61 protein-coding genes and 1 tRNA gene are annotated in these 53,310 nt (G+C 66.9%); 27 read left to right on the top strand and 35 right to left on the bottom strand.

What is annotated here, in order from left to right; translation table 11 throughout:
• Positions 1-25 precede the first annotated feature (25 nt).
• The 3 genes from L0977_RS03705 to L0977_RS03695 all read left to right on the top strand — a co-directional run bounded on the left by L0977_RS03705 (position 26) and on the right by L0977_RS03695 (position 3,965).
• Positions 26-955 (top strand): electron transfer flavoprotein subunit alpha/FixB family protein, encoded by a 930-nt coding sequence (locus L0977_RS03705; protein ID WP_234263367.1) that lies wholly within the window; start codon positions 26-28, stop codon positions 953-955.
• A 136-nt stretch (positions 956-1,091) separates the two neighbouring features.
• On the top strand, positions 1,092-2,882 hold the full coding sequence (locus L0977_RS03700) for an acyl-CoA dehydrogenase (RefSeq protein WP_234263366.1): 1,791 nt from the start codon (positions 1,092-1,094) through the stop codon (positions 2,880-2,882).
• A 102-nt stretch (positions 2,883-2,984) separates the two neighbouring features.
• Complete coding sequence (locus L0977_RS03695) at positions 2,985-3,965, top strand: NAD(P)H-dependent flavin oxidoreductase (RefSeq protein ID WP_234263364.1); 981 nt, start codon at positions 2,985-2,987, stop codon at positions 3,963-3,965.
• Positions 3,966-4,027: 62 nt separating this feature from the next.
• Here L0977_RS03695 and L0977_RS03690 read toward each other — a convergent pair whose 3' ends face one another.
• Complete coding sequence (locus tag L0977_RS03690) at positions 4,028-6,316, bottom strand: penicillin-binding protein 1A (protein WP_234263363.1); 2,289 nt, start codon at positions 6,314-6,316, stop codon at positions 4,028-4,030.
• A gap of 133 nt (positions 6,317-6,449) precedes the next feature.
• Positions 6,450-6,525, bottom strand: a tRNA-Lys gene (locus tag L0977_RS03685).
• A gap of 277 nt (positions 6,526-6,802) precedes the next feature.
• On the opposite strand from L0977_RS03685, the gene L0977_RS03680 reads away from it, so the two are divergent.
• Positions 6,803-7,483: a class I SAM-dependent methyltransferase gene (locus L0977_RS03680; RefSeq protein ID WP_234263362.1), complete on the top strand. Its 681-nt coding sequence runs from the start codon at positions 6,803-6,805 to the stop codon at positions 7,481-7,483.
• Positions 7,484-7,486: 3 nt separating this feature from the next.
• Here the strand turns inward: L0977_RS03680 and L0977_RS03675 are convergent, their stop codons facing one another.
• From L0977_RS03675 to L0977_RS03665, 3 genes are read right to left on the bottom strand one after another with little or no spacing between them, the layout of a single operon-like run.
• The gene (locus L0977_RS03675) at positions 7,487-8,920 is read right to left on the bottom strand and encodes a sensor histidine kinase (protein ID WP_234263361.1); all 1,434 of its coding nucleotides are present in this window, start codon (positions 8,918-8,920) and stop codon (positions 7,487-7,489) included.
• Positions 8,917-9,600 (bottom strand): response regulator, encoded by a 684-nt coding sequence (locus L0977_RS03670; protein ID WP_234263360.1) that lies wholly within the window; start codon positions 9,598-9,600, stop codon positions 8,917-8,919. Before L0977_RS03670 ends, L0977_RS03675 begins: the two co-directional genes overlap by 4 nt.
• A gap of 10 nt (positions 9,601-9,610) precedes the next feature.
• The gene (locus tag L0977_RS03665; protein WP_234263359.1) at positions 9,611-9,976 is read right to left on the bottom strand and encodes a PepSY domain-containing protein; all 366 of its coding nucleotides are present in this window, start codon (positions 9,974-9,976) and stop codon (positions 9,611-9,613) included.
• Between the two features lie 119 nt (positions 9,977-10,095).
• Here L0977_RS03665 and L0977_RS03660 point away from each other — a divergent pair, with 119 nt between their 5' ends.
• From L0977_RS03660 to L0977_RS03650, 3 genes are read left to right on the top strand one after another with little or no spacing between them, the layout of a single operon-like run.
• Positions 10,096-10,509, top strand: a complete 414-nt coding sequence (locus L0977_RS03660; RefSeq protein WP_234263358.1) for a DUF1924 domain-containing protein — start codon at positions 10,096-10,098, stop codon at positions 10,507-10,509.
• Positions 10,510-10,536: 27 nt separating this feature from the next.
• Positions 10,537-11,052 (top strand): diheme cytochrome c, encoded by a 516-nt coding sequence (locus tag L0977_RS03655; RefSeq protein ID WP_234263357.1) that lies wholly within the window; start codon positions 10,537-10,539, stop codon positions 11,050-11,052.
• 13 nt (positions 11,053-11,065) lie between these two features.
• The gene (locus L0977_RS03650; RefSeq protein ID WP_234263356.1) at positions 11,066-11,800 is read left to right on the top strand and encodes a cytochrome b/b6 domain-containing protein; all 735 of its coding nucleotides are present in this window, start codon (positions 11,066-11,068) and stop codon (positions 11,798-11,800) included.
• Between the two features lie 22 nt (positions 11,801-11,822).
• On the opposite strand, the gene L0977_RS03645 is transcribed toward L0977_RS03650, so the two are convergent.
• The gene (locus tag L0977_RS03645; protein ID WP_234263355.1) at positions 11,823-12,842 is read right to left on the bottom strand and encodes a LacI family DNA-binding transcriptional regulator; all 1,020 of its coding nucleotides are present in this window, start codon (positions 12,840-12,842) and stop codon (positions 11,823-11,825) included.
• 158 nt (positions 12,843-13,000) lie between these two features.
• Here L0977_RS03645 and L0977_RS03640 point away from each other — a divergent pair, with 158 nt between their 5' ends.
• The 6 genes from L0977_RS03640 to L0977_RS03615 all read left to right on the top strand — a co-directional run bounded on the left by L0977_RS03640 (position 13,001) and on the right by L0977_RS03615 (position 18,609).
• Positions 13,001-13,522 (top strand): gluconokinase, encoded by a 522-nt coding sequence (locus tag L0977_RS03640; protein WP_234263353.1) that lies wholly within the window; start codon positions 13,001-13,003, stop codon positions 13,520-13,522.
• A 3-nt stretch (positions 13,523-13,525) separates the two neighbouring features.
• Entirely contained in the window at positions 13,526-14,017 is a 492-nt protein-coding gene (locus tag L0977_RS03635) for a TRAP transporter small permease (RefSeq protein WP_234263352.1), read from the top strand.
• A gap of 6 nt (positions 14,018-14,023) precedes the next feature.
• Positions 14,024-15,316: a TRAP transporter large permease gene (locus L0977_RS03630; RefSeq protein WP_234263351.1), complete on the top strand. Its 1,293-nt coding sequence runs from the start codon at positions 14,024-14,026 to the stop codon at positions 15,314-15,316.
• Positions 15,317-15,357: 41 nt separating this feature from the next.
• Positions 15,358-16,374 carry a TRAP transporter substrate-binding protein gene (locus L0977_RS03625; RefSeq protein WP_234263350.1) on the top strand — a complete coding sequence of 339 codons (1,017 nt, stop codon included), beginning with the start codon at positions 15,358-15,360 and terminating at the stop codon, positions 16,372-16,374.
• Between the two features lie 108 nt (positions 16,375-16,482).
• On the top strand, positions 16,483-17,202 hold the full coding sequence (locus L0977_RS03620; RefSeq protein ID WP_234263349.1) for a hypothetical protein: 720 nt from the start codon (positions 16,483-16,485) through the stop codon (positions 17,200-17,202).
• 42 nt (positions 17,203-17,244) lie between these two features.
• The gene (locus tag L0977_RS03615; RefSeq protein ID WP_234263348.1) at positions 17,245-18,609 is read left to right on the top strand and encodes an enoyl ACP reductase FabMG family protein; all 1,365 of its coding nucleotides are present in this window, start codon (positions 17,245-17,247) and stop codon (positions 18,607-18,609) included.
• Positions 18,610-18,642: 33 nt separating this feature from the next.
• On the opposite strand, the gene L0977_RS03610 is transcribed toward L0977_RS03615, so the two are convergent.
• From L0977_RS03610 to L0977_RS03540, 15 genes are all read right to left on the bottom strand, one after another.
• Entirely contained in the window at positions 18,643-19,128 is a 486-nt protein-coding gene (locus L0977_RS03610) for a low molecular weight protein-tyrosine-phosphatase (protein WP_234263347.1), read from the bottom strand.
• Between the two features lie 43 nt (positions 19,129-19,171).
• Entirely contained in the window at positions 19,172-19,552 is a 381-nt protein-coding gene (locus tag L0977_RS03605; protein ID WP_234263346.1) for a methylglyoxal synthase, read from the bottom strand.
• 295 nt (positions 19,553-19,847) lie between these two features.
• A complete protein-coding gene (gene pgi, locus L0977_RS03600) occupies positions 19,848-21,446 on the bottom strand; it encodes a glucose-6-phosphate isomerase (protein WP_234263345.1) in 1,599 nt (532 codons plus the stop codon).
• 77 nt (positions 21,447-21,523) lie between these two features.
• The gene (gene eda, locus L0977_RS03595) at positions 21,524-22,165 is read right to left on the bottom strand and encodes a bifunctional 4-hydroxy-2-oxoglutarate aldolase/2-dehydro-3-deoxy-phosphogluconate aldolase (protein WP_234263344.1); all 642 of its coding nucleotides are present in this window, start codon (positions 22,163-22,165) and stop codon (positions 21,524-21,526) included.
• 23 nt (positions 22,166-22,188) lie between these two features.
• Positions 22,189-24,024: a phosphogluconate dehydratase gene (edd, locus tag L0977_RS03590; protein ID WP_234263343.1), complete on the bottom strand. Its 1,836-nt coding sequence runs from the start codon at positions 24,022-24,024 to the stop codon at positions 22,189-22,191.
• A gap of 66 nt (positions 24,025-24,090) precedes the next feature.
• A complete protein-coding gene (pgl, locus tag L0977_RS03585; RefSeq protein WP_234263342.1) occupies positions 24,091-24,792 on the bottom strand; it encodes a 6-phosphogluconolactonase in 702 nt (233 codons plus the stop codon).
• Between the two features lie 107 nt (positions 24,793-24,899).
• Positions 24,900-26,384, bottom strand: coding sequence for a glucose-6-phosphate dehydrogenase (gene zwf, locus L0977_RS03580; RefSeq protein ID WP_234263341.1), 1,485 nt, complete (start codon positions 26,382-26,384; stop codon positions 24,900-24,902).
• A gap of 150 nt (positions 26,385-26,534) precedes the next feature.
• Positions 26,535-27,131, bottom strand: coding sequence for a hypothetical protein (locus L0977_RS03575; RefSeq protein WP_234263340.1), 597 nt, complete (start codon positions 27,129-27,131; stop codon positions 26,535-26,537).
• 69 nt (positions 27,132-27,200) lie between these two features.
• On the bottom strand, positions 27,201-27,848 hold the full coding sequence (locus tag L0977_RS03570) for a hypothetical protein (RefSeq protein WP_234263339.1): 648 nt from the start codon (positions 27,846-27,848) through the stop codon (positions 27,201-27,203).
• On the bottom strand, positions 27,845-28,231 hold the full coding sequence (locus L0977_RS03565) for a GtrA family protein (protein WP_234263338.1): 387 nt from the start codon (positions 28,229-28,231) through the stop codon (positions 27,845-27,847). Before L0977_RS03565 ends, L0977_RS03570 begins: the two co-directional genes overlap by 4 nt.
• Entirely contained in the window at positions 28,212-29,183 is a 972-nt protein-coding gene (locus tag L0977_RS03560) for a glycosyltransferase (RefSeq protein WP_234263337.1), read from the bottom strand. The genes L0977_RS03565 and L0977_RS03560 overlap by 20 nt, the downstream gene beginning before the upstream one ends.
• The gene (locus tag L0977_RS03555; RefSeq protein WP_234263336.1) at positions 29,180-30,136 is read right to left on the bottom strand and encodes a UDP-glucuronic acid decarboxylase family protein; all 957 of its coding nucleotides are present in this window, start codon (positions 30,134-30,136) and stop codon (positions 29,180-29,182) included. The genes L0977_RS03560 and L0977_RS03555 overlap by 4 nt, the downstream gene beginning before the upstream one ends.
• On the bottom strand, positions 30,133-31,344 hold the full coding sequence (locus L0977_RS03550) for a hypothetical protein (RefSeq protein WP_234263335.1): 1,212 nt from the start codon (positions 31,342-31,344) through the stop codon (positions 30,133-30,135). Before L0977_RS03550 ends, L0977_RS03555 begins: the two co-directional genes overlap by 4 nt.
• On the bottom strand, positions 31,328-31,726 hold the full coding sequence (locus L0977_RS03545) for a hypothetical protein (RefSeq protein ID WP_234263334.1): 399 nt from the start codon (positions 31,724-31,726) through the stop codon (positions 31,328-31,330). Before L0977_RS03545 ends, L0977_RS03550 begins: the two co-directional genes overlap by 17 nt.
• A gap of 95 nt (positions 31,727-31,821) precedes the next feature.
• The gene (locus tag L0977_RS03540; RefSeq protein ID WP_234263333.1) at positions 31,822-32,439 is read right to left on the bottom strand and encodes a hypothetical protein; all 618 of its coding nucleotides are present in this window, start codon (positions 32,437-32,439) and stop codon (positions 31,822-31,824) included.
• An 87-nt stretch (positions 32,440-32,526) separates the two neighbouring features.
• Between L0977_RS03540 and L0977_RS03535 the strand changes: the two genes are divergently transcribed.
• Positions 32,527-33,117, top strand: a complete 591-nt coding sequence (locus L0977_RS03535; RefSeq protein ID WP_234263332.1) for a DUF2975 domain-containing protein — start codon at positions 32,527-32,529, stop codon at positions 33,115-33,117.
• 2 nt (positions 33,118-33,119) lie between these two features.
• On the top strand, positions 33,120-33,356 hold the full coding sequence (locus tag L0977_RS03530) for a helix-turn-helix domain-containing protein (protein ID WP_234263331.1): 237 nt from the start codon (positions 33,120-33,122) through the stop codon (positions 33,354-33,356).
• Positions 33,357-33,387: 31 nt separating this feature from the next.
• Here the strand turns inward: L0977_RS03530 and L0977_RS03525 are convergent, their stop codons facing one another.
• Positions 33,388-34,890 carry a protein adenylyltransferase SelO gene (locus tag L0977_RS03525; protein ID WP_234263330.1) on the bottom strand — a complete coding sequence of 501 codons (1,503 nt, stop codon included), beginning with the start codon at positions 34,888-34,890 and terminating at the stop codon, positions 33,388-33,390.
• Between the two features lie 181 nt (positions 34,891-35,071).
• Between L0977_RS03525 and L0977_RS03520 the strand changes: the two genes are divergently transcribed.
• Positions 35,072-35,848 (top strand): tRNA-uridine aminocarboxypropyltransferase, encoded by a 777-nt coding sequence (locus tag L0977_RS03520; protein WP_234263329.1) that lies wholly within the window; start codon positions 35,072-35,074, stop codon positions 35,846-35,848.
• Between the two features lie 37 nt (positions 35,849-35,885).
• On the opposite strand, the gene L0977_RS03515 is transcribed toward L0977_RS03520, so the two are convergent.
• Together L0977_RS03515 and L0977_RS03510 are read right to left on the bottom strand one after the other, a co-directional pair.
• Positions 35,886-36,266, bottom strand: coding sequence for a DOPA 4,5-dioxygenase family protein (locus tag L0977_RS03515; RefSeq protein WP_234263328.1), 381 nt, complete (start codon positions 36,264-36,266; stop codon positions 35,886-35,888).
• Positions 36,267-36,312: 46 nt separating this feature from the next.
• On the bottom strand, positions 36,313-36,636 hold the full coding sequence (locus L0977_RS03510; protein WP_234263327.1) for a DUF2322 family protein: 324 nt from the start codon (positions 36,634-36,636) through the stop codon (positions 36,313-36,315).
• A gap of 103 nt (positions 36,637-36,739) precedes the next feature.
• On the opposite strand from L0977_RS03510, the gene L0977_RS03505 reads away from it, so the two are divergent.
• Positions 36,740-37,705 (top strand): M14 family metallopeptidase, encoded by a 966-nt coding sequence (locus tag L0977_RS03505; protein WP_234263326.1) that lies wholly within the window; start codon positions 36,740-36,742, stop codon positions 37,703-37,705.
• On the opposite strand, the gene L0977_RS03500 is transcribed toward L0977_RS03505, so the two are convergent.
• Positions 37,698-38,639: a hypothetical protein gene (locus L0977_RS03500; protein WP_234263325.1), complete on the bottom strand. Its 942-nt coding sequence runs from the start codon at positions 38,637-38,639 to the stop codon at positions 37,698-37,700. The genes L0977_RS03505 and L0977_RS03500 overlap by 8 nt on opposite strands.
• 202 nt (positions 38,640-38,841) lie before the next feature.
• Here L0977_RS03500 and pcp point away from each other — a divergent pair, with 202 nt between their 5' ends.
• The 3 genes from pcp (at position 38,842) to L0977_RS03485 (ending at position 40,615) form a co-directional block, all read left to right on the top strand.
• Positions 38,842-39,507: a pyroglutamyl-peptidase I gene (gene pcp, locus L0977_RS03495; protein WP_234263324.1), complete on the top strand. Its 666-nt coding sequence runs from the start codon at positions 38,842-38,844 to the stop codon at positions 39,505-39,507.
• A gap of 216 nt (positions 39,508-39,723) precedes the next feature.
• Positions 39,724-40,050 (top strand): BON domain-containing protein, encoded by a 327-nt coding sequence (locus tag L0977_RS03490; protein WP_234263323.1) that lies wholly within the window; start codon positions 39,724-39,726, stop codon positions 40,048-40,050.
• A gap of 181 nt (positions 40,051-40,231) precedes the next feature.
• A complete protein-coding gene (locus tag L0977_RS03485) occupies positions 40,232-40,615 on the top strand; it encodes a response regulator (protein WP_234263322.1) in 384 nt (127 codons plus the stop codon).
• A gap of 64 nt (positions 40,616-40,679) precedes the next feature.
• Here L0977_RS03485 and L0977_RS03480 read toward each other — a convergent pair whose 3' ends face one another.
• A complete protein-coding gene (locus L0977_RS03480) occupies positions 40,680-41,312 on the bottom strand; it encodes a response regulator (protein ID WP_234263321.1) in 633 nt (210 codons plus the stop codon).
• Between the two features lie 45 nt (positions 41,313-41,357).
• Here L0977_RS03480 and L0977_RS03475 point away from each other — a divergent pair, with 45 nt between their 5' ends.
• Both L0977_RS03475 and L0977_RS03470 read left to right on the top strand, forming a co-directional pair.
• Positions 41,358-42,710, top strand: a complete 1,353-nt coding sequence (locus L0977_RS03475) for a CHASE3 domain-containing protein (protein ID WP_234263320.1) — start codon at positions 41,358-41,360, stop codon at positions 42,708-42,710.
• Positions 42,711-42,857: 147 nt separating this feature from the next.
• Entirely contained in the window at positions 42,858-43,262 is a 405-nt protein-coding gene (locus L0977_RS03470; RefSeq protein WP_234263319.1) for a hypothetical protein, read from the top strand.
• Between the two features lie 190 nt (positions 43,263-43,452).
• On the opposite strand, the gene L0977_RS03465 is transcribed toward L0977_RS03470, so the two are convergent.
• A complete protein-coding gene (locus tag L0977_RS03465; protein ID WP_234263632.1) occupies positions 43,453-43,860 on the bottom strand; it encodes a phage holin family protein in 408 nt (135 codons plus the stop codon).
• A 348-nt stretch (positions 43,861-44,208) separates the two neighbouring features.
• Between L0977_RS03465 and L0977_RS03460 the strand changes: the two genes are divergently transcribed.
• Positions 44,209-44,538 carry a hypothetical protein gene (locus L0977_RS03460; RefSeq protein ID WP_234263318.1) on the top strand — a complete coding sequence of 110 codons (330 nt, stop codon included), beginning with the start codon at positions 44,209-44,211 and terminating at the stop codon, positions 44,536-44,538.
• Positions 44,539-45,022: 484 nt separating this feature from the next.
• Here L0977_RS03460 and L0977_RS03455 read toward each other — a convergent pair whose 3' ends face one another.
• The gene (locus tag L0977_RS03455; RefSeq protein ID WP_234263317.1) at positions 45,023-45,349 is read right to left on the bottom strand and encodes a hypothetical protein; all 327 of its coding nucleotides are present in this window, start codon (positions 45,347-45,349) and stop codon (positions 45,023-45,025) included.
• Between the two features lie 14 nt (positions 45,350-45,363).
• Between L0977_RS03455 and L0977_RS25525 the strand changes: the two genes are divergently transcribed.
• On the top strand, positions 45,364-45,543 hold the full coding sequence (locus L0977_RS25525; protein WP_326491045.1) for a hypothetical protein: 180 nt from the start codon (positions 45,364-45,366) through the stop codon (positions 45,541-45,543).
• Here the strand turns inward: L0977_RS25525 and L0977_RS03445 are convergent, their stop codons facing one another.
• From L0977_RS03445 to L0977_RS03415, 7 genes are all read right to left on the bottom strand, one after another.
• Complete coding sequence (locus L0977_RS03445) at positions 45,544-45,789, bottom strand: HepT-like ribonuclease domain-containing protein (protein WP_234263316.1); 246 nt, start codon at positions 45,787-45,789, stop codon at positions 45,544-45,546. It lies immediately after the preceding gene.
• A complete protein-coding gene (locus L0977_RS03440; RefSeq protein ID WP_234263315.1) occupies positions 45,779-46,087 on the bottom strand; it encodes a nucleotidyltransferase family protein in 309 nt (102 codons plus the stop codon). Before L0977_RS03440 ends, L0977_RS03445 begins: the two co-directional genes overlap by 11 nt.
• Positions 46,088-46,190: 103 nt before the next feature.
• Positions 46,191-46,352, bottom strand: coding sequence for a hypothetical protein (locus L0977_RS03435; RefSeq protein ID WP_234263314.1), 162 nt, complete (start codon positions 46,350-46,352; stop codon positions 46,191-46,193).
• On the bottom strand, positions 46,349-46,942 hold the full coding sequence (locus L0977_RS03430) for a zeta toxin family protein (protein WP_234263313.1): 594 nt from the start codon (positions 46,940-46,942) through the stop codon (positions 46,349-46,351). Before L0977_RS03430 ends, L0977_RS03435 begins: the two co-directional genes overlap by 4 nt.
• A gap of 23 nt (positions 46,943-46,965) precedes the next feature.
• Positions 46,966-47,448, bottom strand: a complete 483-nt coding sequence (locus L0977_RS03425) for a helix-turn-helix transcriptional regulator (RefSeq protein ID WP_234263312.1) — start codon at positions 47,446-47,448, stop codon at positions 46,966-46,968.
• Positions 47,449-47,550: 102 nt separating this feature from the next.
• A complete protein-coding gene (locus L0977_RS03420; RefSeq protein ID WP_234263311.1) occupies positions 47,551-47,862 on the bottom strand; it encodes a HepT-like ribonuclease domain-containing protein in 312 nt (103 codons plus the stop codon).
• Positions 47,863-47,882: 20 nt separating this feature from the next.
• The gene (locus L0977_RS03415) at positions 47,883-48,191 is read right to left on the bottom strand and encodes a nucleotidyltransferase family protein (protein WP_234263310.1); all 309 of its coding nucleotides are present in this window, start codon (positions 48,189-48,191) and stop codon (positions 47,883-47,885) included.
• Positions 48,192-48,293: 102 nt separating this feature from the next.
• Between L0977_RS03415 and L0977_RS03410 the strand changes: the two genes are divergently transcribed.
• From L0977_RS03410 to L0977_RS03400, 3 genes are read left to right on the top strand one after another with little or no spacing between them, the layout of a single operon-like run.
• Positions 48,294-50,138 (top strand): 3'-5' exonuclease, encoded by a 1,845-nt coding sequence (locus L0977_RS03410; RefSeq protein ID WP_234263309.1) that lies wholly within the window; start codon positions 48,294-48,296, stop codon positions 50,136-50,138.
• 26 nt (positions 50,139-50,164) lie between these two features.
• Positions 50,165-51,004: a hypothetical protein gene (locus tag L0977_RS03405; RefSeq protein WP_234263308.1), complete on the top strand. Its 840-nt coding sequence runs from the start codon at positions 50,165-50,167 to the stop codon at positions 51,002-51,004.
• Complete coding sequence (locus L0977_RS03400) at positions 51,001-53,193, top strand: UvrD-helicase domain-containing protein (RefSeq protein ID WP_234263307.1); 2,193 nt, start codon at positions 51,001-51,003, stop codon at positions 53,191-53,193. Before L0977_RS03405 ends, L0977_RS03400 begins: the two co-directional genes overlap by 4 nt.
• The last annotated feature ends 117 nt before the right edge of the window (positions 53,194-53,310 follow it).

Genomic DNA, 53,310 nt, shown 5'->3' with positions numbered 1-53,310 from the left:
TATCTGATTTCAAGGAATTCACGTCATGACCGCACTCGTCATTGCCGAACACGACAACCAAACGATCAAGGGCGCCACGCTCAACACCGTCACCGCCGCCGCGGCCTGTGGCGCTGAGGTGCACGTGCTGGTGGCCGGCGCCAACGCCGGTGCTGCCGCAGCACAAGCGGCCCAGATCGCCGGTGTCGCCAAAGTCATCCACGCCGACGGTGAAGGCTTCGCCCACGGCCTGGCCGAGAACGTCGCCGCCCAGGTGCTGGCCATCGCCGGTAACTACAGCCACATCCTGTTCCCGGCCACCGCCGGTGGCAAGAACGTGGCCCCGCGCGTGGCCGCCAAGCTCGACGTCGCCCAGATCAGCGACATCACCAAAGTCATCAGCGCCGATACCTTCGAGCGCCCGATCTACGCCGGCAACGCCATCGCCACCGTGCAAAGCAGCGACGCCACCAAGGTCATCACCGTGCGCACCACCGGCTTTGACGCCGCGGGCCAGGGTGGCAGTGCGGCGGTGGAAACCGTCGCGGCCGCAGCCGGCAACGGCAAGAGCAGCTACGTGGGCAGCGAGATCGCCAAGAGCGACCGGCCCGAGCTGACGGCGGCCAAGATCATCGTCAGCGGTGGCCGGGCCCTGGGCAGCAGCGAGAAGTTCCAGGAAGTGATGACGCCGCTGGCCGACAAGCTGGGCGCGGCCATCGGTGCCAGCCGTGCGGCGGTGGACGCGGGCTACGCGCCCAACGATCTGCAGGTGGGCCAGACGGGCAAGATCGTGGCGCCGCAGTTGTACATCGCCGCGGGCATCTCTGGGGCGATCCAGCATCTGGCCGGGATGAAGGATTCGAAGGTGATCGTGGCGATCAACAAGGACCCCGAAGCCCCGATCTTCAGCGTCGCCGACTACGGCCTGGAGGCAGACCTGTTCTCCGCTGTGCCGGAATTGGTCTCCAAACTCTAAGCATTCCCTTCAACCACAACGCTGGAGCCAAGGCCCCGATCCAGCGACAGCCACGGAACCGGCTTTGCCGGGCCGTTGGCTGTGCCCCCTAGAGGGGGTGACGCGCAAGCGGCGCGGGGGTGTTCCAGGAGACCTCATGAGCTACGTCGCCCCCCTCAAAGACATGCTGTTCAACATTCAGCATCTGGCCCGCATCGACCAGGTCGCGCAGTTGCCGGGCTTCGAGGAGGCCGGCCTGGAGACTGCCCAGGCGGTGCTGGAGGAGTGCGCCAAGCTCAATGAAGGGGTGATTGCGCCGCTGAACTTCGAAGGCGACAAGAACCCGTCGTTCTGGAAAGACGGCCAGGTCACGACGACGCCCGGTTTCAAGGCGGCCTACAAGCAGTACGCCGAGGGTGGCTGGCAGGGGCTGCAGCATCCGGTGGATTTTGGCGGCCAGGGGTTGCCCAAGACCATCGGTGCGGCTTGTGGCGAGATCCTCAACAGCGCCAACATGAGTTTCGCGCTGTGTCCGCTGCTGACCGATGGGGCCATCGAGGCCTTGCTCACCGCTGCCAGCGACGACCTCAAGGCGACCTACCTGGAAAAGCTGATCAGCGGCGAGTGGACCGGCACCATGAACCTGACCGAGCCGCAGGCCGGTTCGGACCTGGCGGCGGTGCGCACGCGCGCCGAGCCGCTGCCCGATGGCACCTACAAGATTTTCGGCACCAAGATCTTCATCACCTACGGTGAGCACGACATGGCCGACAACATCGTCCATCTGGTGCTGGCCCGGGTGCAGGGTGCGCCGGAGGGCGTGAAGGGCATCAGCCTGTTCGTAGTGCCCAAGTTCATGGTCAACGCCGACGGCTCGCTGGGCGCACGCAACGATGTGCATTGCGTGTCGATCGAGCACAAGATGGGCATCAAGGCCTCGCCCACCGCGGTGCTGCAGTACGGCGACCACGGCGGCGCTGTCGGCTATCTGGTTGGCGAAGAGAACCGTGGCCTCGAATACATGTTCATCATGATGAACGCGGCTCGCTACGCGGTGGGTGTGCAGGGCATCGCGATCTCCGAGCGTGCCTACCAGAAGGCCGTCGGCTATGCCAAGGATCGCGTGCAGAGCCGCCCGGTCGACGGCAGCTTCACCACCGCCGCGCCCATCATCCACCATGCGGACGTCAAACGCATGCTCATGACCATGCGCGCCGCCACCGAAGGTTGCCGTGCGATGGCCAGTGTGGCCGCAGCGGCCTACGACGCGGCGCACCACCACCCGGACGTCGAGGTGCGCAAACAGAACGCCACCTTCTACGAATTCCTGGTGCCGCTGGTCAAGGGCTACAGCACCGAGATGAGCCTGGAGGTCACCAGCCTGGGGGTGCAGGTGCACGGCGGCATGGGCTTCATCGAAGAGACGGGCGCCGCGCAGTATTACCGCGACGCCAAGATTCTGACCATCTACGAAGGCACGACCGCCATCCAGGCCAACGACCTGGTGGGCCGCAAGACCGCACGCGACGGTGGTGCCACCGCCAAGGCCATTGCGGCACAGATCGAAAAGACCGAAGCCGAGCTGGCCGCGGACGGTAGCGCCGATGCGCTGGCCGTGGCCAAGCGCCTGAAAGCCGCGCGGCTCGCGTTCATCGATGTGGTGGACTTCATCGCCGCCAACACCAAGGCCAACCCCAACGCCGCCTTTGCCGGCAGCGTGCCTTACCTGCTGCTGGCCGGCAACCTCATGGCCGGCTGGCAACTGGCGCGCGCGCTGCTGGTGGCGCAAGCCCAGGCGGCAGCCGGCAACGATGCCGGCTTCATGCAGGCCAAGGTGATCACCGCCCGGTTTTATGCCGACCACATTCTCAGCCGCGCCCCGGGTGTGCGCGACGCGGTGGTCGAAGGCGCTGACGCCGCGACCGCTTTGCCGGCCGAAGCCTTCTAAGTTTTTGCTTGTGCTCTGTCACCACCGGCCTGTCCCCGCATCGACAGGCCGGCGGGTGGCGCTCGCCCAGAATCGATGGCAACTTTCAATCCAGGAGACGACATGACCCCCCGCCAACGCTACCTGCCCCCGGTGCTGCAGAACCTGCCGTTCCCGGTGATCGGCTCGCCGCTGTTCATCATCAGCAACCCCAAGCTGGTCATTGCCCAGTGCAAGGCCGGGGTGGTCGGCTCCATGCCCGCGCTCAATGCGCGCCCCGCCTCGCAGCTGGACGAGTGGCTGGCCGAGATCACCGAAGCGCTGGCGGCGCACGACAAGGCGAACCCCGACAACAAGGCGGCCCCGTTCGCGATCAACCAGATCGTGCACAAGAGCAACGATCGCCTGGACCACGACATGGAACTGTGCGCCAAGTACAAGGTGCCGGTGATCATCACCAGTCTGGGGGCGCGAGAAGACGTGAACCAGGCTGTACACGCCTGGGGTGGCGTGGTCATGCACGACGTGATCAACAACGTGTTCGCGCACAAGGCGATCGAGAAGGGCGCGGACGGCCTGATTCCGGTGGCTGCAGGCGCGGGAGGGCACGCCAGCGTCAAGAGCCCGTTCGCCATGATCCAGGAGATACGCGAGTGGTTTGATGGGCCCGTGGCGCTGTCGGGCTCCATCGCATCGGGCGGTGCCATTCTGGCGGCGCAGGCCATGGGTGCCGACTTTGCCTACATCGGTTCGGCCTTCATCGCCACCGACGAGGCGCGTGCCGTGGATGGCTACAAACAGATGATCACCGAGTGCAACTCGGACGACATCGTCTACAGCAACTTCTACACCGGCGTGCATGGCAACTACCTCAAGGGCAGCATCCGCAATGCCGGCATGGACCCTGAAAACCTGCCTGAAAGCGACCCGAGCAAGATGAATTTCGCCACCGGCGAAGGCTCCAATTCGGCCAAGGCCTGGCGCGACATCTGGGGTTGTGGCCAGGGCATCGGCGCGATTCGCGAGGTGGTCCCTGCGGGGGATCTGGTGGCACGCTTCCGGCGCGAATATGCCGAAGCCAAGGCCCGGATCTGCGGGGCGTGAGAAGCGCGACCGGACGACTGGCAATCACACCCAAAAAGCCGACCTGAGGTCGGCTTTTTTTGTCAGGGCCGGAACCAGTCTTTCAGGTGTTCCAGCAGCGTCGGCGGCCCTGCGTACTGGGTGCCTCCGGCATCGGTGATGTCGGCCACCGCACCGCCTTGTTGCCATTCGGCATAGAGCCAGTCGGTTTCGGACCGGACCACCCCGGCCGGCGGGGCGGGCTCCGGGACCACCGGAACGCCCTTCAGTGCGGTGCCCATGTAGTCGAGCCAGATCGGCATCGCCAGACGGCCACCGGATTCGTGATCGCCCAGGCTGCGCGGTTTGTCGTAGCCCATCCAGACCACGGTGGCGAGCGACGGCTGGTAGCCGGCGAACCAGGCATCGACCACATCGTTGGTGGTGCCGGTCTTGCCGTGCAGGTCCGGCCGTTGCAGGGTGGCCTGGACGCGCGCGGCGGTGCCGACACGGGTCACATCGGCCAGCAGGCTGTTCATGACAAAGGCGTTGCGGGCCGGTATCGCGCGGGTCTCCTCGTTGAGGGCGGGCGGCGGCGGTGCTTCGAACAGCACCTTGCCCTGGGCGTCGGTGATTTTTTCCACCACCACGGGGTCGACCAGCCAGCCCCCGTTGGCGAACGTGGCATAGGCGCGCGTCAGCTGCATCGGCGTCACGAGGCCGGTGCCCAGGGCCAGCGTGAGGTTGTCCGGCTGGCGCGAGGCATCGATGCCAAAGCGGGTGACCCAATCGCGCGCTCGGTGCGTGCCGGTGTGCTGCAGCACGCGCACGCTCACCAGGTTGCTGGAGCGGGCCAGTGCCTCGCGCACCGAGATCGGACCGCCTGCCATGGTGCCTCCGGAATTGTTCGGGCTCCAGCCGTTCGCCGCGGTGAAGGGCAGGTCGTCGACCAGGGTGGCGGGCATGACGCGCTCTTCCAGTGCCGCCGAGTACAGGAGGGGTTTGAAGGCCGAGCCTGGCTGGCGCCAGCTCTGGGTCGCGTGGTTGAAGGGCTGGCGGCTGAAGTCGAATCCGCCGACCAGGGCGCGCACGCGGCCGGTGCGGGTGTCCATCGCGACCAGGGCCGCTTCGGCTTCAGGCCATTGCGTCAGGCGCCAGGTCTTGCCCTCCTGCACGACCCGCACCACCGAGCCCCGGCGGATGCGCAAGGCCTCCTTGGCCTTGGCTGCGAGCCCGGCCTGGGCGGCGCGCAAGCCTTCGCCGGTGATGCGCAGTTGCTCGCCGGTGGCCAGTTGCACCCGGGCCTCGCGGGTCGATGCCGAGAGCACGATGGCCACGCGCAGCACTTCGTCGTCGCGGTGATCCTTGAGCGCCTCGGCCGCCGCGCGCTCCAGTTCGGCACCGCCGCCAGCCGCCAGGGTTTCCTGTGCCTCGGGGCCGCGCCAGGGTGCCCGGCGATCCTGGGCCAGGACGCCACGCTGTACCGCCGCATGCGCGGCGCGCTGATCCTCGGCGCGCAAGGCGGTGTAGACGCGGATGCCGCTGGAATAGGCTTCCGTGCCGAAGCGCTCGACCACCGTGCGGCGCGCCATCTCTGCCACGTGAGGGGCCTCGACACTGCGCTGGTTGCGTGGGCGAATCACCAGCTTTTCGGCTTTGGCGGCCGCCAGTTGGGCGTCGTCGATGACGCCGACGGTGCGCATGCGTTGCAGCACCACGCGCTGACGGGCCACGGCGCGGTCGAAGTTGGCCACCGGGTTGGCGTAGTAGGGGTTCTGCGGCAGACCGGCGAGCAAGGCGGTTTCGGCCAGCGACAACTGGTCGAGCGACTTGCCGAAATAGGTTTGTGCGGCAGCGGCAAACCCGTAGGCACGCTGTCCGAGGAAGATCTCGTTGAGATAGATCTCCAGGATGCGATCTTTGGAAAGTTCGTCCTCGACCTGCAGTGCCAGCAGGATTTCCTTGGTCTTGCGCTCGATGCTGAATTCGTGCGTCAGCAGCATGGTGCGCACCAACTGCTGGGTGATCGTCGAAGCGCCCTGGCGCCGCCCGCCGGTCAGGGCGGCGACCACGGCCCGGGCAATGCCCTTCGGGTCAACCCCGCTGTGTTCGCGGAAGCGCGCGTCCTCGACCGCCAGGACCGCGTCCTGCAGGCGCTGGGGAATCCGGGTCAGCGGAACATAGATGCGGCGCTCGGTGCCGAACTGCGCGATTTCCTCACCGTCGGCGGTGAGGACTTGCAGGGGCAGCTTGGGGGTGTAGTGGACGATCCGGTCGATCGGCGGCAGGTCCACCAGGGCCGCATGCGCAGGCGCCGGGGACAGCGCCATGCCCGCAGCCCAGCCTGCTGGTAGCAGGGCGAGCAGCGCGCGTCGCGAGAGCTTGGAAGACATGGCCGGGATTGTCCGGTGCGTGTGTGAAGCGTGTGGGCGGTGGCGCCAGGCGGTCTGTAACGGCCTGTAAACCAAGACCCTCGAGCGCCATAGACGAAAGGCCTGCAGTCCGGAGACTGCAGGCCTTGCATTTTGGTGGGTCCTGTAGGATTCGAACCTACGACCTACGGATTAAGAGTCCGCTGCTCTACCAACTGAGCTAAGAACCCGTCGAGCCTTGAATTATAGCGTGTTTTTCGGGACTTTTGCAGGCCGGTCAAAAAAACACAAAGAGGACGGCTGGCTGGAGCGGGGCACTGTCCCGTTTTTGCACCCGAGTGCCGGGTCAGCCTGTCAAGTCTGGTCGTTGCATCGCCGCCAAATCCGTTGTGTTTAATTAAGTGCCCGTAAGCGTGGTGCCACAATACGCCAGCCTCTGGAGGGAGGGCGGGGGGTTGCCGGCCACATGGCGGCAGCCGTGAACAACACACGCTGACACGGTACGGAATGTCGATTGCTCTGAAGCGCTGGAAACGACTGGCCAAATGCACCTTGGCCGCTTACATGCCCGAATCGGTGGTGGCGCTCCTGCCCTACGAGGTACAACGCCACAGCGTGACGGACTGGGATGTGGCCTACGGACAGGGGCACTGGAACTACCTGTACCGATCCAGCGAACTGGCGCGCTACGGAACGATCGTCAGCTTCAGCCATCGCTTCACCCAGGGGGGGCCGGTGCTGGACCTGGGGTGCGGAGAGGGCATTCTGAAGCTGCACCTCAATCCCGATACCTATGCCCGCTACGACGGGGTCGACCTTTCGAGCGAGGCCATCGGCAAGGCCCAGCAGATGCCGGCCGATGGCAAGAGCCGCTTTGTGGCTGCCGATATCGAGGTCTTTGAGCCGCCCGAACCCAGCGACGTGATCATCTTCAACGAGGTGCTCTACTACCTGACCGATCCGTTGAAGGCGGTGCAGCGCTACGAGGCCTTTCTCAAGCCCGGCGGTGTGTTCATCGTGTCGATGTTCGACATGCTGAAGTCGCGCAAGATCTGGCGTGAGCTGGATGGTCACTACGCCTTGCTGGAAGCGTCGCGCGCTGTGAATCATGGCGGGCACTCCTGGTCGATCCGGGTGTACCGGCGCCGTGTCGAGCAGGCCGAGCCAGCCGCTTTGCCGGCCGCCTGAGGGTCAGGCGGCTGCAGGCAGCGTCAGGCGTGCCAGCAAGCCGCCGCCGGGCGCCGTCTCCAGGGCCAGCCGGCCCCCGTAAAGCCGGGCCAGTTCGTCGACAATGGCCAGGCCCAGGCCGGAGCCGGCCATCGACTCGTCCAGACGGGCACCGCGTGCCAGTACCGCCTGGCGGACGTCGGGTGCAATCCCCGGACCATCGTCCACCACCTCCAGTTGCAGGCCAGGGCCGTTCGAACCCGGCATGGGGGCGTGTTTCTGTGCCTGGATGCGAACGGTGTGCCGGGCCCATTTGCAGGCGTTGTCCAGCAGGTTGCCCAGCATTTCCTGCAGGTCCTGCTCTTCCCCGGCAAAGCTCAGGGTGGGCGGAATACCGACCATGTCGATGGAAAGGTCCCGGTCGGCATGCACGCGCTGCATCACCCGGACGAGCCCCGCCACGGTGGGCGCCAGCGGGGTGCGCAGGCCGGGCAGGCGCTGGGCGCCGGCTGCGCGGGCGCGTGCGAGGTGCCAGTCGACCTGGCGCCGCACGGTGTCGGTCTGCTCCTGCACCAGCCGCGCCAGCGGAGCAGAGGCCTCGTTGCCCTGCTGGCTGGCGGCCTGCGACAGCACGGTCAAGGGCGTTTTGAGCGCGTGCGCCAGATTGCCGGCCTGGGTGCGGGCCCTGGCCACAATTTCGGCGTTGCGGTCCAGCACGCCGTTGAAGTCGTCGATCAGGGGCTGGATCTCGGCCGCAAAGTCGCCGTGCAGGCGGGTGTCCTGCCCTTCCCGTACGCGTTTGAGTGCGGTCTGCAGGGCGCGCAGCGGGGCCAGGCCCATGCTCACCTGGGCCAGGGCGGCGATGGCCAGCAGGGCCCCGAGCAGGCCGAGCGAGGCGGCCAGCACGCTGTTGAAGCGGGCCACGGCCTCGTGTGCCTCCTGGGTTTCTGATGCCACCACGAGCCGCCAGCGGGTGCCTGGCTGCTCGGCCACCGACAGCGAACGCTCCAGCATCAGCACCGGAACGCTGCGGGGACCGTGTCCCTCGTGCACATGCACCACGCCGTCGGCGACCGCGTCGTCCGGCATCTGCAGCGTGGTGTCCCACAAGGATCGCGAACGCAGCACGGCCGGCCGGATGCCATCGGCGGCGGGTGCCAGGCGGTCGATCTGCCAGTACAGCCCGCCGAAGGGCCGCTGCCAGCGGGGGTCGGTCAGCGTCTGCGTATCGATCTGGGGCTGGCCGCTGGCGTCGAATTCCAGCTGGGCGGTGAGTTGATCGAGCTGCCGGCGCAGCGCGTTTTCAAACTGGCTCATCACGTGCTCGCGGAACAGGCTGGCGAGCATCAGGCCGGCGAGCGTGAGCGCCACGGCGAGCGCTGCCAGCGTCGCGGCCAGCAGGCGCCAGCGCAGCGAACTGCGCCAGCGAGGGGTGGGGCGGGGCGGGGCGCCCGTCATGTCATCGACGGCTGGAGAGGGCTGTCGGTGGTCAGGCGGTAGCCCATACCGCGCACGGTTTCGATGCAGTCGGCGGGCAGCTTGCGCCGCAGGCGGGCCACGAAAACTTCGATCGTGTTGGAGTCGCGGTCGTGGTCCTGGGCATAGATGTGTTCGGTCAGCTCGGTGCGCGAGACGACCTGTCCGGGCCGGTGCATCAGGTAGTCCAGCACCCGGTATTCGTGGCCGGTGAGGGTCACCGCCACGCCGTCCACCGTGACGCGGCCGCTGCGTGTGTCCAGGGCCAGCGCGCCGCATTGCAGCACGGGCGAAGCCTGGCCATGGGCGCGGCGGATCAGCGCTCGCACGCGGGCCAGCAGCTCTTCCATGTGAAAGGGTTTGGTGAGGTAGTCGTCGGCACCGGCGTCGATGCCCGCCACCTTCTCGTGCCAGTTGTCGCGTGCGGTAAGGATGAGCACGGGCATGGTGCCGCCTTCGTCGCGCCAGCGGCGCAGCACGGTCAGGCCGTCGAGCACCGGCAGGCCGAGGTCGAGCACCACCGCGTCGTAGGTTTCGGTGTGCCCCAGGTGGTGGGCATCGCGGCCGTTGTCGGCGCTGTCCACGGCATAACCGGCGTCGGTCAGCGCCGCACCCACCTGGGCACGCAGTGTCGGTTCGTCTTCGACCAGCAACAGGCGCATGGCGGCTCTCTCAGCGGTGGTTGTGGCGGCCGCGGTCTTCGCGCTGCTTGCTGCGCAGGGTCTCGGCGGTGCGGGCGTCGATTTCCAGCTTGAGCAACTGGCCATTGGTCTGCAGCAGCTTGATCTCATACACCCAGCGGCCGTCCTCGCGGTCCAGTTCGACCTCCAGCACCTGACCGGGGTGGTCGCGTTCGAGGCGTTCGAGCACGGTGCGCAGCGGCAGCACCTCGCCCGCGGTCACCGCCTGGCGGGCACGTTCGTGGTCGTCGCGGTCGGCCCAGGCCGGTGGCAGCACCAGGGCCGCCACCGCGATCAGCACCGCCGGCAGCCGGCGCCGCCGGGGCGGGGTGCGGTGGGCAGGGGGTGACGCGGGCATGCGGCCATTGTCGTTGACGGCCCTGAATGGCAGATGAATGCGGGCTTCAGCACGGGTTCAAGCAGGGTTTTCAAGAATGCCTTCCACCGCCTTCAGGGGCTTTCATCAGGAGTTATGTCATGCCATTTCCGACAAGAGCCCGCATCGCCGGGCTGATTGTGGCCGCATCCGCTGCGCTGGGTGCGCCTTGGGCACAGGCGGGTGACACCACCGCCGCCGACCAACTGATTCGCTGGAGTGTGCAGGCAGGTGCGGGGGGCGACCCGGCACGGGGCCAGGTTTTCTTTGACCGCCGGCATGGCGGTGAATGGTCGTGTGCCTCGTGCCACGGTATGCCACCCACCGGCACAGGCCGCCACGCCAGCACGGCCAAGTCCATCGCGCCGCTGGCACCGGCGTTCAACGCCAAGGCCTTCACCGAAACGGCCAAGGTGGACAAGTGGCTGCGCCGCAATTGCAAGGATGTGCTGTCCCGCGAATGCAGCGCGGCCGAGAAGGCCGATGTGCTGGCCTATCTCTACACCCTGCGCTGATGGCGCCACGCAATCTGGGAGCCCCTCATGGTGACTGACCCGTTTTTCCGCACCGCGCTGCTGACCGCTGCCGGGACCGTGCTGTTGGTGGCGTCAGCGCACGCCGACGGCCCACGCGGCTGGCCGCCGGGCATGCCGCCGGCCTATGTGCAGGAGTGCGCGGCCTGCCACACCGCGTATCCGCCTGGCATGTTGCCCGCTGCCTCGTGGCAGCGTGTCATGGCAGGCCTGGACCGGCACTACGGCACCGACGCTGCGCTTGACGAAGCCGCGGTGAAGCAGATCGGTGGTTGGCTGCAGGCCCATGCCGGCAGCCACCGCCGGGTGGCCGAGGCGCCGCCGGAGGACCGCATCACCCGTTCGCGCTGGTTTCTACGCAAACACGACGAGGTCGCGCCTGCCGTGTGGCGCCTGCCCAGTGTGGGCAGTGCGGCGAACTGCGGGGCCTGCCACACGCGCGCCGACCGGGGTGACTACGACGAAGACTTCCTGCGCATGCCCGCCGGCCTGAGTGACGGCCAGCGCCGTGCGTGGCGCGACTGAAAGGCGAATGGCGATGCACACCCCTTCATCCGACACCTTGGCCGGCGCGCCGGCACCGACCGCGGCGCCGCGTGCTGCCGCACCCACCCGCCGCGTGACCGATGCGCCCACGCGCCTGTTCCATGCCCTGTTCGCACTGTGTTTTCTGGGCGCCTACCTCACGGCCGACAGCGAGCACTGGCGACGGGTGCACGTGACGCTGGGCTACGCCCTGGCAGGCTTGCTGGTGTTCCGCGTGCTGTACGGCACGATCGGCCCCCGCCATGCGCGCCTGGGCCTGCTCTGGCGCCGGCTGGCTGGCACGCCCGCCTGGGGGCGCTCGCTGATGGCGGCGTGGCACCAGCGCGCGTTCGCCACGGGTGCGATGCGGCAGGGCCAGAACCTGCTGATGGCCCTGGTCATGGGGGCCTTGCTGCTGCTGGCCCTGCCGGTCGCGCTCAGCGGCTACGCCACCTACAACGACTGGGGCGGACACTGGCTGGAAGAGCTGCACGAATTTTTGGCTGAGGCCATGCTGATGGCGGTGTTTGCGCACCTGGCGTTGCTGGCCGGACTGAGCCTGCTGCGTGGCAGCAACCTGGCGCGGCCCATGCTCAACGGCCGCGTCGAAGGCCGGGGGCCGGACCTCGTGCCGAACGACCGGCGCTGGCTGGCCGCCTGGCTGTTGCTCGCCGTGCTGGGCTACTTCGCGTGGGAGGGCTGGCACGCGCCCGTCGGGCAGGCGCTGTCGGGTTGGTTGCTGCCCTGACCGATCGCCCTGGGCACCGCCCTCAGGTGCTTTCGCGCACCGTGAGTTCGAAACCCAGGTCCAGCGCCGTGGTGGCGGGCGTTTCACCGCGCATCAGGCTCAGCAGCATGCGGGCCGCGGCTTCGCCCATGGCGCGCCGCGGCGTGCGCACCGTGGTCAGGGGCGGCAGCATCTGGTCGCTGCCCGACAGGTCGTTGAAACCGGCCACCGCCACGCGCCCCGGCACCGCCACGCCCAGCCTCAGGGCGGTGAGCAGGCCACCCTGCGCCAGGTCGTCGTTGCAGAAAAAGATGGCGTCGCAGTCCGGGTGTTGCTGCAGCAGTTCGGCGAACAGTTCACCGCCCAGCCGCATCGACGAGGGCTCCGGACTCAGGCGCTCCAGCCGCGGGTCGTACAGGCCCGCCTGCCGGAGGGTGCGGCGGTAGCCCTCGGCGCGCTGCATCGTGCGAGGGTCGAGCTGCGCGGCCACGAAGGCGATGCGCCGCCGGCCGCGGTCGAGCAGATGGCGGGTGATGGCTTCGCCAGCGTCCTGCTGCGAGAAACCGGCGCAGTACACGCCCGGCGCGCGCGCCAGCTCCATCAGGTGCACGCAGGGCACGTGGCCGATGAGGCGGCGCGCGGCCTCGGTGCGGTCGAAGCCGGTGAGCAGCAGGCCGGCGGGCCGGTGGGCCAGGTAGGTGCGCAGCAGTTGCTCTTCTTCGTCGGGGCGGTAGTGGGTGACCCCGATCAGCGTCTGGTAACCGTGGGGCCAGAGCGTGGACTGCACCGCTTCCAGCACGTCGACAAACAGGGCGTTGGACAGCAGCGGCACCAGGATCGCAACCTGATGGCTGCGCTGCGACGCCAGGGCGCGCGCCGCCGGGTCGGGCACGTAGCCCAGTGACTCGGCGGCCTGGCGCACGCGGTCGGCCAGCTCGGCCGCCACGCCGCGCTCGCCACGCAGCGCGCGCGAGGCGGTGATCGGGCTCACGCCGGCTTCGCGGGCCACGTCGGCCAGGGTGGTCCGGCCGCTGTGACGGCGGCGGCGTTCGGTGTTGCTCAAGGGTTTTCCCGTATGACTGGGTGAAAGACTGTCGGTAGGATAGCGCTACCAGTTTCATCGCACAAGCTGGGCCGCCGGTTGTATCCCTTGAAGGAACAAAAAAATGGGCCCGCAACGATGGGGCATTTTTTTGATGTTGTTTGGATAGCGCTACCAATATGTCGATATCACCCAATCCTGTGCACCTCGTGGTCATGGGTGTGGCCGGTTGTGGCAAGTCCAGCCTGGGGCAGCGGCTGTCTGCCGGACTGGCGCTGCCCCTGATCGAGGGCGACGATTTCCATGCGCCCGAGAGCGTGGCCAAGATGCGGGCCGGCCAGGCGCTGACCGATGCCGACCGCGAAGGCTGGCTGGACCGGCTGGCTGCGCAGTTCGCGGCCCATCCGCGCGGCATGGTGCTGACCTGTTCGGCGTTGAGACAGCGCTACCGTGATCGCTTGCGCCAGGCGGTGCCGGATCTGCGGTTCGCCTTTCTGACCCTGACGCCCGAACAGTCCCGCGAGCGTGTGGCCGCGCGCACCGCACACCTTTTTCCGGTCAGCCTGGTGGACAGCCAGTTCCAGACCCTGGAAGACCCGAGCGGCGAGCCCGGCGTGCTGCGCGTGGATGCGACGCAGCCGCTGGACGCGCTGACCCTGACCGTGACCCGCTGGCTGGCCGGCGAGCGGGTGGAGGCCTGAGCCATGGACCAACCTGTTTCCCGATTCCAGTCCCTGGCCAGCCATGCCATGGCCGCCTGCCTGGCGGTCATGGCGCTGGCCGTGTTCCTCAATGTCGTGTTGCGTTATGGCTTCGGCAGTGGTGTGGCCGCCAGCGAGGAGCTGTCGCGCCTGCTGTTCGTGTGGATGGTGTTCATCGGTGCCACGGCGGCCTACGCCCGGGGCGAGCACATGGCCTTCACCGCCTTGCTGCGGCCGCTCCGCCATCGGGTTTTCATGCCGGTGCTGGCGCGGCTGATCCACGCGCTGGTGCTGCTGGCCTGCGGGTTCGTGGCCTGGGGGGCCTGGCAGCAGGTGGTGGTGGGGCTGGACAGCCACAGCGTGATCCTGAAGTACCCGACCGCGCTGCTGCCGTTGCCGGCGCTGCTGAGCACCGCGGCCATCGGGGTAATGGCGTTGGGGAACCTGTTGCGTGGGCGTCTGCCCGATTTCGGCCACGAAGCCGAGGTGGAGTGAACGGCCATGACACTGGAAGCACAAGCCTTCATCGTCTTCTGCCTGGGCATGGTGGTGTTCATGGGTATCGGTGTGCCCATGGCCTTTGCCCTGGTGCTCACCGGGGCCGGCATGGCCTGGGTGCTCGGGTTCTGGGACACCCAACTGCTGGCGCAGAACCTGGTGGCCGGGGTCGACAGCTTTCCGCTGCTGGCCGTGCCCTTCTTCATCCTGGCCGGTGAGTTGATGAACGCGGGCGGCATCAGCCGCCGCATCATCGAGATGGCGCGCGCCTGGGTCGGCCACATCCAGGGTGGCCTGGGATTCGTGACCATCGGTGCGGCCATGCTGATGGCCAGCATGAGCGGTTCGGCCCTGGCCGACACGGCGGCGCTGGCCACCATCCTGCTGCCCATGATGAAGTCGCACGGCTATCCCATGGGCCGCTCGGCGGGCCTGATGGCCGCCGGCGGCATCATCGCGCCCATCATCCCGCCGTCGATGCCGCTGGTGATTTACGGGGTGACCACCAACACCTCGATCTCGCAACTGTTCCTGGCCGGCATCGTGCCGGGCGTCATCATGGGCCTGGGCCTGGTGATCGCCTGGAAGGTCGAGTGCCGGCGCCTGACGGTGCGGCAGGACCCGCCCATGCCACTGGCCGGTCGCCTGCGGGCCACGGCCAAGGCCTTCTGGGCCCTGCTGATGCCGGTCATCATCATCGGGGGCATGAAGACGGGGGTGTTCACGCCCACCGAAGCGGCCGTGGTGGCCGCCTTCTACGCGCTGGTGATCGCGACCCTGGTGCACCGCGAAATGACGCTGGTGCAACTGCACGGCGTGCTGTCGCGGGCCGCCAAGACCACCGCCATCGTGATGTTCCTGTGCGCCGGCGCGCAGGTGGCCAGCTACATGGTCACGCTGGCCGACCTGCCCACGGTGCTGACCGGCTGGCTGGGCGACCTGACCGAAAGCCCCAAGCTGCTCATGCTGGTGATGATGCTGTTGCTGGTGGTGGTCGGCACCGCGCTGGACCTCACGCCCACCATCCTGATCTTTGCGCCGGTCATGCTGCCCATCGCCGTCAAGGCGGGCATCGACCCGGTCTATTTCGGCCTGATGTTCGTGCTCAACGGCACCATCGGCCTGATCACACCGCCCGTGGGCACGGTGCTCAACGTTGTGGCCGGCGTCGGCCGCCTGCGCCTCGACGAGGTGATCCGCGGGGTCAACCCGTTCCTGGTCGTGTATCTGGCCATCCTGCTGGTTTTCGTCGCCTTTCCGCAGATCGTCATCGCGCCCGTCGCGTGGCTGCGCTGAGGCTTTTCCTCCGCTCCCCATCCTCTTCTGGAGACATTCGCATGAAAGTGATCCGTCGCACCGTACTGGCCGCCGCTGCCGTGGCCGCCCTGGCCGCGCCCTTTGCCGCGCTGGCGCAGGACATCAAGCCCCGCCTGATCCGCTTCGGCTACGGCCTGAACGAGCAGTCCAACCAGGGCCGCGCCGTCAAGCTGTTCGCCGAAGAGGTGGAAAAGGCCTCCGGCGGCAAGATGCGCGTGCGCGCCGTGGGTGCGGCCGCGCTGGGACCGGACACGCAGATGCAGCAGGCGCTCATCGGTGGCGCGCAGGAAATGATGGTCGGCTCCACCGCCACCCTGGTGGGCATCACCAAGGAAATGGCGATCTGGGACACCCCCTTCCTGTTCAACAACGCCAAGGAAGCGGACGCCGTGCTCGACGGCCCCGTGGGCCAGAAAGTGATGGACAAGCTGCAGGAAAAGGGGCTGGTGGGCTTGGTGTACTGGGAAAACGGCTTCCGCAACCTCACCAACAACAAGCGCCCGGTGGCCAAGCTGGAAGACCTGGACGGCATCAAGCTGCGCGTGATGCAGAACGACGTGTTCCTCAACAGCTTCAAGACCCTGGGCGCCAATGCCGTGCCGCTGCCGTTCTCCGAACTGTTCACCGCGCTGGAGACCAAGACCGTCGACGGCCAGGAGAACCCCTACAACACCATCGTGTCGTCCAAGTTCTACGAGGTGCAGAAATACCTGACGGTGACCAACCACGTCTACAGCCCCTGGATCGTGACCGTGAGCAAGAAGTGGTGGGACGGCCTGAGCGCTGCCGAGAAGAAGGTGCTGCAGGATGCGGCCGTCAAGAGCCGCGACTTCGAGCGCCAGGACACGCGCGCCGAAGGGGCCAAGGCGCTGGCCGACCTGAAGGGCAAGGGCATGCAGGTCAACGAGCTGCCGCCCGCCGAAGCCGCCCGCATGCGCGACAAGCTCACTGCGGTGAACGCCGGCATTGCCGCCCAGGTGGGTGAAGGCCTGTGGAAAGAGGTGCAGGCCGCCGTGGCGCAGGCCCGCGGCCACTGACTTGGCGGGCTCGACCGCACGCCCTCACCGCCCAGCCGGCCCTCCGGGGCCGGCTTTTTCGGGGATGGCGGGGGCGCGGCGGCGCCAGGGGCTCGCTACCATCGCGGCATGGATCGATACACGCAAGAATGGCAGCGCCTGTACGCCGTGCCCGGCGGCGCGGCCGATGGGGCCGACCTGGTGGGTGCGCAAGGGCAGGTGCGTGCCCTGGTGCTCGAACTCGCGCGGCCGGCCGACTGGTCGCTGATCGGCGCGCTGTGGCGCGGGGTGCAGGCCGATCTGGACTGGCCCGCTCCGGCCATCGCGGTCAACGGGCGCGACGGCTACCAGCTCTGGTTCTCGCTCGCACAACCGGTGGCGCCGGCGCAGGGCCGGGCCCTGTTGCACGCGCTGGTGCAGCGCTACCTGCCCGAAGTGCCCCCGGGTCGCCTGGGCCTGTGGCCGCAAGGAGCGGCCCCGGCGGTCGAGCACGCGCCGCCCGTGCCCCGCGCCATGCCCGATGGCGAGCGCTGGTCGGCCTTTGTGGCGCCCGATCTGGCGGCTGTGTTCGGGGACGAGGCGGCACTCGACCTGCCGCCCGGTGCGGACGCCCAGGCCGACGTGCTGGCCCGGCTGGCGCCGCTGCAGCCCGGGCAATGGGCGCCGCTGCTGTCGATGGTGGCCGAAGCTCCGCGGGTGGCACCGGTTGCGAACGCTACGGACGGCCCGGCCGCCCTGGGTGAACACACCGGGCCGAGGCCGTTTCTGCTGGCCGTGATGAACGATGCCTCGGTGCCGATGGCCCTGCGCATCGAGGCCGCCAAGGCCTTGCTGGCGGCCGGCGGCTGAGCGTGGCCGGCCCGGCTCCGTTAGAGTACGCGGTTTGGCGCCGTGCGCCAGCCCCTGTCGGACACCGATAACAACAGCGAGTTAGACACCGTGAACGGTCCCATTCCCCTGACCCAACTCCCCCAGCCCCACCAGTTCCGCGCCGGCGATGTGTTCGTGCTGTTCGGCGAACTGTTCGGCCGCGGTTACGCCAACGGCTTGGTGGCCGAGGCCCGCCAGGCCGGCATGACCATCATCGGCGTGACCGTTGGTCGCCGCGAGGCCGACGGCAGCCTGCGCCCGCTGACCGGTGAAGAGCTGGCTGCGGCAGAAGCCAACCTGGGTGGCCGCATCATCAACGTGCCGCTGATGGCCGGTTTCGACATGGATGCGCCGGCCGGCACCCCCACGCCGACCGAGTTGCTGGGCGCGCTGTCGATCAAGACCTGGACCGAAGACAAGCTGGACTGGGACCACATTGCGCGCTGCCGCGAGGTCGGTGTGAACCGCTTCAAGGCCTCGGTGGCGCAGGTGATGGCCACGCTCGACGGCCTGATTCCCGACGGCGCCAAGGTGTTTTTTGCCCACACCATGGCCGGCGGCATTCCCAAGGCCAAGGTGTTTCTGGCCATCGCCAACCGCGTCTACAAGGGCCGTGGCGACCGCCACCAGTCGTCCCAGGAACTGCTCGACAGCGACCTGGGCAAGCTGATCCTGCAGAACTTTGACGAAGTGTCGGCCAACACTTTCGGCCATCTCATCGACGGCAGCGCGGCGATCCGCGAGCGCATGGAGCGCACCGGCGGGCAGGTGTGTTATTCGGCCTACGGCTACCACGGCACGCGCGTGCTCATCGGCGACGAATACCGCTGGCAGACCTACAGCAACTACACCCAGGGCTACGCCAAGATGCGCCTGGAGCGCATCGCGCAGGACGCCTGGGCGCGCGGCATCCGCGCCACCGTCTACAACTGCCCGGAGATCCGTACCAATTCGTCGGACATCTTCGTGGGCGTGGAGCTGCCGCTGTTTTCGCTGCTGCGCGCGCTGCGCCGGGAAGCCCCGGGCGCCTGGACCGAGTCGCAGTGGGACGCCTGCCGCGAACTGCTGACCGACCCGGCCAGCATTGAGACGGTGATGCAGACCATTGCCGACTTCTACGCCAGCGACGTGATGCAGGCTTACGGCAACTTCGCCGCCTGGCCCATGCCCAACAGCCAGGGCCTGGCCGACCTGATGATCGGGGCGTCCGACACCATCACCGGCCTGCACAAGGACCGCAGCGCGCTCATCACCGACTTGCTGAGCACCCGCGTGATCGAGGCCACCGGCCCGCTGATGTTCAACGCCTCGGCCGCGCCGTCGGGCCCGGTGCTCTGGCTCGATCACGACATCATCGCGCAGCAACTGCGCGTGCTCAACGGCTGAACACGGCCACCGCGCGGCGGCCGCGCCGCGCTTTCAGAGCCCGTGCTCGCGGCGCAGCGCGTCCAGCAGGCCGGCGCAGCTGTCTTCGATGAGGTCGAGCACCCGCTCGAAACCCGCCGCACCGCCGTAGTACGGGTCGGGCACCTCGCGCGCTTTCAGCGTCCGCGCGTGCGAAGCCAGCAAACGCAGCTTGTGGGCGTGTTCGGGCGGGCACACGTGCAGTGCGTCGCGCAGATTGGCCTCGTCCATCACCAGCACGTGGTCGGCGGCGACGCAGTCGTCGGCACCCAGGTGGCTGGCGCGCAGGTCCGACAGGTCGTAGCCTCGGCGCGCCGCATGCTGCTGGCTGCGTTCATCGGGTTCGGCGCCGACGTGGTAGCCGTGTGTGCCGGCCGACACCACCGCGATACGACCGGTCAGACCCGCCGCCTGCACCTGCTGGCGGAACACCCCGTGGGCCGTCGGGCTGCGGCAGATGTTGCCCATGCAGACGAACAGGACGCGGATGGGACGGCTCATGGCGGCTGGCTCCGGGGCAAGTGGTCAGGGCGGTTCCGCTGCTTCAAGCGCGGCTGCCGGTGGCCGCCAGGTGCTGCAACAGGATCCGCGCGGACGCCACGTTGGTGGCGCACGGCACGTTGTGCACATCGCAGGCCCGCACCAGGGCGTTGATGTCCGGCTCGTGCGGCTGGGCGGTCATGGGGTCGCGCAGGAAGATGACCAGATTCACCTCGCCCATCGCCAGGCGGGCGCCGATCTGCAGGTCACCGCCCAGGGGGCCGCTGAGCAGGCACTCGACCGGCAACCCGGCTTCGGCCTGCAACCGGCCGCCAGTGGTGCCGGTGCCCACCAGGGTGTGCTGTCGCAGCAGCGGGGCGAACGCGGTGGCCAGGGCCACCATGTCGTCTTTCTTGTGGTCGTGCGCGATGAGGGCGATCTTCATGGTGTCAGTCCGGGTGGGGTGCGGTGCCGGGCGTGGTGCGCGCCACTTCCCCGCTTCTGGATGCCCGCGTGCGCGGGCATGACGGGTGTGCGGCGTCCGCTGCCCGTGCGGCGGTGGCGCGTGGGGGCCGACGACCGCCGCGAAGGGCCGTTCCCGAGCCAGGTCAGCTCCGGGGGGCAGCAACCCGCGCAGCGGTGGCGCGTGGGGGCCGACGACCGCAGCGAAGGGCCGCTCCCGAGCCAGGTCAGCCCCCTCGGGGGGCAGCAACCCGCGCAGCGGTGGCGCGTGGGGGCCATTACCCGTTTTCCATGGCTTTGGCCATGGTCTTGCCCAGCTCCACGCCCCACTGGTCGTAGGCGTTGATGCCCCAGATGGCCGCCTGTACGAACACCTTGTGTTCGTACAGCGCGATCAGCGCTCCCAGGCGGTGTGGGGTCAGGGCATCGAGCCAGATCACGCTGTTGGGCACGTTGCCGGGGAAGCTGCGCTGGCTCACAAACTCGGCGGCCTGTTCGGGGTCTTGGCCTTCGGCGATCAGGGCCTGCAGCGTAGCGGCTTCGTCGCGGCCCACGGCCAGTGCCTGCGACTGCGCGCGCAGGTTGAGGTTGACCACGCGGTGGTGTTCGGCGGCCAGCGGCAAGGGCGTGTCTTCAGTTTCCACGCCAATGAACTCCACCGGCACGCGGTGCGTGCCCTGGTGCAGCAACTGGAAGTAGGCGTGCTGGCCGTCGATGCCCAGTCCACCCCAGAGGATGGGGCCGGTGCCGCTGTCACAGGGCTGGCCGTTCTTGCGCACGCGCTTGCCGTTGCTTTCCATGTCCATCTGCTGCACGAAGGGCGCAAAACGGACCAGGCGGCTGGGGTAACACGCGAGCAGTTGCGTCGGGCAGTGGAGGAAGTTGCGGTTCCAGATGCCGCTCAGAGCCAGGATGGCGGGCAGGTTGGTTGCCAGCGGAGCGCTGCGGAAATGCGCGTCCATGGCCTGGCCACCGGCCAGGAATTCGCGGAAGGCGCTGGATCCGATGGCCAGGGCCAGCGGCAGCCCCAGCGCGGACCAGACGGAATAGCGGCCGCCGACCCAGTCCCAGAAGGTGAAGGTGTGCGCTTCGGGATAGCCGGCGGCGGCCGATTTCCGGGGCGCGGCGGTGATGGCCACCAGGTGCGCGCTCTGCGCCGCGCCGGTGATGCCACCGTCGTCCAGCCAGCGCCGCGCGGTGGCGGCGTTGGTCATGGTTTCCTGGGTGGTGAAGGTCTTGCTCGCGACGATCAGCAGCGTGGTGGCCGGGTCCAGGCCGCGCAGCGTGTGATAGACCGCCCAGGCATCGGGGTTGCTGACGAAGTGCACCCGCAGTCCGGTCTGGCCGTCGCTGCACAGCGGCGCCAGCGCGTCGGCCGCCATGCGCGGGCCGAGGTCGGAGCCGCCGATGCCGATGTTCACCACGTCGGTGAAGGCGGCGCCGGTGCTGCTTTTCAGGTCGCCGGCGCGCACGCAGTCGGCGAACTCGCACACGCGGTTCAGTTCGCGTTGCACCAGGCCCTGGATCTCGGTGCCCCAGGGGGCGGCATCGCCCTTGGCGCAAGGCGTGCCGCGCAGGGCCACGTGCAGCACCGCGCGCTGCTCGCTGGTGTTGATGGCCTGGCCGGCAAACATGGCGTCGCGCTGGCTTTCCACGCCGGCTTCGCGGGCGAGGGTGGTCAGGGCGGACCAGATGGCCTCGTCAAAGGCCTGGCGCGTGAAGTCGATGCGGATGCCGGTGCCTTCGGCGGCGGCCTGCAGCGCCGCGCGGCCGGGCTGGGCCAGGCGCTCGCGCAGGTGCGGCTGCGGGGCCGCGGCCAGTTGGGCGAGTTGCTGCCACGCGGGCAGGGTGGTCGGGGACGGGACGGGCGCGTTCATGGGCGGAATCGGTAGTCCGGCAAGTGTCGCACGCGGCGGGGGCCGCGCCGCAAGGGCGAAGGTGGTGAGGCGGGTGCTCAGGCCAGCGTCGCGGCGATGTCGGTGGCTTCGCGGGCTAGGCGCGTGATGCGTTTCCAGTCGCCTGCGGCCAGCGCGTCGGCGGGTGTGAGCCAGGAGCCACCGGCCATGGCCACGTTGGGCAGTGCCAGGAAGTCTTTCAGGTTGTCGGGGCTGACACCGCCGGTGGGGCAGAACATCACGTCGGGAAGGGGCGCACCCAGGGCCTTGAGCATGCCCAGGCCGCCGGCCTGCTGCGCCGGGAACAGCTTCATCAGCGAGAAGCCCTGTTCGCGCCGGTGCATGACTTCGCCGGGCGTCATCACGCCGGGAATGAAGGGCAGCCGGGCCGCTTCGACGGCGGCCACCAGCGCGTCCGTGGCGCCGGGCGAGAGCGCGAAGGTGGCGCCGGCGTCGATCACCTGCTGCACCTCGGCCACGCGGGTGACGGTGCCGGCGCCGGTGTGCATGTCGGGTACGGCCTTGGCCACGGCTTCGATGGCTTTCAGCGCAGCGCCGGAGCGCAGGGTGATCTCGACCACGTCGATGCCCCCTTCGAGCAGCGCGTGCGCCAGCGGCACGGCATGGGCCGGGTCCTGGAGCACGATGACGGGCACGACGCGGGAGGTGAACGCGGGGCGGGTGAAGCAGGTGGTGGTCATGGGGCGGGGTTCCTGAAAAGAGATCAGCCGAACAGCGGCGAGCCGCCCGATTCGGCTTCGCCCGCATGGGCGCGGAACAGACCGAACAGCTCGCGGCCGGTGCCGTGGGCGTTGTGCGACAGGTCGGGGTGGGTGACGCTGCGGGCCGCGAGCGTGGCGGCGTCCACCTCAAGTTCGAGCAGACCGCGCTCGCAGTCGAGCGTGATCAGGTCGCCGTTCTGCACCTTGCCGATGGGGCCGTCGCACAGGGCTTCGGGGCTGAGGTGGATGGCGGCGGGCACCTTGCCCGAGGCGCCAGACATGCGGCCGTCGGTGACCAGCGCCACTTTGAATCCCTTGTCCTGCAGCACCGCCAGCGGCGGTGTGAGCTTGTGCAGCTCGGGCATGCCGTTGGCGCGCGGGCCCTGGTAGCGCACCACGGCGACGAAATCCTTCTCCAGTTGGCCGGCCTTGAACAGATCCTGCAGTTCCTGCTGGTCGTGCACCACCACGGCCGGGGCGCGCACCACGCGGTGCTCTGGCGCGACGGCCGAGACCTTGACCACGCTGCGGCCCAGGTTGCCTTGCAGCAGGCGCAGGCCACCGTCGGCGCTGAACGGGTCGGCCACCGGGCGCAGCACGGCGGTGTCGCCGCTGGTGGCGGGCACATCGCGCCAGGCGAGCTGGCTCTGGCCGTCGATCGTCGGCAGCCAGGGCTCCTGCGTGTAGGCGGTCAGGCCCGGGCCCATGACCGTGGTCACGTCGGCGTGCAGCAGGCCGTAGGCCAGCAGCTCGCGCATCAGGAAGCCCATGCCACCGGCGGCGTGAAAGTGGTTCACGTCGGCCTTGCCGTTGGGGTAGACACGCGCCAGCAGCGGCACCACGGCCGAGAGTTCGGCGAAATCGTTCCAGTCGATCACGATACCGGCCGCGCGCGCCATCGCCACCAGGTGCAGCGTGTGGTTGGTGGAGCCGCCCGTGGCCAGCAGGCCGACGATGCCGTTGACGAGGGTTTTTTCGGTCACGATGTCGGCCAGCCGGATGCGCGGCTGGCCGGTCTTGCCGGTGTTGGCCACGGCGCGCTCCAGCGCTGCTTCGGTGAGTGCCCGCCGCAGCGGCGTGCCGGGGTTGACGAAGGACGAGCCCGGCAGGTGCAGGCCCATGATCTCCATCAGCATCTGGTTGCTGTTGGCGGTGCCGTAGAAGGTGCAGGTGCCGGGTGCGTGGTAGGCCTGGGCCTCGCTTTCCAGCAGGGCGTCGCGGCCCACCAGGCCCTGCGCGAACTGCTGGCGCACCTTTGCCTTGGCGTCGTTCGACAGGCCGCTGACCATGGGGCCGGCGGGCACGAACACGGTGGACAGGTGGCCGAACTGCAGCGCGCCCATGAACAGGCCGGGCACGATCTTGTCGCACACGCCGAGCATGAGCGCGGCGTCGAACACGTTGTGCGACAGGCCCACGGCGGTGGCCATGGCGATCACGTCGCGCGAGAACAGCGACAGTTCCATGCCCGCTTCGCCCTGGGTGATGCCGTCGCACATGGCGGGCACGCCGCCAGCCACCTGCGCGGTGGCGCCGACGGTGCGCGCGTGGGCGCGCAGCTGTTCGGGGTAGTGCTCGAACGGCTGGTGCGCCGAGAGCATGTCGTTGTAGGCGGTGATGATGCCGATGTGCGGTGCGCGCTCGGCGTGGATCACCAGCTTGTCGGCCGCGGGCAGCGCGGCCGTGGTGTGGGCCATGTTGGCGCAGCCCAGGCCGGCGCGTTGCGTGCCTTGATGGGCCTGCGCGTCCATGGTCTGCAGGTAGCGGCTGCGCGGGCCGGCGCTGCGCTCGGTGATGCGCCGGGTGACGTGTTCGAGGATGGGGTGGAGGGACGGCATCGGGGGCTTTCAGGGGTGGGGCGCCAGGGCAGCGGGGCTTGCGGACGCGGGTGCTCGTGGGCGGGCTCAGCCCAGCCAGACGCAGACCGGAGTGCGGTCCTGGTTCAGCACCAGCGACACCGGCAGCGCCACGTCGGCCTGTTCGCGGGCGCGGCGGTACACCGCGTACTTGGTTTCGCCAGCCAGCGCCAGCAGCAGTTCGCGCGCACTCAGCAGGGCGTGAAGGGTGAAGGTCAGGCGCGCGTGGGGCGCGGTGTCGGGCACCACCCAGGCCAACTGCTTGTCGGTGGCCATCGCGCGGGCGAAGCCGGCAGCGCCAGGAAACAGCGACGCGGTGTGCCCGTCTTCGCCCATGCCGAGCAGGGCCACGTCCAGCGGCCAGGGCAGGGTGTCGATCCGGGCGGTGGCGTCGTCGACCAGCGCGTCGAGCACGACCGCGGTCAGTTGCGGCGTGACTTCACCGAAGAACGGCAGGAACCGCGCCTGGGCGGCCGCTCCCTGCAACAGGTGGCGCTGCACCAGTCCGGTGTTGCTGTCGGCGTGGCCGTGCGGGACCACCCGTTCGTCCACCAGCACCACGGTCACGCGGGACCAGTCCAGCTCCTGCCCGCGCAGGGCCTCGAACACCGGAATCGGCGATTTGCCGCCCGACACCGCCAGGCTGGCCTGCCCGCGTTCGGCGATGGCAGCCCGCAGCGCGTCGGCGATGTGCGCGGCAATGGCCGCCGATGTGGCGTTGGGGATTTCGGAGACGGCAGACGATGACATGTCCATGGCTTTGTGTCAGAACACCGTGGAACCGGCTTTGCCGGGCCACAGGTGTGCCCCCTTGAGGGGGGATGCGGCTACGCGCAGCGAGCAAGCGACGGGGGTGGTCATGATTCTTCCACCCACGAAGACCCTTCGCGCGCCATCAGCGCCGACGAGGCGGCGGGCCCCCAACTGCCGGCGGTGTAGGGCTTGGGCTTGTCGCCCAGCTGTTCCCAGCCTTGGATGATGGGTTCGACCCAGGCCCAGGCCGCTTCCAGTTCGTCGCGCCGCATGAAGTGTGTCAGCCGGCCCTTGATGACGTCGATCAGCAGCCGCTCGTAGGCTTCGGCGCGGCGTTCGGTGAAGGCCGACTGCAGGTCGAGGTTCAGGCCCACGGGCCGCAGCCGCATGCCGCTGCCCGGCTCCTTGGCCATCAGCTGCAGCTGGATGCTTTCCTCCGGCTGCAGGCGGATCTGCAGGCGGTTGACCGACTTGTGCGGCGACTCGTTGAAGATGGAGAAGGGCTGGTCGGCGAACTCGATGATGATTTCTGAGCGCCTCTCGGCCAGGCGTTTGCCGGTGCGCAGGAAGATCGGCACGTTGGCCCAACGCCAGTTGTTGATGTAGGCCTTGAGCGCGACGAAGGTTTCGGTCGTGCTTTCGGGCGGAATGTTCTCTTCCTGCAGGTAGCCGATGGCCACCTCGCCGGCCGAGGCACCGGCGGTGTACTGGCCGCGCACCGTGTCGCGGGCCACGTCGGCGGCGAGCATGGGCCGCAGGGAGCGCAGCACCTTGAGCTTTTCGTCGCGCACCGCATCCGGGTCGAGCGATACCGGGGGCTCCATGGCCACGATGCACAGCAGCTGCAGCAGGTGGTTCTGCACCATGTCGCGCATGGCGCCGGTACCGTCGTAGAAGCCAGCACGGCTGCCCACACCCACGCTTTCGGCCACGGTGATCTGCACGCTCTTGATGGTGGGCGCGCGCCACAGCGGCTCGAAGATGCTGTTGCCGAAGCGCAGCACCATGAGGTTCTGCACCGTTTCCTTGCCCAGGTAGTGGTCGATGCGGAAGACCTGGTGTTCTTCGAAGTACTGGCCCACGTCGTCGTTGATCTGGCGTGCCGAGGCCAGGTCGTGTCCGAGCGGTTTTTCCAGCACCACGCGCGAGCGTTCGTCGATCAGTTCGGCCCCGTGCAGGTTGGCGCAGATGCCCACGAACAGGCTGGGCGCGGTGGCCAGGTAGTACACCCGGTCGGAGCCGGGCTGCAGATGGGCCCGCAGCTCGGGGAAGTCGCCGGGTTCGGTGGCGTCGATGCAGAGGTAGGTCAGGCGGCGCAGGAAGGTCGCCCAGGTCTGGTCGTTGTAGGCCTTGGGCTCGATGAAAGCCGGCACCTTCTCCTGGATGAAGTGGAGAAAGGCGGCCCGGTCCCAGCCCTGGCGGCCCAGGGCGTGGATGTGGGTCTGCTCGGGCAGGTTGTTGTGCAGGTGCGCCATGTACAGCGCGGGCAGCAGCTTGCGCACGGAAAGGTCGCCGACCCCGCCGAAGATCACCAGGTCCAGCGGGTTGTCGGGCAGGGTGGCAGGGGAATGGGGGGACTGGGTGCGCACGGGTTACCTCTTGGTGGCCGAGTTTAATGTAATTAAGTTACATGACGGGTACATTTTCGATCCGACCGAACGCCAGGCGGTGGCACCGGCTCCGACACGCCTGCCGCCGTGCGCCCGGTGCGGGGCCATGCAAGAGCCGTTCCCGCCCGCTCAGTGCCAGACGGTGCTGTATTCGAGCAGGGTTTCCGTGATCAGGGGACCGCTCGCGGGGGCATCGACCCGGAAGACGGCGAGGCGGCCGTGGCGTTCGCAGGGCTGGCAGAACTTTTCGGCCACCGCGTAGTGGGCGCGGTCGAAGTAGTCGTCGAAGAGCACGGTGGTGCCTGCGTCGGCGCTGATGAGCGAATGCAGGAAGCAGGCGACGCGGAAGCGCCCGTCGATCAGCACCAGATCGGGGTGCAGGCCGCGTGCGCGGGCGGTCTGCCAGGGCAGGGTCGGGTAGCGCCAGAAATCGGCCGCGTGGTCGCGGCTGAGCGGGGTTCCCCAGGGGCCTACCGGACCGAGGTCGCAATGCAGGAGAGAGCGGTCGCAGGGGCTGCCGTCGGTGGCCTGCTGCACGCGCTGCAGCCAGGCCGGGTCGGTCTCGACCGTCACGATGTGGTTCAGGCCCGGTGTCCGGCAGGCCAGGACGGTGCTGCCGCCGCTGCCGAACTCCAGGTAACAGCGGCTCTGGGCCAACGCCGTCTGGAAGCGTGCCAGCCCTTCGGGCTCCATGTGGGGCAGATGGGGGACGGGGATCTCGGTCATGCAAAAGGGGCCAGACGCCAGGAGAGAAGGCCAACGCGGGCAGTGGGGGCGCTTCGAAAGCGGTCCGGTCTATCCACCGCTCCCGGCAGCGCCGTCAGCGCGGTTCGCCGGAACCTCAGGGCGTGCCTGACAGCGGTAGTCGGTGATGGCTTCGCTGTGGCGGAAGGGGTCGGTCAGGTCGTCCGCGTACTGCCCCATCAGCAGCCGCTGGTGCGGCAGCCAGTGCGCACGGAAATAGCGGCTGAAGTGCGCGAGCCGCTCCCCTTTGGGGGTGAGCTGCACGCAGCCGTCGCGGATGTCGATGGTGCCCGAGGCCAGTTGTTCGGTCAGGCGCACGTCCACCAGGCGGTGTTCCTTCACGTATTCCTGTGTGAATACCTGGGCGAAGGCGTCCTGGCGGATGCCGCCCCCGCGCTGCTGCAGTTTTTCCAGGATGTAGAAGGAGAGCGAGCGGTCGATCACCGTGGGCACCGAGATCGCGGCGGCATAGCCGGCGAGCAGCCAGATGACGAACAGCAGCCATTTCTCGAAACCACCCAGGCGCCGGAACAGACTGGTCATCAGGAACAGCGCGGTGGCCGCGGCCGCGATCACGGCGTCGCCCAGGGCGGCGTAAAACACCACGTCGACGCGGAAGAAGCGGATGTGCACCGCGTAGGTGAGCACCAGCAGCGCGACGAACAGCACCGAGGCGGCCAGCGACTGGATCAGTTTCATGTCTTGAACACCAGAAATTTGTTGCCGAGGTAGCTCAGTGTCACCTGCAGGCCGGTGGCGAGCACGAAGCCGAGGCGGTAGTCCCAGCCCTGCCAGTCGGTCCACAGCAGCAGCACCAGGCCATGCAGCAGGGCGATGGCACCGTACAGACCGGAGAAGCGCAGGAACTGGCCCGCCAGCGTGCCCTGGGCCTGCCGGAACACGAAATAGCGGTTGCCCAGGAACGAGGCGCCGATGCCGAACACCGCGCCCAGCATGTTGGCCAGGGCCGCCGACGGCAGGCCCAGCACCTTCAGGCCGATGCTGAGCACCGCATAGTGCACGGTGGTGGCGAGCACCCCGTTGGCCACGAAGCGCAGCAGTTCAGGCGCGATCAGCGTCATCGGCCGGGTGCGTGGGAATGACGGCGGCAACGAAGTCGCGGTAGCCGATGGCGGTGGTGACGGTGCCGCCCCGCACCACGCCGGTGAGCATCAGCGTCATGAGGGCCAGGGCGCCGGTCTGCAGCAGCATCAGCACCAGCAGCCCGAGCGCGACCGAGAACCAGCCCGGCGTGGAGTAGCCGGCCAGCTTGAGCAACACCGCGGCCACGATGCCGGCCAGCGCGGCCCCGGCGATCAGCCCGCAGGCGATGCCCACCCGCACCAGCACGTCTTCGGCGAACACCATCAGGCCCTTGAAACCGTGCAGCACCAGACCCACGAAATTCATCTTGGACTGCCCGGCGTAGCGCGGGCCGCGGTCGAGCGGGCAGGCCCGGGTGCGCAGGCGCGAACCCAGCACCGCACCGGCCACGTGGATCGACAGCTCCTGCATGGCCACCAGGCGCCGCGCGGCGGCGGCCTTGAGCGCCATGAAGTTGCCGAACGCGATCGGCCGGCCGGTCATCAGGCGGAAAAAGCGCTTGTAGATGGCGTAGAAGGCCTTGAAACGCAGGGTTTCGACGCGGCGCTTGCGCTGCGCCACCACCACGTCGACCTCGGCGTCGTCCAGGCCCTGCAGCAGCGCGGGCATGGTGGCGGGCAGGTCTTCGCCGTCGGAATCCATCACGACCACGCGCTGGTGATCTTGCAGCGATTCGCAGGCATGGGCCAGGCCGATGGCGATGGCCCGCTGGTGGCCGACGTTGCGCCGCAGGCGCAGCACCGCCCCCTGCACGCCGGCCGCGCGCAGGCTGTCAATGTCCAGCGGCTGGCGCACGGAACCATCGTCCACGGCGAGCACGAACAGGCCTTGCGGGAACTGGGCGGCCAACTCCTGGAACAGCCGGGCGCTGGCCTCGCGGTCTTCGAAGACCGGCGTGACGACGATCAGGGTACGGTCGGCGGGGATCATCGGGCGAGCAGGGTGCGGAAGTAGTCGATGGTGCGCTGCAGGCCGGGCTCCAGCGCGATGCGGGGCTCCCAGCCCAGATGCTGCCGCGCCAGGCCGATGTCGGGCCGGCGCTGCTGGGGGTCGTCCGAGGGCAGGGGTTTGAACACCAGCTTCGAGGGACCGCCCACCAGGCGCAGCACGGTTTCGGCCAGTTCGCGGATCGTGAACTCGCCCGGGTTGCCGATGTTGACCGGTCCCACGAAGCCCGCGGGGGTGGCCATCATGCGCACGAAGGCCTCGATCAGGTCGTCCACGTAGCAGAAGCTGCGCGTCTGCGAACCGTCGCCGTAGAGGGTGATGTCCTCGCCGCGCAGCGCCTGCACGATGAAGTTGCTCACCACCCGGCCGTCGTTGGGGTGCATGCGCGGCCCGTAGGTGTTGAAGATGCGCACCACCTTGATGTCCACGCCGTGCTGGCGGTGGTAGTCGAAGAACAGGGTTTCGGCGCAGCGCTTGCCCTCGTCGTAGCAGGAGCGGATGCCGATGGGATTAACGTGGCCCCAGTAGCCCTCGACCTGCGGGTGCACCTCGGGGTCGCCGTAGACCTCGCTGGTGGAGGCCTGCAGGATGCGCGCCTTGGTGCGTTTGGCCAGCCCCAGCATGTTGATGGCGCCGTGCACGCTGGTCTTGGTGGTCTGCACCGGGTCGCGCTGGTAGTGGATGGGCGACGCCGGGCAGGCCAGGTTGTAGATCTCGTCGACCTCCACGTACAGCGGGAAGGTGACGTCGTGGCGCATCAGCTCGAAGTGCGGGTGCGCCAGCAGGTGGGTCACGTTGTCGCGGGCACCGCTGTAGAAGTTGTCGGCGCACAACACGTCGTGGCCGTCGGCCAGCAGTCGGTCGCACAGGTGGGAGCCCAGGAAACCGGCGCCGCCGGTGACCAGGATGCGTTGGCGGTTGGCGATGCGGTTCAAGCGGTGGGCTCCGTCAGGCGGGACAGGGAAGGGGTGGCGACGGCCGGGGCTGCGCGCCAGTGTGTGAGCGCCCAGGCCAGGAATGTCACCAGCGCCAGGTTGACCACCAGCAGCGTCCGGGACACGCTGGTGCCCAGGTGCCAGTCGAGGTTGTGCGGGGTCATGAGGTAGACGCCGAACAGCAGCGCCGCGTAGCCGAGCACCACCAGCGCGCCCCCCAGCACAGGGCGCTGCTGCCGGCCGAACCAGGCCAGCGCCAGTGCCGCCATCAGGAACGGCGCGCTGTGGCGGAGGAACTGGGCCAGGATCAGGGGGGCCGAAGTCCCGTCCCGCAGCCGCTCCAGTGCCTGCTGCAGCGGACTCCGGACGAACAGGTCGTTGCCGATCCGGGCTTGCCAGACGTGCAGCTTCCACAGCAGCAGGTAGACCAGGAAACCGGCGGCGCAGGCCGCGAGCACGCGTCGCCAGCGCGGGCCGGTGAAGGCCATCAGCGCCACCAGGCCTGCTGCGGGCAGGCCTTCGTTCTTGGTCAGCGTCAGGGCGGCGATCAGGAGCGCCAGCAGCCAAGTGAACACCGGCCGTTGGGCCGGGGGCACATCCGGCGTTTGCAAATGGGCCGCCACCGCGAGCGCGGCGCCGAAATACAGCCCGGTCAGCGCGTCGACGTAGCCATTGATCAGCAAGGGGCCGGCGAGTGCCAGCACCGCCGTGAACCACAGGCCCCAGGCCAGGGCATTCCTGAGCAGCAGCCCCATGAGCAGCAGCACCGGTGCGGTGGTGGCGAAGATGGCCAGCTTCGGAAAGATTTCGTTCCAGTGCCGCAGCCCGCGCGCGAACGAAGCGGCCATCGCCGGCACCAGAACCGGGTAGTCGTTGTGGCTCCAGGCGGCGTAGTTGTCCAGGGGCGCGGTCGCGGAGCCATCGAGAAAGATGCGTTTGGCGTGGAAGAACCAGATCGATCGCGCGTCCCAGTCGACGACGGGGTGTCCCAGCAGCAAGATCCCGAAAGCGGGCAATACCAGCAGCAAAGGCCAGAGGGTGTGGGCATGGCGGGCGGCGTAGCCCAGGGCAACCAGCCACAGCGCGGCGGGGATCAGCGGATTGAGAAACGCGCCGACGTGCCACGCCGCCAGATTGATCAGCGGGATCGCCAGGAGCAAGGCCGCCAACCAGAAACCCCCGCGCCGGATTTCAGCGCGGGCATTCATACAGCGCCACATTCTGTTGTTGATCGATCAGGCGGCAATTCGCCGGTGAATGGGTATCGGGCGCCAATAGCCAGGGGGAATGGCGGGCAATTCTGAAGGAATAAAGAAATTCGGTGGCGCGCTGAAAAATCAGGGGATGTTCGACAAATGCCTGATCAAGGCGATAGGCCGGTGCCGGGTGCCGCTGAGCCAGGGCCTTCATGGCCCGGACCTCGCGGGGCACGGCGTGTTCGCCGGCATCGGGCGCCAGCGATGAGGCGAAAACATCGGCCTGCCAAGGCTGTTGCCGCACCCAATATGCCCAGTAAATGCCCATGGCCACCCAAATGATGACGACGCCGGCGATTCGGCGTCGATGGCCATGAGGAGACGGCTTCCTCATTGCGATTTCACCCTCGAATTCAATGCATCGAATGGGGGGCGAGTTTACCGTCCGATGGGGGATTGGCGGCCGCTGGCGAGCGGAAAAAAATCGGGTCAGCGCGGTGTGGGCGGGGCGGTCCGGGCTTGTGCCAGCAATTGCGCGGGGGTGCCTTCCCAGAGCATGAAAAAACCTTCGCTGCGGTGTGTCTGCACCCAGGTCTGCCAGGGGGTGTTCACCAGGGCGGGATCGGCCATGGCGGTGGCGAGGTCGTTCTGTTCGATGCCGATGCTCAGGGAGCCGCCACGATCTTCGCCGGGCGATGGCCGGGCCTGGCGGATCTGGGCCTGTACGCGGCGCAGCTCGGCCTGGGTCTCGGGTGGCAGGCTGTAGATCAGCCAGCGGCGGCCCCGTGGGGCGGGGTCGAGCCCCTGCAGCCCGCCGGTGGGAGGGCCGGCGCGCAGCGGCAGGCGAGCGTCGACCGGGTCAAAGCTGCCTGCCTTGCGGGGCGTGAGCTTGAGCAACAGCCAGGGATGGGCCTGGGGGGGCGGTGCCATGCGCACATCGAGTTGCACCGCAATGCCGAATTCGGCCGGGTCTGCGTCCAGCAACTGTTTCGAGAGACGGGCCAGCCGCGGCAGCGAGCGCAGGGGGATGCCGCTGCAGCCGGCCATGAGGGCGGCCGAAGAGAGGCCCAGCAGCAGGGTGCGGCGTGCGGAAGAGGTTGTTGGCATGTGGATCCTGTCTTGCAAGAAAATTTTTATTTAAAACAATAATATATTATTGTATTTTCAATATTCATGTTTTCTTCAGGAGCCGCCATGCCTCCCTCACTCGCTTCTTCGTCTCGAACCCCGGTCGCGGCCGCTTTTCGGCCGGCCCTGCGCGTGCGCCGCATCAGCCACGGGATGGTGTGGGCATGCCGGGCGTTGCTGGTGTTGCTGCCGGTCGCTTTTGCCGCTTACTGGGTGGTGGCCAGCGATGCGCAGTTGCTGGCGTTGAGCCAGCTACCGGCGCAGGTGATTCCCTCGGTGGCTTCTCTGGCACCGTGGCAGCGGCTGGTCGGGGGCGTGGTCATGGCCGTGCCACTGGGGTTGCTGCTGGTGGGGGTGTGGCACGCGCAGCGCTGCTTCGCGCGTTTTGCGCAGGGGCAGGTGTTCACGGCCGAGGCCACGGCCCGTCTGCGCCGCTTTGCCGGCTGGGTGGCCGCAGCGGCCCTGGGGGCTTTGCTGGCAGGTGTGGTGGCCTCGGTCGTGCTGACGTGGAACAACCCGCTGGGCCAGCGGCATCTGGCCATCGGCATCGGCTCTGACCACGTGTTCACGCTGTTCTTTGCCGGGCTGGTGTGGCTGATGGCCGCCGTGATCGGTGAGGGCCAGGCGCTGGCCGAAGAGAACCAGGGCTTTGTCTGAGCATGCCCATCGTCGTCCAACTGGATGTCATGCTCGCGCGGCGCAAGGTCAAGTCGCGCGAGCTGGCGGAGCATGTCGGTATTACCGAAGCCAACCTGTCGCTGCTCAAGCAGGGCAAGGTCAAGGGCGTGCGGTTCGAGACCCTGTCGAGCATCTGCGACTACCTGCAATGCCAGCCAGGCGACCTGCTGGTGTACGAGCCGTCGGAGCGTGAAGAGGCGGCCCCCGGCGCCGGCTGAGCTGTACCGTGCGGTGCCGTGGCCGCGATGTTCAGGTACCGCAGAACGTCTGGTAGCCGGCCTGCTGTTCGGGGCGGGCCGGTCGCGCGTACAAGGCGTCGGCCGCGGATTCGTCCCAAGGATGGGTGACCGCGGCGAGCAGTTGTTCAAAGGGCTGCAGGTCCTGCGCATCGGTGGCCGCCTGGAGCGCGGCTTCGACCAGGTGGTTGCGCGGAATGTGGATCGGGTTGTGGCGGTCCATGCGGTCGGCGACGGCGTCGTCCGCCGTGTCCTGCTGCTGCAGGCGCGTGCGCCAGTGCGCCAGCCAGACCGTGAGGTCGTCGGCGCCGGCCGGGCCGAACAGCGCCTGCAGCGCGCCGGGCTGGCCGCGCAGGGTATCGGACAGCCGGCGCCAGCCGAGCGTGAAGTCGACCCGGTGGCGCTGCAGCAGGCCGAGGTAGTCGGTGGCCAGGGCGTGATCGTCGCGGTCACGGTCGTCGGCGCCGGCCTCCAGCCCGAGCTTGGCGCGGTGCACCGCCAGCCAGTGCACATCGAAGCGCGTGCCGAAGGTGTCGAGCGCTTCGGTCAACTGCGCCACGGCGGCATCGGTGTCGCCCGGCAGCAGCGGCAGCAGGGCCTCGGCCAGGCGGGCCAGGTTCCAGTGCGCGATGCCCGGCTGGTTGCCGAAGGCGTAGCGGCCGTGGTGGTCGATGGAGCTGAACACGGTGGCCGGGTCGTAGGCTTCGAGGAAGGCGCAGGGCCCGTAATCGATGGTTTCGCCCGAGACCGTGGTGTTGTCGGTGTTCATCACGCCGTGGATGAAGCCCACGCCCATCCACTGCGCCACCAGCCGCGCTTGCCGGTCGATCACCGCGAGCAGCAGTTGAAGGTCGCGGTCGCTGCGGCCGGCCAGCGCCGGGTCGTGGCGGGCGATGGTGTGGTCGGCCAGGCGGCGCAGCTTGTCGGTGTCCTGGCGCGCGGCGAAGAACTGGAAGGTGCCCACGCGGATGTGGCTGGCGGCCACGCGGGTGAGCACGGCGCCGGGCAGCGCGCGGTCGCGGCGGATGGTCTCGCCCGTGGCCACGGCCGCCAGTGTGCGGGTGGTGGGCAGGCCGAGCGCGTGCATGGCCTCGCTGATCACGTATTCGCGCAGCACGGGGCCCACGGCGGCCTTGCCGTCACCGCCGCGCGAAAACGGCGTGCGGCCCGAGCCTTTGAGCGCGATGTCGCGGCGTTGGCCCTGGCGGTCGATCACCTCGCCCAGCAGCAGGGCGCGGCCATCGCCAAGCTGGGGCGAAAAACCGCCGAACTGGTGGCCGGCGTAGGCCTGGGCCAGCGGTTGCGCGCCGTCGGGCACCTGGTTGCCAGCGAACACGGCCAAGCCTGTGTCCGAGGCCAGGGCTTGCGCGTCCAGTCCCAACTCGTCGGCCAGCGCGTGGTTCAGCCGCAGCCAGCGTGGCGCGGGCACGGCAGCCGGTTGCCAGGGGGCGAAAAGCCCGTCCAGCTCGCGGGCGTAGCGGTTGTCGAAGGCGAAGAGCGGCGGGGTCGTGGTCACGGCGGGCAGACAAAGCAGGAGGCGGTGGGCCTGTCAGTGTGCCGGTTTTGCGGCAGCCCCGTCGCCGTCGCGGGCAAGCGCCGGGTGGGGGCAAGGCGCGGTCGGCCGGATGCGGAACAATGGCGGGTTTTGTGCGGCCTTGCCGGCCGCTCCCATCGCTGCCCATGAACCTCTTTGCCGCATGAGCCACGCCGTCGCCCGTTTGCGTGCCGCCCGCCTGGCCGCCAGTTCCAAACCCTTCGTGGCCCGTGGCGGCGCCGGTGGGCGCTGCGGTGGCTGCCGCCTGCCGCACGCCTGGTGCGTGTGCGACCTGCAGCCGCGGGCGGCCGCGCGGGCCGGGGTGTGTCTGCTCATGGGCGACATCGAAATGCTCAAGCCCAGCAACACCGGCTGGCTGATCGCCGACGTGGTGCCCGACACCTGGGCCTTTGCCTGGCAACGCACCCAGGTCGATCCCGCGCTGCTGGCCCTGCTGGTCGACCCGCAGTGGCAGCCCTACGTGGTGTTTCCCGGCGAGTTTGTCGAACCGGCGCGGGTGGTCGCTTCCGTGCCGGTTCAGGCACCCGGAGGCCGTCGTCCGCTGTTCGTTCTGCTCGACGGCACCTGGTCGGAAGCGCGCAAGATGTTCCGCAAGAGCCCCTACCTCGATGGCCTGCCGGTGCTCAGCCTGCAGCCAGGCCAGCTCTCGCGCTACCGCCTGCGGCGCTCGGCGCGGGAAGACCATTTCTGCACCGCCGAAGTGGCGGCCCTGTGTCTCGAACTGGCGGGCGAGGGCGCTGCGGCCGAGCTGCTCGACGCCTGGTTCGACGTCTTCAGCCACCACTACCTGAGCGCCCGGCGCAACCTCCGGCTGGCGCGCGATACCTCCGCGCACGCGCGGCTGGCCGCGCTCACCGGGCGGGTGCCCGTGGCGGAGGCTGGCGAAGCGGAGGGGACCGGCCCGGCGCCCCCGGCCTGACGCCCGGGATGTCGGTGAACCGCAGGGAGGATGCCGGTCAGAGGTCGTAGTCGACCGAGGTCTCGGGCAGCACGCTCAGGTCCAGCGGACGCACGGCACCCATCCACAGCGCGCGGTCACGGTGATCGATCAGGTCCTGCCCGGTGATCGGGTGGATGAACACCACCAGCCCGCGGCGGTTGAGCGCCAGCCAGGGAATCACCTCGCCGAACAGCGCGGCCTTGAACGCGAGCTGGCAGCTCCAGTCCGGGTGCGGGCCCACCGGCTTTTCATGCACCCGCCCCATCTTCAGCGGGAAACGCGCCGCAGCCGCTTCGCACAGCGCCCGGGCCTGGGCAAGCGTCTCGGCGTTGAAATAGACGTGGGCGTGGTAGCCGTGGATGGTGGGCAGGGTGTCCGGGGTGGAGGGCGTGCTCATGGCTGCATGTTCCCACAGGCCCACCCGCTGTGCCAGCGACGGGTTTTCATCCAGCGCGGGGGCGCAGGCGCACGCCGTGGGTCAACGCCCCTTGCGACCAGACGCGCAGGCGGTCGATGTTGGGGTGCTTGCCTGGGTGCGCCAGCGCGTCGGCGGTGTGCTCGGCGTACCACTGCAGGCCCCGTGCCGCGGCCTCGGGCGTGATGGCACCGCCGTGCTGGGCCGCCAGCGCGTGGTACACCGCCAGCGATCCGGCCTGGCCGGGCTTGTTCTCGATGGTGGCGACCACCGTGCCCTCGGGGCTGAGCAGGTCGAGTGCCGCCAGGTGGTCGACGGCGGGCAGGGACTGGAGGCGTTCGGCAAAATTCATGCGCCGATTGTCGCCCGCAGAGGGCGGCAGCCACCACACTGCGGGCACGCGGATCGCCCTGTCCAGGCGGCCGCGCCTGGGCGGTGGGGCTACAGTGCCACCCATGCCCACACCCTTTGCCGACTCCATTGGCACCCCGGGCCAGCCCTGGGGGCCGGCCGAGATCGCCCGCTGGCGTGCGCGCCAGGTGCGCCAGCGCAGCCATGCCGACGATGTGCTCGCGCCGCTGGCGCGGCTGCCTGCGCCGTTCGACGCGTTCCGCTACGGTGAGCTGGTGGTGGGCGACGACCGGTACCCGCTGATGGCCGTGCGCGTCGGCACCTGGCAACCCGGTTTGCCGGGCGTGCTGGTCACTGGTGGCGTGCACGGCTACGAAACCAGCGGGGTGCGCGGCGCGCTGCATGTCCTCGACCACCAGGCCGAGGCCTGGGCCGGCCGCGTCAACCTGCTGGTGGTGCCCTGCGTCAGCCCCTGGGGCTACGAACGCATCCAGCGCTGGAATGCCGACGCGGTGGACCCCAACCGCGCCTTCCGCGAACCCAGCCCGGCGCCGGAAGCGGCCGCGCTGATGCGGCTGGTGGCACCGTGGCGTGGGCAGTTCAGCGCCCACATCGACCTGCACGAAACCACCGACACCGACGAGAGCGAATTCCGCCCGGCCCTGGCCGCCCGCGATGGCCAGCCCTTTGTGCCCGGCAGCATCCCTGACGGGTTCTACCTGGTGGACGATGCCGCGAACCCGCAGCCGGCCTTTCAGCAGGCGATCATCGAGGCGGTGGCACAGGTGACGCACATCGCCCCTGCGGACGCGCGCGGCGAAATCATCGGCTCACCGGCGGTGGCGCCCGGCGTCATCCGCTACCCGTTCACGGCCCTGGGGCTGTGCGCGGGCCTGACCGGCGCCCGCTACGCCACCACCACCGAGGTCTACCCCGACAGCCCCCGGACCACGCCCGAACAATGCGTGGCCGCGCAGGCGGCGGCGGTGCAGGCGGTGCTGGGCTTTGTGGTCGCGGATCGTCTGCGCCAGCCGGGCGAGGCCGCTGGCGCAGCCCAGGCGCCTACTTAGCGGCGGTGGTGGCCGCCGGGGGCGGTGTCGTGGCCGAGGTTGTTTCCGCCACAGGCAGCGGGTAGAAGGGCTGCAGCAGCACCGCAGCGCCAACGCGGGCCTGTTCCTCGGTGCCCACCGGTCGCTCGAAATCCACCAGGCCCCGTGCCACCGCGCTGGACTGCTTCTTCCAGAGCACTTCACGCCGGGTCAGGTCGATCAGCGCCACCATGTTGCCGACGGCGTCTTCGTTGGTGCTCCAGGAGGCAAAGGCGCCGCCCGTGAGGCCAAGGGTCAGGGTAGAGGTCAGGGCCACCATGCTGATGCTGCGGCCCATGGACACGTCTTGCTCCTGGATGTCCACGACCCACAGGTACGGGGCGCCGAATTGCCGGGCCAGCGCGCTTGCCTCTTCCGGGGTGATGTCCAGCGCCATCGCCTTCACCTCGGTGTCGGCAGCAACATCGCGCGTGGGGGCCAGCGCGCGCAGCTTTTTCAGCAGTCCCAGCGTGGTGGTTTCCTGATCGGCCGGTAGGGCGGTCCCCGTGTTTTTGAGCGGGTAGCTGGTGATGGGCTTCTGTTCACCGCCCGGCTTGTCGACCTGGGTGAGGGTCTGCAGGTAGTCCGGCTCCAGGACGGAGCAGACGAACGGGGTTTGGGTCGAGACCACCTTCACCCCCTTTTCGGTCAACGTCTTCGAGACGGCCTGGGCCAAGCGGGTGGCGCCGGCTTCGCTCAAGGCGGGGTAGACGTGGCTGGTGCCCACTTCCAGGCGGTACAGACAGGTTTCGACCAGCAGGGCCGCCCCGGCCTGGGCCACCTGTTGCTGGGTCTGGTCGTAGTGGTTTCGCGCTTGGGGTGTCAGTGTGGGCGCCGCAGCGCACCCGGCAAGCACCATCCACACGCCGGCAGCACCGGCTGCCATGGCCAACCGGCCGGCATCTTTCATCATCATGTTCATCACTCCCTGGGTTTCAAGACTGCGCCAGCGGGTGGTACAACCCTGCGCCCTGCAAGGGTAATCGGCCGAGGAGCCAGCGGGCGATGGAGCCGGTCGGTTTGGTGAAAAAGTTGACGATATGCGTGTGAGATGGCGCCGGAGGGTTTGCTTGAGGCTGCGCTACAGTGCCCCGATGCCTGCTCGCGAACCTTCGCCCATGCTTGCGCTGTCGCCGCGACAGCCGCAGGTTCTGCTCACCGGCTTCGCCCCCTTCGCTGGCGCCTCTATCAACCCGAGCTGGCAGGTGGTGCTCGCTTTGCACGGTCGGCAGGTGGCCGGGCACCGGGTCGTCGCGGCGCAGTTGCCCACGGTGTTTGGCGAGGCTGTGCAGGTGCTTGAAGGATTGTTGCAGCGCCACCAGCCGGCGCTGGTGATTGCTGTGGGTCAGGCTGGCGGCCGAGCCGCGCTGTCGCTGGAGCGTGTGGCCATCAACGTGGACGATGCGCCCATTGCCGACAACGCGGGCGCCCGGCCGGTGGACCGGCCCGTGGTGCCGGGGGCGCCAGCGGCCTACTTCAGCGGGCTGCCGATCAAGGCCATGCTGACCGCGCTGCAACAGGCGGGGCTGCCGGCCGAGGTGTCGCAGACGGCCGGCACCTTTGTCTGCAACCACGTGTTCTTCGGGCTCATGCACGCGCTGGCCAGCACGCCGGCGCTGCGCCACACCCCGGGTGGGTTTATTCACGTGCCCTGGTTGCCGCAACAGGGCGCGCCCCACATGGCGCTGGACGACATGGTGCGTGGCCTGCGCATCGCGGTGCGTTGTGCGCTCACGGTCCCGGACGGTGCGCCGCCCGGGCTGGCCGCTGGCGCCACGCATTGATGCTACGCACTGATGCCCCGCATTGATGTCCCGTTCTGTGCGAATGCTGCGGGGCCATTCGCCCCGGGGTTGAAAGGTTTCTGAAGCCGGCCGTGTCAGCGCTGTCTGACACGGCGTTGCGCTGCTGGCCGATACGCCGCACGGGCCGGGTTTTCTACAGTGAAGTCACTGCCGCTGAGGCAGACCTTCAACGAACCGAAAGCCCAGGAGAACACCATGAAAACGCTGCAACCTTCCCGCCTCGTCATGGCCGCCACCCTCGCCGTGGCCGCTGTGGTCACCACCGCCGGCTGCGCGGTCGCCCGCGATCAGCAGACCGTGGGGGCCTACATCGACGACGCCACGCTCACCACCCGCGTGAAAGCCAAGTTCGCCGAAGACCCGACGGTGAGCGCTTTGGCCATCAAGGTCGAAACGCTCAACGGCGTGGTGCAACTGGCTGGTTTTGCCAAGAGCGGCGGCGAACGCGCCCGCGCCGAAGACGTGGCCCGCACGATCCACGGGGTCAAGGATGTCAAGAACGACATCATTCTGCAGAACTGAGGCCGCGCACCGCCGCCGGCCTGGGCTCCGCCCGGCGCTGCATGCGCCCGGTGGGGCCGGGCCGGTGCATCGCGCTGTCAGACAAGTCCTACAGGCGCTGCCGGCTTCCGCACCTAGAATGGGCGCGCCCCCGAATCCGCCGGTTGCCCAGGCGATGTCGGTGGGCGATCCGAGCCCAGCGATGCCGAAACTCAAAACCTTTCTTGTCGAGGACAGTGCGGTGATCCGCGCCAACCTCGTTGCTGCCCTGGAAGACCTGGCGCCGGTCGAGGTGGTGGGCCACGCGGAATCGGCGGCCGAGGCCCAGGAGCGGCTTGAAGCGCTGGTGAACGAAGGCCGGTGCGATCTGGTGATCGTCGACATCTTCCTGCGCGGCGGCTCCGGGCTCGACGTGCTGCGCCATGTGTCCCGGCACGACTGGCCGATCCGGCCCGTGGTGCTGACCAACTACGCCACACCCGACATCCGTGCCGAGTGCCTGGCGCTGGGCGCCGATCAGGTGTTCGACAAGTCGCGCGACATCGACGCGCTGGTCGACTACTGCAACGACATGGCCACCGACTGAGCCGGTGGTGGTGACCCAGCACTTGCCGATGGCCGCGCGACCGCTGCGGCCACCGCCGCCCCGGTCACTGGATCAGGCCGTTCTTGAGCGCGTAGTAGGTCAGGTCGCTGTTGGAGCCGAGCGCCAGCTTTTCCAGCACGCGCGACCGGTAGGTGCTTACCGTCTTGACGCTGAGGAACATCTGTTCGGCGATGTGGCCGACGGTCTCGCCCTTGGCCAGGCGCAGGAACACCTGCAGTTCACGCTCGCTCAGGCTTTCGTGCGGCAGCTTCTCGGCGTTGCCCAGCACCCCGTCGGCCAGCAGCTCGGCCACCTGGGGCGTTATGTAACGCCGCCCGCGGGCCACGGTGCGGATGGCGGTGACGATCTCCGACGGATCGCACTCCTTGTTGAGGTAGCCGCTGGCGCCCTGGCGCAGCAGCGTGGTGGCGTAGTGCGTCTCGGGGAAACCGCTGAGGATGAGCACCGGCAGATCGGGGCAGCGCACGCGGATGGCGGCCAGCGCGTCCACGCCGCTCTGGTCCGGCATGGACAGGTCCATCACCAGCACGTCGACGTCGCCGCTGCGGGCGATCTCGAGCGCGTCCTTGCCGTTGGCGCCTTCGGCGGCCACGCGCAAATCCACGTGCTCGGTGATGAACTGGCTCAGGCCGGTGCGAACGATGGTGTGGTCGTCAACGATGCCGATGCGGATCATGGGGTGCGGGTGCGTGAACGGATCGATTCAGTATAAGGGGGGTGCATGGCGTTGAATCTGGAGCGTTTGACCAAGTGGGTGTCGGGCCGTTTCATCGGCCCGGTGGCCGTGTCGCTGGCCGTGATGGTGCTGGTGATCAGCGAAGCGGGCTTCTACCGCCTCCAGGACATCAGCGACAACCGCGAATCCAGCATCGGCACCCAGATGGTGGTCGACGGCCTGCGCCGCACCCTGCTGTCCATGGAGAGCGCCAGCCGCGGCTACATGCTCACTGGCCGGCCCGACTATCTCAAGCCTTACCACGAGCAGGAGCGGTCGCTGCTGCAGATGATGGGCAACGCCGAGCACCTGGCCGCCGAGGTGCCCGAGCAGCGCGACACGCTGCTGCAACTGGTGGAACTGGCCCGCCGCAAACATTCGGAAATGCAGACCGTGCTGCAGCGCTTCGACGCGGGCGACCGCGATGGCGCGATCGAACTCACGCTCACCGACCTCGGGCGCGAGATGATGGCCCAGCTCAACGACCTGACCGACCAGATCATCCGGCAGGAAGCGGCCCGCTCGGTCGCCTACAACCACAGCCGCAGCTCCGTGCTGCTGTGGAGCCGCGCCGGCATCTGGCTGCTGGTGCTGCTGTGCATCGGGGGTGCGGTGGCGCTCATGCACCTGAGCCGCCACCGCGAACGTGAGCGCCGCGTCTACATGCTGCAACTGCACGCCGAACGCGACCGGCTGGACGAAGAGGTCAGCCGCCGCACCGAAGAAACCATCGAGCTGGCGCGCCACATGGAGCGCGTGCGCGAAGACGAGCGCGCCCGCCTGGCGCGCGAACTGCACGACGAACTGGGGGGGCTGCTCACCGCGGCCAAGCTCGACCTGGCGCGCATCCGCAAGCGCATCCAGGACGAGACCGGCACCAAGCAGCAACTCGTCGAACACCTGCGCGAATCGCTCGACGCCGGCATCGCGCTCAAGCGGCGCATCATCGAGGACCTGCGCCCTTCGTCGCTGTCGAACCTGGGGCTCAAACGCACGCTGCAGATCCAGTGCGCCGAGTTTGCGCAGCGTGCCGAAGTGGCCGTCGACGTCCAGCTTGACGATGTGGTGCTGTCTCCCGAACGTTCGCTCGCCGTGTACCGCCTGGTGCAGGAGGCGCTCACCAACGTGGCCAAGTACGCGCAAGCCCGCCAGGTGCGCGTGGTGCTGCAGCGCGAGGGCGAGCAGGTGACGGTGACGGTGGAAGACGACGGCCAGGGGTTCGACCCCTCGACCGTGGCCGGGCGGGGCGGGCACGGCCTGCAGGGCATGCGCTTTCGCATCCGCGCCAGCGGCGGCGACGTGGGCATCCGCTCCGCGCCCGGGCGCGGCACCACCGTGCACGCCGTGCTGCCCCTTTGACGCGCACACTGCCTGCCACGGCGCTGCGCCTGTAGGGGCCGTCCTACATGCGGTGGCGGCGCTGTCGGATGCCGCCGCGCCGGGGGCCTGCCTACCATGAACCCATGTCAGGCCAGGGCCTCGCGGCCCGCTTCAGAGGAGCATCCCATGACCCCCAGAATCGCCCCCCTCATTGCCGCCCTGGTGGTGGCCGCGCCGATGGCTTCCGCACTGGCCGCCGGCGACCGGGCCGGTATCGATGCACGTTACCAGCGCGAACGGCAGGCCTGCGCCAGCGTGGCCGACCCCGACAGCCGCCACGCCTGTCTGCGCGACGCCGGCGCCGCCCGCCAGGAAGCCTTGCGCGGCACCCTGACCGGCCAGGAAGGCGACGCCGCCCAGTGGCAACGCAACGCGCTGCTGCGCTGCACCGTGCACAAGGATGTGATCGACCGCGCCCTGTGCGAGCGCATGGCCCAGGGTGAAGGGCAGGCCAGTGGCAGCGTCGAAGGTGGCGGCGTGATTCGCGAGATCGAAGTCGAAATCGACCCCGACCCCACAACCCCGCGCTGAGTGGCCTGCGCCGCCCCGCATTCCTTCAACCCCTTTTCACCCCGAGGAGACTTCCATGACCTGGACACTGTTGGCAATGTCCCTCATCGCCCTCATGGCCGCAGGCTTTGCCGCCTGGCTGTTCGGTGTGCTGACCGACCTGTTCGACTGGATGGAATGAGGCGCGCCCGCAGGTTGCGCCGCCGCTCCCTCACAACCAGAGCTGCCCTGGCGCGGGGTCTGTCTGGATGGTGAATTCGGGCGTGCCGCCCAGCACGAAAGCGCCCAGCACCAGACTCAGCAACGCCATGAAGATGCTGGCCCAGAACGCGGTCCAGAAACCGTCGAGGTGAAAACCGTTCACCAGCTTGGCCACCAGCATCAGCACCAGCGCGTTGATCACCAGCAGGAACAGCCCGAAGGTGATCAGCGTCAGCGGCAGCGTGAGCAGCACCAGCAGCGGCCGCACCACCGCATTGGCCAGCCCCAGCAGCAGGGCCGCCACCACCAGCGCACCCGTGCTGCCGAAACGCAGCCCCTTGAACACATGGCTGGCCACCCACAGCGCGAAAGCGGTGATGGCCCAGTGGAGGAGGAAGGGGGTGAGGTTGGCGAGCATGGTGCGACAGATGGATGGTGGCAAGCGTGTTCGCCAGCACTTGGCGAACGGAACAGAGTGAATCTACCCTTGAAACCGCCACGCCGCTGCGGATACGGCCAGCGGCTGGCTATACTCCGCCAAAAAATGCCCGGGGGAGGGTCAAGAAGGCACGACCCGCGAGCATTTGCCGGGCCGTTGACTCGCCATCATGGTCTCCCTCTTCCTGCCGCAGGATTGCATCAAGGAGGTTCCATGACACCGTATCTTTCTTCCCAGGTTCGCCGACGTTGGCTCGGTGGCCTTTCCTTTTGCCTGCTCCTGCTCACCGGGACGGCCTGTTCCGGAACCCCCAACGCCAAGGACGCCATGAATACCAACACCACGTCCTCTCTCGTCCAGGCCTGGCATATCCAGCTCCGCCCTGCCGGTGACGCACAGGTGCGGCTGAGTTTCCGCCCGTTGGTGTCCAGTGCGAAGAAGTACGTGGGCGCGGACTACCGCAGCGATGGCAAAACCCTCTGGGTCACGATCAAGAGCTGTCTGGTGAACGCGCATTGCACCGCCATGAGCCCGGCGCAGCCGGTGCCAGGCTCGCCCGACCGCTTTACCTACGGCGTGGTACTGCCCTACCAAGGCGAGACCGTGATGATCCAGGGGCAGGGTGATGTGCTGGAAGTGGTACCGCTTTCGCGCTGAACGTCATTGTTGATAGCCGTTTCGAGGGGAGGTCGGAACCATGTCAGAAGACGTCATCCTGGGCGTTCATAGCAACGTTCGTAAAGGGCAGATGGATCCCGAAACTGGTGATCCCTATGGCTTTGACGCTGGGCATGCCTGGATCTCTGTCACCCGCGACGGCAAAACCACCCGCTACGGTCTCTGGCCCGATGCACATCCCAACGTGGAAGACAACGGAGACGGTAGCGATATCCGGACCGGGATGGAGGATGGCGATACGCCGGCCGCGAGCCGCTACTACCGGCTAACCCCGGAGCAGGTGGCCAAACTCGACAGCCTGCTCAAGGCCAACGAAACCTGGGGTTACACCCACAACTGTTCTTCTTGGGCACGCACCAGCCCGGAAAGCCCGGTCGCACCGGCGAAGCGCAGCAGCATCCGCTTCGCGCAGGTCCACGATTACGTGCTCAGAGAAGAGGTGATGGACGCACGCGCCGCGCCCTCACGCTTGCCACACCCCGAACCCGGCCGAGCGCAGATCGATGCCGATCTCGATTTCGCGCTGCTGCGCCGCCTCATAGCTCATCGGGTTGAAGCCCTCGTACAGGTCGGGCAGCAGCCGCAGGCCGTACTTCATGGCGTAGGCGTTGGCCTGGATGCCCGCCTTGTGCTTGTCAAAGCGCACATCCGGGTCGAGCCCCGTCATGCCCACGTACACACACGGCTTGCCCTCGACATAACCCGGATTGCACTGGCGGAACCTGCGTTCCTGCAGCACGTCCGGGTGCAGCTCGATGACGTAAACGTGGTGGTGGGGGCGGCGAGGCATGGGCGCAGGGGCTGGTGCTGGTGCTGGTGCTGGTGCTGGTGCTGGTGCTGGTGCGTCAGGGGGGCGCAGAGCGCATCGACAGCGTCGCTCTGCAGCGCGGGGAATGCACGCAACCCCAGAATGCCGAGCCGCCGTTCTTCGGCGTGCGTTCCACCATCTTCACGCCGCAGCTCGCGCAGGTCGGGCGCCGGTAGTCACCTTCCGTGGCCACCGCCAGCAGCGCGGCCTGCTGCTCGGGCGTGCGGCTGAGGATCATGCGCCGCATCCAGCTTCGCCAACTGGTTGAGCGCCTCGCCGATCACCTCGAACTTGCGCTCCACCGCCGCTTGCACCAGCTCGTTGCCGACATAGCCCTTCACGTCCAGACCCGCCGTGAACGACTGGATCGCCTGCGCCGCCTCGCGCACATCCCACAGGAAGACTCGCGGGTCACGCTGCATACACGGGCTCGCGATGGCGGTTGATGCTGGCGAGCACGTAGGGGTTACGCACCGCGCCGGGTTCCACCAGGTCCACACCCCGGCCCAGCAACTGCTCCAGCTCGGCCTTGGCGCCGTAGAAGCTGCGCAGGTCCGGCCGGGCGTCGGCCGCGAACTCGACCAGAAAGTCCGCGTCGCTGGTCTCGGCCACAAAGTCATCGCCCCGCGCGGCCGAGCCAAACACCTCCAGCCGGCGAATGCCGTAGCGCTGGCAGATGGCCGCGATAGACGCGCGGTGTTGGGCAATGGCGGGGTGCATGGGCGCGAGTGTACCGACGCAAACGCAAGGGCACGTCAGCAAAGGGCTGGAGTTCCCGGTGGTGGCGCTGGTCGGCGCCGGGCGCATGCCCGCCGAGGGCGGGTCAGACCACGGGGTTGCTGATGGTTCCGCGCTTCCAGCCTTGGGTCGGCAACTTCAGGCCCTGTGCGGCCAGTTGCTTGCGTGCATGCGCAGCTGCTTGCTTGAGCGCTGCATCGATGCGCGCCTGCTCATTTGTGGCCTGGGATGCTTGCTTGGATTTCATGGGGCGATGGACCGAAGCAGAAGCCATTTTTCAGAGTCTTTCACAGAGGTGCGGCGCGGTGTTCCGGACGCAATGGTTTCCAGGCGACCGCTCGCATTATCCAGCACCGACCAGCGATCAGAAAGCGGCAAATACAGCTCGAACAGGTTGCTCAGGCTGCGTCGGAAGCGGCGGTGAATGTCGTCAGTCGGAATGTTGTGCCCGCCTTGCTTCACGCGAAGTGCCACCCGTTGCACCGCCAGATCGGAGGTGGGCAGCGTCACGTAAAACAAGACCACCTGATAGTCGGTGGCCTTGCAGTCGCGCAGGAACTTCGCGAAGCTGCGGCTCGACAGCGTGCTCTCGAACGCGAAGCTGCTGCCCGATTGCGCCAGCTCGTGCAAACGCCGCAGCATGATGCGCCCCGCCTCGAACGACACCGTCTCAGGCGCATACGCCGACAGCCCCACCGCGATCTGGTCGGCGTTCACGAACTCCAACACGCCCAGGGCGCCCTTGAGCAAAAACGGCGCAGCGGTCGACTTGCCGGCACCGTTCGGGCCGGCAATGACCACCACGGTCGGCTTCTTGGGTGGGTTGGACGGGTTCATGTCGATGACACCTTTGCTGCCATTCATGACCAGGCGGCCCGTGGCGACTGCAGCGCCTGTGCCCAAGCCGCCAAGTGCTTCCAGAGCGTCTTGGGCGGCGTGTGGGTGCGTTCGGCCGCTTCCGCCACACCGGCCACGATCAGTGGCAAAGGTGCTTCGTCCAGCAGCGTCGCCACCTGCGGCACCAGCGCCGGGGGCAGGTCACCGGCCACCAGCGCATCGGCCAGCGCGCCCGGCGACAGCGCCTGCCTGTAGCTCACGCTGGCCGTCTGGCTCAGCAAGGCCAGCGCGTGCACTTGGGGCGTCTTTTGCTGCGCGGCCAGATCCATGCCCAGCAGGTTCAGCAGCGCCAACAGCTTGGCCGCGCCGAGGTCCACCAGAGAGCCGTTTTCCAGCTGGTTGATGGTCGCGCGCGACAACCCGGCCAGCCGCGCCAGCCGCGCCTGCGAAAGGCCCAGCGCCTCACGGCGGGCTTGCACGAGTTGGCCGATGTCTGCGAGGTTCATGGGCTGGAGTGGAGCACCGGAGCCAATAAATGTCAAATATGCTTGACATTTATTGGGCCTGTTCGGACTCTCTCAGCAGGTACGCTGGTAAGGCTCACCCGCTTATGCCAAATCGTCCAACAAGCGCTGCACCGCCGCCAGCAGTCCCGGCAGCGCGTACTGCACGATGTTCCACACCGTGTCCGGGTTGACCGTTGCGTACCCGTGGATCAGCTGGTTGCGAAAGGCCACGATCTGCGGGACGTCCGGGATGCGGGCGGCCATCGCAGAGTCCAACTTCGCCAACTGGTTGAGCGCTTCACCGATCACCTCGAACTTGCGCTCGACCGCCGCCTGCACCAGCTCATTGCTGACGTAACCCTTGACGTCCAGACCCGTCGTGAACGACTGGATCGCTTGCGCCGCCTCGCGCACATCTCACAGGAAGGCGCGGGTCACGCTGCATACACAGGCTCGCGGTGGCGGTTGATGCTGGCCAGCACGTAGGGGTTGCGCACCGCGCCCGGCTCTACCAGGTCCACACCCCGGCCCAGCAACTGCTCAAGCTCTGCCTTGGCGCCGTAGAAGCTGCGAAGGTCGGGTGATGCGTCCGCCGCGAACTCCACCAGAAAGTCCGCGTCGCTGCTCTCGGCCACAAAGTCGTCGCCCCGCGCGGCCGAGCCAAACACCTCCAGCCGGCGGATGCCGTAGCGCTGGCAGATGGCCGCGATGGACGCGCGGTGTTGGGTGATGGCGGGGTGCATGGGCGCGAGTGTACCGATGGGCACTGTTGACAGCGAGTGCGGCTGTGTTTCCTGCGAGTTGGTGCATCATGCCGCCCAGGGAAACAAATACACACAAGTCAGATGGCCACACTGATACCCGCCCTGGGCAGTTGCGTTGCACGCATGACGCCCGGCGAACGCCGCACCGCCGAGCGGCTTGAACAGAAGCTCGACGCCGACTACCTGCTCTGGTACGACGTGGCCGTCGGCCCCAAGCACCAGCACCCGGACTTTGTGGTGATGCACCCGCGCCGGGGCATCCTGATCCTGGAGGTCAAGGACTTCCGGCTCTCAACTCTCATCCAGGCCAACAAGCAGACCTGGGACATCCACGGCGAGCTCGGCCCCAAGACCATTCCCAACCCGCTGGAGCAGGCCCGGCAGTACGCGCACCAGGTGGTCCACGCGCTGGAGCGCGACCCGCAGCTGGTGCAGCCTGAAGGCCGGCACCAGGGCAAGCTGGCCTTTCCGTGGAGCTACGGCGTGGTGCTGCCCAACATCACCCGCGCGCAGTTCGACAAAGCCGAACTCGCCCACGCCATCGAACCGCACCGCGTCATCTGCCAGGACGAGATGGGCGAACAGGTGGAGCCCGAGGCGCTGCAAAGCCGGCTGTGGGACATGTTCCCCTTCATGATGGGCGGCGTCATGTCGCTGCCGCAGATGGACCGGGTGCGCTGGATCATGTTCCCCGAGGTGCGCGTGCAGGTGCAGGACCAGCTGTTTGACGACAGCGACGAAGCCGCCGAACTGCCCAGCATCATGCGCGTGATGGACCTGCAGCAGGAACAGCTGGCCCGCAGCCTGGGCGATGGGCACCGCGTCATCCACGGCGTGGCCGGGTCGGGCAAGACCATGCTGCTGGGCTACCGCGCCGAACACCTGGCCAAGGCGCAGAAGTCACAGGCAGAGGGGGCCAGCAAACCCATCCTCATCCTCTGCTACAACGAACCGCTGGCCCGGCAGATTGCCCGCGTGATGGGCGCCAAAGGCATCGCCGACCGCGTGCACGCCGTGCACTTCCACAAATGGTGTCGCGACCAGCTGGTGGCCTACGGGCAAAGCCTGCCCGACAACAACCAGCCCGTAACCGACAAGATGGCCGACATGGTCCAGCGCGTCATCACCGGCGTGGACCGCCGCCAGATCCCCAGCGGCCAATACCAGGCCGTGCTCATCGACGAAGGCCACGACTTCGCGCCCGAATGGCTGCGCCTGGTGGTGCAGATGGTGGACCCCGCCACCAACAGCCTGCTCGTGCTGTACGACGACGCGCAGAGCATCTACGAACGCACGCAGAAGAGCAAAAACTTCAGCTTCAAGAGCGTGGGCATACAGGCGCAGGGGCGCACCACCATCCTCAAGATCAACTACCGCAACACGCGGCAAATCTTGCAGACCGCGAGCCTTGTTGCAGCTGATCTACTCACGGCCGAAGACAAGGACGACGACGGCGTGCCCCTGCTCAAGCCCGTGAGCTGCGGGCGCGACGGCGAGGCGCCGCTCATCGTGCGTCTGCCCACCCTGCGCGAAGAGGTGGCCCAGGTGGCCGAGCTGCTGGCCACCGCCCACCGCGAAGGCCACGCCTGGGCCGACATGGCCATCCTCTGCCGCCACCACAGCGAAATGGACATGTGCGCCGAATTCCTGCGCAAACGCAAGCTGCCGCACCAGCTGCGCCGCAACTCGTCCAGCGTGTTCGACCCCGCGCACGACAGCATCAAGGTGATGACGCTGCACGTCAGCAAAGGGCTGGAGTTCCCGGTGGTGGCGCTGGTGGGCGCCGGGCGCATGCCCGCCGAGGGCGAAGACGAGCGCGAGGAAGCGCGGCTGTTCTATGTGGGGGCAACGCGGGCGACGCAGCGGTTGGTGATTGGTCTTGCAGGGGGTGGAGCTTTCTCTAGCAAGCTCTCAAACATGAACTAAAGACATTAAGTAGGAAGGGTTGTTTTGTGGAAGATCGTAAACACAGGTTTGGCATTGATCCTTATCGAGGACAGCTAACCACTATTTGGCAAGGGACAGTCATTTGCAAAAAAGAGAAGAGCCAGCTGCATCGAAGAATGGTCGTTAGTGCTGATTGTGATCTTACGGATGAAAAAGGACATCAGGAGTTCTTTGTGCTTGATGTTGTTCCGATTGAGGAATTCGCAATCCATACGGCAAGAGGCGCTGCTCTTATCGAAATTAAAAAGATAGTCTTACAGTCGGCTCGTGAAATTGCAGTCGCCAAGCAACCCAATTTTGCTTCGGTGTCTGATGAGGTTTTGAATGAATGGATTCTTAATGGTGATTCATCTAGATGGGCGATTGATTTGCCTGGTATTCATTCGAATGAAAAAGATCTCCTTGAGTCGATAAAGAAATGGTTGAGTCGTCGTGAGTCTTCGTCGGTAGACTGTGCCACTGATTTTTCCGATTTTCTGCTGAAGTGCGATAATTTACAGCTTTCTGGAAAAGTAGATGGGATTAACAAAAAAATTAAAAAAGAGTTGCAATCGAGATTGCTGTCAACGCGAGTTGATCATTACATTTTGCCTGCCCTGCCGGGAGAGTTTGAAACTCTTGGTCATGTGGTTCCGTTTAAATCGCTAAAACTGATGTCTAAAGTGGAGTTAAGTTTCGATGCAAAGGAGGTAGGGATGTTTATTCCAGTGGCAACCTGCCGTCCCGTTTTGCTTCAGTCTTTGATTCAGAAGATGACAAACTACTTTGCTAGAATTGGTTTGACTGATAGTTTTAAAGATGAGCAAGAAACGATTGTGAAAACAATGATGGAGATTTTGAAATGACTCAGTATGCGTTTGTTACTTTGGAAGCGTGTCGTTTTTTTCAGATATATGGACCGCCTCCGGCTGAGTGGTTTGATTCGCTATTGCCTTCCCTTCTTCCATTGCCATCTTTCCGGATGGGTGATGGGTCGTTAATTGTGTGGACGCCAGATGAGGCTGTGGCAGTCAATGAGTCGTATTGTGCTGCATTTGCTCTTACTGACTCCGGACTGTTCGAGGGATTGGCAGCTGCTAGGAAAGTAGAGGCGTTCAATAGAGTGTTGAGATTGGTTCAAGCAAATGTGGATCAATCAACCTCAATTCCTTCGCTTTGGAGGTCTTTTAATTCGGATAGTTTAATTAGCATCCAGTCGAGTCCGCGTGCTAAGGGTGAGAGGGCAAGAGTTCTGTTTGATCGCAAGAAGTTTGCGAAAATTATTGGTGTTTCTTACGGTGTCATCGATGATGATGTCGACCTCATGGATCGATTGCCAAAGGTCCCGCCTGAAACAGCCATTCTGAGTTGCCTTGCCGGTGTTTTGAAAGATCTGCCAAAAAACATTCCCCGAGGGTTTGATGATGGCGCGTTCGATCTCGAGGCTACGAATAGATCCTTGGGTTTGGGGCCTTCTTTGGATGTGTGGTATGAATCAAAGCTCACGGAAACCCAACGCAAGTTTGTCGACTTTCCGTTGAGCAGAAGTATCCGTGTTCGAGGGCCAGGAGGGAGTGGAAAAACCGTTGCCATGGTTGTTAAGACGCTGCGGCAACTTGAGTTAGATAAAGCTGCAAAGAGGAGTACAAGATACGGATTTCTAACTCATAGTCAAGCCACAGTTGAAGTCGTTCAGTCGATGGTCCGAACAATGATTGGCGATGAAAAAACATCAGAAATTGCTGGCGACGGCTCTTTGCTATATATCGGGACTCTATATTCACTTGCATATGACACCCTTGGTACCGAGCTAAGGGGGGTGGTTCCTCTATCTCTTGATGGTCGTCAAGGTAGGGAAATGCAGTATGAGCTTCTTGAAAGTGTTGTAAAGGACTATGTTGCAACTGATTGGATTGCTCGCAAGGGTGGTTGCTCAAATGCGTTTGTCGAACTGATGGAGGCGGCCGCTGCACAGAGAGAGGGGGGTGCTCAATTTCTATATGAAGTTCTTAACGAATTTGCTTGTGTTCTTGAGCCCGAAGGGGTTGCAAGATCGGCACAAAAAAGAACCGAATACATCTCGAAGGCTGCGCGCGAAGCTTGGCGACTTCAGCTTGGAGCAATGGATGAACGGAGGGTTATGATTGACCTTCATGCCAGATTCCGTAAGGAGATGCGGGAGGCTGAAGCTATTAGTATGGACCAGTTGGTTTCGGATTTTGATCGATTTCTCGATTCAAATGCTTGGGAGTTGACTAGGGGTGTCTCTGGGTTTGATGTGATTTTTGTTGATGAATTGCATCTTTTGAATCGTATGGAGCGGATGTTGATCACCTCTTTGCAGCGAGATCCTAGTTCGCGCCCCGTTGTGGTGATGGCGGAAGATACTAAACAGGATGTTCGACGAGTTGGGCAAGGACTTAGGTCTTGGCAAAGGGGTCTTGATGGAATGGAGAATTTCGATCTTAATGAGGTGTTTCGATATACTCCGCAGATCAATAGCTTGCTTCGTGCCGTCGATGAATTTGCTCCAACTCTAAATTTGCAAGAGGATTGGCCTAGTTACAGTCAAGAGAGTAAGTTGCCCTCAGGTCCGGTGCCTGATGTGAGGCTGTTTAATGATCTGAGATCCCAGTATGATTCTATTTTCCCAGAGGCGTCTCTAAGTGCAAAGAAGCGCAAAAGTGGGCGTTCTGTTGCTGTTCTTTCCTGTGATTATGATAACTTCAAGAGATATTTACTGGCAGGGCAGCATCGCGACCTATTTATTCCGGTTGAATCTAGGGAGGATATAACTTTAATCCCTAGCCGAGGGGTTAGATTTGTCCTGTCAATGCCTGAATTTGTCGCTGGACTTCAATTTGATGAGGTGTATCTAATTGATGTGAGTGATGCTGTTTTATTTAGTGGGGAGGCCGTTGGAGTGAGAGATAAGAGGCGTGGACTCTCGCTCTTTTACTTGGGTGCGAGCAGAGCGATGTCGGTACTGCATTTGTCCGCGCTTTCTGATGCTGGGGGGGTGCCTGGTTTTATCGACTATGCAGTTCGGGCGTGAGCGTCCAGTCAGCCCATCTTGAAAGCCGAGGCGGTTCATAGGAGCCTCGAGTCCACTTCAACTCTTGGTGGACTCGTGAACACTATCCCCGATCAACAAGCAGGTCCGCGACAGCGG

This window comes from Hydrogenophaga sp. NFH-34 (assembly GCF_021401345.1).
In the GTDB taxonomy this organism is placed as follows: Bacteria; Pseudomonadota; Gammaproteobacteria; order Burkholderiales; family Burkholderiaceae_C; genus Hydrogenophaga; species Hydrogenophaga electricum.
The sequence above is the reverse complement of the archived record's forward strand: the minus strand, read 5'-3'. Positions and strand labels throughout refer to the sequence as shown.

What these genes read in the sequence shown, in the direction of transcription:
- L0977_RS03705 (WP_234263367.1), top strand. Translation starts at nt 26, where the DNA reads ATGACCGCACTCGTCATTGCCGAACACGACAACCAAACGATCAAGGGC.
- L0977_RS03700 (WP_234263366.1), top strand. Translation starts at nt 1,092, where the DNA reads ATGAGCTACGTCGCCCCCCTCAAAGACATGCTGTTCAACATTCAGCAT.
- L0977_RS03695 (WP_234263364.1), top strand. Translation starts at nt 2,985, where the DNA reads ATGACCCCCCGCCAACGCTACCTGCCCCCGGTGCTGCAGAACCTGCCG.
- L0977_RS03690 (WP_234263363.1), bottom strand. Translation starts at nt 6,316, where the DNA reads ATGTCTTCCAAGCTCTCGCGACGCGCGCTGCTCGCCCTGCTACCAGCA.
- L0977_RS03680 (WP_234263362.1), top strand. Translation starts at nt 6,803, where the DNA reads ATGTCGATTGCTCTGAAGCGCTGGAAACGACTGGCCAAATGCACCTTG.
- L0977_RS03675 (WP_234263361.1), bottom strand. Translation starts at nt 8,920, where the DNA reads ATGACGGGCGCCCCGCCCCGCCCCACCCCTCGCTGGCGCAGTTCGCTG.
- L0977_RS03670 (WP_234263360.1), bottom strand. Translation starts at nt 9,600, where the DNA reads ATGCGCCTGTTGCTGGTCGAAGACGAACCGACACTGCGTGCCCAGGTG.
- L0977_RS03665 (WP_234263359.1), bottom strand. Translation starts at nt 9,976, where the DNA reads ATGCCCGCGTCACCCCCTGCCCACCGCACCCCGCCCCGGCGGCGCCGG.
- L0977_RS03660 (WP_234263358.1), top strand. Translation starts at nt 10,096, where the DNA reads ATGCCATTTCCGACAAGAGCCCGCATCGCCGGGCTGATTGTGGCCGCA.
- L0977_RS03655 (WP_234263357.1), top strand. Translation starts at nt 10,537, where the DNA reads ATGGTGACTGACCCGTTTTTCCGCACCGCGCTGCTGACCGCTGCCGGG.
- L0977_RS03650 (WP_234263356.1), top strand. Translation starts at nt 11,066, where the DNA reads ATGCACACCCCTTCATCCGACACCTTGGCCGGCGCGCCGGCACCGACC.
- L0977_RS03640 (WP_234263353.1), top strand. Translation starts at nt 13,001, where the DNA reads ATGTCGATATCACCCAATCCTGTGCACCTCGTGGTCATGGGTGTGGCC.
- L0977_RS03635 (WP_234263352.1), top strand. Translation starts at nt 13,526, where the DNA reads ATGGACCAACCTGTTTCCCGATTCCAGTCCCTGGCCAGCCATGCCATG.
- L0977_RS03630 (WP_234263351.1), top strand. Translation starts at nt 14,024, where the DNA reads ATGACACTGGAAGCACAAGCCTTCATCGTCTTCTGCCTGGGCATGGTG.
- L0977_RS03625 (WP_234263350.1), top strand. Translation starts at nt 15,358, where the DNA reads ATGAAAGTGATCCGTCGCACCGTACTGGCCGCCGCTGCCGTGGCCGCC.
- L0977_RS03620 (WP_234263349.1), top strand. Translation starts at nt 16,483, where the DNA reads ATGGATCGATACACGCAAGAATGGCAGCGCCTGTACGCCGTGCCCGGC.
- L0977_RS03610 (WP_234263347.1), bottom strand. Translation starts at nt 19,128, where the DNA reads ATGAGCCGTCCCATCCGCGTCCTGTTCGTCTGCATGGGCAACATCTGC.
- L0977_RS03605 (WP_234263346.1), bottom strand. Translation starts at nt 19,552, where the DNA reads ATGAAGATCGCCCTCATCGCGCACGACCACAAGAAAGACGACATGGTG.
- pgi (WP_234263345.1), bottom strand. Translation starts at nt 21,446, where the DNA reads ATGAACGCGCCCGTCCCGTCCCCGACCACCCTGCCCGCGTGGCAGCAA.
- eda (WP_234263344.1), bottom strand. Translation starts at nt 22,165, where the DNA reads ATGACCACCACCTGCTTCACCCGCCCCGCGTTCACCTCCCGCGTCGTG.
- edd (WP_234263343.1), bottom strand. Translation starts at nt 24,024, where the DNA reads ATGCCGTCCCTCCACCCCATCCTCGAACACGTCACCCGGCGCATCACC.
- pgl (WP_234263342.1), bottom strand. Translation starts at nt 24,792, where the DNA reads ATGTCATCGTCTGCCGTCTCCGAAATCCCCAACGCCACATCGGCGGCC.
- L0977_RS03575 (WP_234263340.1), bottom strand. Translation starts at nt 27,131, where the DNA reads ATGACCGAGATCCCCGTCCCCCATCTGCCCCACATGGAGCCCGAAGGG.
- L0977_RS03570 (WP_234263339.1), bottom strand. Translation starts at nt 27,848, where the DNA reads ATGAAACTGATCCAGTCGCTGGCCGCCTCGGTGCTGTTCGTCGCGCTG.
- L0977_RS03565 (WP_234263338.1), bottom strand. Translation starts at nt 28,231, where the DNA reads ATGACGCTGATCGCGCCTGAACTGCTGCGCTTCGTGGCCAACGGGGTG.
- L0977_RS03560 (WP_234263337.1), bottom strand. Translation starts at nt 29,183, where the DNA reads ATGATCCCCGCCGACCGTACCCTGATCGTCGTCACGCCGGTCTTCGAA.
- L0977_RS03550 (WP_234263335.1), bottom strand. Translation starts at nt 31,344, where the DNA reads ATGAATGCCCGCGCTGAAATCCGGCGCGGGGGTTTCTGGTTGGCGGCC.
- L0977_RS03545 (WP_234263334.1), bottom strand. Translation starts at nt 31,726, where the DNA reads ATGAGGAAGCCGTCTCCTCATGGCCATCGACGCCGAATCGCCGGCGTC.
- L0977_RS03540 (WP_234263333.1), bottom strand. Translation starts at nt 32,439, where the DNA reads ATGCCAACAACCTCTTCCGCACGCCGCACCCTGCTGCTGGGCCTCTCT.
- L0977_RS03535 (WP_234263332.1), top strand. Translation starts at nt 32,527, where the DNA reads ATGCCTCCCTCACTCGCTTCTTCGTCTCGAACCCCGGTCGCGGCCGCT.
- L0977_RS03530 (WP_234263331.1), top strand. Translation starts at nt 33,120, where the DNA reads ATGCCCATCGTCGTCCAACTGGATGTCATGCTCGCGCGGCGCAAGGTC.
- L0977_RS03520 (WP_234263329.1), top strand. Translation starts at nt 35,072, where the DNA reads ATGAGCCACGCCGTCGCCCGTTTGCGTGCCGCCCGCCTGGCCGCCAGT.
- L0977_RS03515 (WP_234263328.1), bottom strand. Translation starts at nt 36,266, where the DNA reads ATGAGCACGCCCTCCACCCCGGACACCCTGCCCACCATCCACGGCTAC.
- L0977_RS03510 (WP_234263327.1), bottom strand. Translation starts at nt 36,636, where the DNA reads ATGAATTTTGCCGAACGCCTCCAGTCCCTGCCCGCCGTCGACCACCTG.
- L0977_RS03505 (WP_234263326.1), top strand. Translation starts at nt 36,740, where the DNA reads ATGCCCACACCCTTTGCCGACTCCATTGGCACCCCGGGCCAGCCCTGG.
- L0977_RS03500 (WP_234263325.1), bottom strand. Translation starts at nt 38,639, where the DNA reads ATGATGATGAAAGATGCCGGCCGGTTGGCCATGGCAGCCGGTGCTGCC.
- pcp (WP_234263324.1), top strand. Translation starts at nt 38,842, where the DNA reads ATGCTTGCGCTGTCGCCGCGACAGCCGCAGGTTCTGCTCACCGGCTTC.
- L0977_RS03490 (WP_234263323.1), top strand. Translation starts at nt 39,724, where the DNA reads ATGAAAACGCTGCAACCTTCCCGCCTCGTCATGGCCGCCACCCTCGCC.
- L0977_RS03485 (WP_234263322.1), top strand. Translation starts at nt 40,232, where the DNA reads ATGCCGAAACTCAAAACCTTTCTTGTCGAGGACAGTGCGGTGATCCGC.
- L0977_RS03480 (WP_234263321.1), bottom strand. Translation starts at nt 41,312, where the DNA reads ATGATCCGCATCGGCATCGTTGACGACCACACCATCGTTCGCACCGGC.
- L0977_RS03475 (WP_234263320.1), top strand. Translation starts at nt 41,358, where the DNA reads ATGGCGTTGAATCTGGAGCGTTTGACCAAGTGGGTGTCGGGCCGTTTC.
- L0977_RS03470 (WP_234263319.1), top strand. Translation starts at nt 42,858, where the DNA reads ATGACCCCCAGAATCGCCCCCCTCATTGCCGCCCTGGTGGTGGCCGCG.
- L0977_RS03465 (WP_234263632.1), bottom strand. Translation starts at nt 43,860, where the DNA reads ATGCTCGCCAACCTCACCCCCTTCCTCCTCCACTGGGCCATCACCGCT.
- L0977_RS03460 (WP_234263318.1), top strand. Translation starts at nt 44,209, where the DNA reads ATGAATACCAACACCACGTCCTCTCTCGTCCAGGCCTGGCATATCCAG.
- L0977_RS03455 (WP_234263317.1), bottom strand. Translation starts at nt 45,349, where the DNA reads ATGCCTCGCCGCCCCCACCACCACGTTTACGTCATCGAGCTGCACCCG.
- L0977_RS03445 (WP_234263316.1), bottom strand. Translation starts at nt 45,789, where the DNA reads ATGCAGCGTGACCCGCGAGTCTTCCTGTGGGATGTGCGCGAGGCGGCG.
- L0977_RS03440 (WP_234263315.1), bottom strand. Translation starts at nt 46,087, where the DNA reads ATGCACCCCGCCATTGCCCAACACCGCGCGTCTATCGCGGCCATCTGC.
- L0977_RS03435 (WP_234263314.1), bottom strand. Translation starts at nt 46,352, where the DNA reads ATGAAATCCAAGCAAGCATCCCAGGCCACAAATGAGCAGGCGCGCATC.
- L0977_RS03430 (WP_234263313.1), bottom strand. Translation starts at nt 46,942, where the DNA reads ATGAACCCGTCCAACCCACCCAAGAAGCCGACCGTGGTGGTCATTGCC.
- L0977_RS03425 (WP_234263312.1), bottom strand. Translation starts at nt 47,448, where the DNA reads ATGAACCTCGCAGACATCGGCCAACTCGTGCAAGCCCGCCGTGAGGCG.
- L0977_RS03415 (WP_234263310.1), bottom strand. Translation starts at nt 48,191, where the DNA reads ATGCACCCCGCCATCACCCAACACCGCGCGTCCATCGCGGCCATCTGC.
- L0977_RS03410 (WP_234263309.1), top strand. Translation starts at nt 48,294, where the DNA reads ATGGCCACACTGATACCCGCCCTGGGCAGTTGCGTTGCACGCATGACG.
- L0977_RS03400 (WP_234263307.1), top strand. Translation starts at nt 51,001, where the DNA reads ATGACTCAGTATGCGTTTGTTACTTTGGAAGCGTGTCGTTTTTTTCAG.